The organism is Streptomyces fumanus (genome assembly GCF_014655295.1).
Taxonomy (GTDB): domain Bacteria; phylum Actinomycetota; class Actinomycetes; order Streptomycetales; family Streptomycetaceae; genus Streptomyces; species Streptomyces fumanus.
On record NZ_BNBI01000003.1, the window covers coordinates 1 to 57,671 of the forward strand.

Genomic DNA, 57,671 nt, shown 5'->3' on the forward strand with positions numbered 1-57,671 from the left:
CACCGGCCAGGGCGTCCCGGTCGGCCGCGTCGCAGGCTTCGACCACCACCGACACGTCCAGCGCGGCCAGCTCCTCCACCAGCTCGCCCACACCCGGCGCGTCCATCCCCCGACGCCCGACCAGCACCAGCTCACGCACCCCGTGGCGCATGGCCAGATGCCGGGCCACCAGACCGCCCAACAACCCCGTACCACCGGTGATCAGAACAGCGCCCTCACCCCACGACACTTCTCCTTCCACCACCACGTGCCGCACCAGACGCGGCACACTCAACACACCGTCCCGCACCGCCACCTCACGCTCGCCGACCACCAACGCGGCCCGCACATCAGCCAGCCACTCGTCGCCGTCCGTCTCGACCAGCACGAACCGGCCCGGATTCTCCGTCTCCGCCGACCGCACCAGACCCGACACCACACCGCCAGGACCCCGCGTCACCACCACCAACCGCGAGGATTCGAACCGCGCATCGGCCAACCAGGCCCGCACCACTCCCAACACCCCAGCAGCCGTCCCGTGGACGTCCGACCCGTCGAAGCAGGGCAGGACCACCACCTCGGGCGCGCCCTCCACCGCGCCCAGCTCCGGGTCGTCACCATCAAGCACCACCACCTGCCCCGTGAACTCCCCCTCCACCGCCCCCGCCGGAACCCAGTCCAGGCGGAACAGGTCGTCGGCGGCGGTCGGACGGGCGGAAGTGACGGTGTCAGCGGCGATCGGGCGCAGGGTGAGCGTCTCGATCGAGGCGACGGGGCTCCCCGTCGCGTCGGCCAGTGTCACGCGGCTCATGTCAGAACCGGTGGGCGAGAGACGTACCCGCACGTGGGAGGCGCCACTCGCGTGCAGGGTCACCCCCTTGAAGACGAACGGCAGCCGTACCTGGTCGTCCGCCGCGTCGGTGCGGGGCAGCAGGGCGTGCAGCGTGGCGTCCAGCAGAGCGGGGTGGAGACCGAAGCCGCCCGCGCTCTGCGCCGCGTCCTCCGGCAGCGTCACTTCCGCGTAGAGGTCGTCGCCCAGGCGCCAAGCCGCGCGCAACCCCTGGAACACCGGCCCGTACATGTACCCGCTGGGGACCAGGTCGCCGTAGAAGCCGTCGAGGTCCATCGGTTCGGCACCGGGTGGCGGCCAGGCTTCCGCGGCGAGGGGTGCTTCGGACCCGCGCTCGGTCAGGACGCCGGCGGCGTGCCGGGTCCAGCCGTGGGCCGCGTCCTCGTCGGCGTCCTGCGCGAACACCGTCACCGTGCGGGTCCCGTCGGACTCCGTGGAACCGACGACGACCTGAATCCGTACGGAACCCCGCTCGGGGATGGCCAGCGGTGCTTCCAGGGCGAGTTCGTCGATATGCCCGTAACCCACCTCGTCCCCGGCCCGGATCGCCAGTTCCACGATGGCCGTGCCCGGCAGGAGGACGGTCCCGGCGACGGTGTGGTCACGCAGCCAGGGGTGCGAGGAGAGAGACAGCCGGCCGGTCAGGACGACGCCGTTCCCGTCGCCGAGCGCCATGGCCGCGCCCAGCAGGGGGTGGCCGGCCTCGGCCAACCCCAGACCGCGCGCGTCTCCGGTGGGAGCGGGACGGTCCAGCCAGTAGCGGCGGCGTTGGAAGGGGTAGGTGGGGAGGTCGGGTCCGGTGGTACGTGCGGTGCCGACGAGAGGGGTCCAGTCGACCGGCAGACCGTGGACGTACGCTTCGCCCAGGGCGGTGGTGAAGCGGCGCAGGTCGCCCTCGTCACGGCGCAGGGTGCCCAGGACGACCGCGGCATCCTCGACCGTGCCCTCGACCGGTGTCGTCAGGACCGGGTGGGCACTGGCCTCGATGAACGCGTCGAAGCCGTCCGCCAGCAGCAGACGCACCGTCTCCTCGAAACGGACCGTCTGACGCAGGTTCGTGTACCAGTACTCCGCATCCAGCGCAGCCGTCGTCAGACGCTCCGCCGTGACCGCCGAGTAGAACGGAATCCTGGGCGTCATCGGCTCAAGGTCAGCCAAGTCGGTCAGAATGCGGTCGCGGATGGATTCCACCTGCGCGGAGTGGGAGGCGTAGTCCACCGGGACCCGACGCGCCCAGACACCGGCGGCGTCGCAGTCGGCCAGCAGCGCGTCAAGAGCATCCGGCTCACCCGCGACCGTCACCGAACCCGGACCGTTCACCGCTGCCACCGACACCCGGCCCTCATACGAGGCGATCAGCTCAGCAGCGCGCTCGGCCGGGACACCAAGAGACGCCATGCCGCCCGTACCCGCCAGCTCCACGATCGCCAGGCTGCGCAGCGCCACAACCCTCGCCGCATCGCCCAGCGAGAGCGCACCCGCCACGCACGCGGCGGCGATCTCGCCCTGCGAATGCCCCACCACAGCAGCCGGCCGCACGCCGAACGACTCCCACAGCCCAGCCAACGACACCATCACCGCCCACAAGACCGGTTGCACCACATCCACCCGGCCCATCCAGTCCTCCTCCGAGGACCGCAGGACCTCCCCCAACTCCCAGTCCACGTACGGCGCTAGCGCCGCCTCACACGCCGCGATCCGCTCCGCGAACACCGGCGACTCGTCCAGCAGACCGGCCGCCATCCCCACCCACTGCGACCCCTGCCCCGGAAACACGAACACCGGACGCGACGCGGACCCCGCACCACCCACCACCGACTCACCGGCAGCCAGCTCCTCCAGCCCCGCCACCAGCTCACCGCGATCACCAGCCACCACGACACCCCGGAACTCCAACGCCGACCGAGCCGCCACCAGCGCCGAAGCCACACCCCCCAGCTCAGCCCCGCCCCGCACATACTCAGCGAGCCGCTCAGCCTGAGCCTTCAGCCCTTCCACCGACCGCCCCGACACCACGAACGGCAACACACCACCAACCACAGGCACCTCAGCAGCCTCAGCCGCCTCCGGAGCCTCCTCCACAATCACATGCGCGTTCGTCCCACTGATCCCGAACGACGACACCCCCGCACGCCGAGGACGCCCACTGTCCGGCCACTCCCGCGCCTCGGTGAGCAACTCCACCCCACCCGCGGACCAGTCCACATGCGAGGACGGCGCATCGACATGCAGCGTGCGCGGCAGCACACCGGCCCGCATCGCCATCACCATCTTGATCACACCCGCCACCCCGGCGGCGGCCTGCGCATGACCGATGTTCGACTTCAACGACCCGAGCCACAGCGGCCGTTCGGCGGGCCGCCCCTGCCCATAGGCATCGATCAGCGCCTGCGCCTCGATGGGATCCCCGAGCGTCGTACCCGTACCGTGCGCCTCGACGGCGTCGACATCGGCGGCCGACAGCCCCGCCCCCACCAACGCCTGCCGGATCACCCGCTGCTGGGAGGGCCCGTTCGGGGCGGTGAGCCCATTGCTGGCGCCGTCCTGGTTGACCGCGGAGCCGCGGACGACGGCCAGTACCCGATGTCCCTCGCGCACCGCGTCCGACAGCCGCTCCACCACCAGCACACCGACGCCCTCGGCCCAGCCCGTGCCGTCCGCCGTGTCCGAGAACGCCTTGCAGCGCCCGTCGGCCGACAAGCCGCGCTGGCGGCTGAACTCGATGAACATCCCGGGCGTGGACATCACGGTCACGCCGCCGGCGAGGGCGAGCGAGCACTCGCCGTTGCGCAGGGCCTGGACGGCGAGGTGGAGGGCGACCAGGGAGGAGGAGCAGGCGGTGTCGACGGTGACGGCGGGCCCTTCGAAGCCGAAGGTGTAGGCGAGGCGGCCGGAGACGACGCTGCCGGTGGTCCCGGTGAGGAGGTACCCCTCGGACCCGCTGGCGGCTTCGTCGAGCCGTGCGCCGTAATCCATGTTCATCGCGCCGACGAACACACCGGTGCGGCTGCCGCGCAGCCCGGCCGGGTCGATCCCGGCCCGTTCGAGCACCTCCCACGAGGTCTCCAGGAGCAGGCGCTGCTGGGGGTCCATGGCGAGGGCCTCGCGCGGGGAGATCCCGAAGAAGCCCGCGTCGAAGTCGGCGACGCCGTGCAGGAAGCCGCCGTGCCGGGTGTGGCTGGTGCCGGGTTCGGTGGAGTCGGGGGCGTAGAGGGCGTCGAGGTCCCAGCCCCGGTCGTCGGGGAAGGGGGAGATCGCGTCGCCGCCGGAGGCGACGAGGTGCCACAGGTCCTCGGGCGAGCCGACGCCGCCGGGCAGCCGGCAGGCCATGCCGACGATCGCGATGGGATCGTCGTCGGTGGCGGCCGGGGCCGGGGACGGTTCGGCGGGAGCGGGAGCGGGGGCGCCGTCGGGGTCCGCGAGCAGTTCGGTGAGGTGGCGGACCACGGCGAGGGGGGTGGGGTGGTCGTAGGCGAGGGAGGTGGGCAGTCGCAGCCCGGTGTCGGTGTTGACCCGGTTGCGGAATTCGACGGCGTTCGTGGAGTCGAGGCCGAGGTCCTTGAAGGTGCGCTGGGTGTCGGCGGGGGTGAGGGCGGTGCGGCCGAGGACCGTGGCGGCGTGCGCGAAGGTGAGGTCGCGCAGGAGTTCTTCGCGTTCTTCCAGGGGCGCCGCGGCGAGGCGTGAGACGGCTTCGGGGCGCTGGGTGCCCGGGGTGTCGGCGAGGTCGCCGAGCCAGTGGCGGGTGCGCTGGAAGGCGTAGGGGGGCAGGTCGACGCGGCGGGCGTCGGCGGGCAGGACGGGCTGCCAGTCGACGGGGGCGCCGTGGACGTGGGCCTGGGCGAGTGCGGTGCGGAAGCATTCGGGGCCGCTCTGGTTGCGGCGCAGGGTGCCGAGGGCGGCGGCCTCGGCGTCGGTGTCCTCGATGGTCTCCAGGACGGCGGTGGTCAGCACGGGGTGCGGGCTGGCCTCGACGAAGACGTCGTGTCCCTGGTCGAGGAGGGTGCGGACGGCGTCCTCGAACCGGACGGTGCGGCGGAGGTTGGTGTACCAGTACTCGGCGTCGAGGCCGGTGGTGTCCGTCAGTTCGCCGGTCACCGACGAGCAGAAGGGGATGGTCGCGGCGCGTGGCTGGATCCCGGCGAGGGCGCGCAGGAGGGAGCGGCGGGTGCGGGTGACGTGGGTGGAGTGGGAGGCGTAGTCGACGGGGATGCGTCGTGCCCACACTCCCTGTGCCTCGCAGGTGGCGAGGAGTTCGTCGAGGGCTCCGGGTTCGCCGGCGAGGACGACGGAGGCGGGGCTGTTGACGGCGGCGACGGACAGGCGTTTGCCGAAGGGGGCGATGAGGTCGCCGACGCGTTCGGCGGAGACGCCGACCGAGGCCATGCCGCCGCGTCCGGAGAGGCCGAGGACGGCGCGGCTGCGCAGGGCGACGACTTTCGCGCCGTCCTCCAGGGAGAGCGCTCCGGCGACGCATGCGGCGGCGATCTCGCCCTGGGAGTGGCCGACCACGGCGGCCGGGGTCACGCCGTGGGACTCCCACAGCGCCGCCAGCGACACCATCACGGCCCACAGGACCGGCTGGACGACGTCCACGCGCTCCAGCCAGTCCTCCTGCGGGGAGCGCAGGACGTCCCTCAACCGCCAGTCCACGTGGGGCGCGAGTGCCGTCTCGCACTCGGCGATCCGGTCGGCGAACACGGGTGACTCGTCCAGCAGGTCGGCGGTCATGCCGAGCCATTGGGAGCCTTGGCCGGGGAAGACGAGGACGGGCCGGCCGTGGGGGCGGGCCGTGCCGGTCACGAGGCCGGGGGCGGGTTCGGCCGCGGCGAGTGCGCCGAGGCTCTCGACGAGGTCGGTGCGGTCGGCGGTGAGCAGGACCGCGCGGTGGCTGTGGAGGGAGCGGGTGGAGAGCAGCGAGTGGGCGAGGTCGGGCAGGCGGAGGTCGGGGCGTTCGGTGAGGAACCGGGCGAGCCGTGCGGCCTGGGCGTGCAGGGCCTGGCCGGTGTGTCCGGAGAGGAGGACGGGCAGGGGGCGGGTGCCGGTGTCGTCCTCGTCGGTCGTGCCGGGTCGGGCACTTGCGGTCCCGGTCCCGGTTCCGGTTCCGGCCCCGATTCCAGTTCCGGCCCCGCCTCCGGCTCCGGCTTCTGTTTCTGCTTCTGCTTCTGCTTCTGCTTCTGCGACGACGACGTGGCAGTTGGTGCCGCCCATGCCGAAGGAGCTGACTCCGGCGACCCGGGGGCCCGCGGTGTCGTCGGGTGCCTGGGGCCAGGGGGTGAGGTCGGTGGGGACGCTCAGGCGCAGGGTGGTGAGGGGGATGTCGGGGTGGGGCGTGGTGAAGTTGAGTGCGGCGGGGATCTGCCGGTGGGTGAGGACGAGGGCGGTCTTGACCAGGCCGATGATTCCGGCCGCCGCTTCCAGGTGGCCGACGTTGGTCTTGGCCGAGCCCACGGGCAGGGGGTGGCCGGCGTCCCGGGCGGCGCCGAGGACCGCGCCGAGGGCGGTCGCCTCGACGGGGTCGCCGACGGGGGTGCCGGTGCCGTGGAGTTCGACGTAGCCGACGTGGGCGGGGTCGGTGCCGGCGCGTTCGTAGGCGCGGCGCAGGACGTCCTGCTGGGCGGTGACGCTGGGGGCGGTGAGCGTGTCGCCGCCGCCGTCGTTGTTGACGGCGCTGCCGCGCAGGACGCAGTGGACGCGGTCGCCGTCGGCGAGGGCGCGCGCGAGGGGCTTGAGGACGACGACGGCGCCGCCCTCGCCCCGTACGTAGCCGTTGGCGCGGGCGTCGAAGGTGTGGCAGCGGGCGTCGGGCGACAGGGCGCCGAAACGCTCCATGCGGGCGGTGGACTGCGGGGTGAGGACGAGGTTGACGCCGCCGACGAGGGCGGTGTCGGACTCGCCGGAGCGCAGGCTCTCGCAGGCCATGTGGACGGCGACGAGGGAGGAGGACTGGCCGGTGTCGACGGTCAGGCTGGGTCCCTGGGCGCCGAGGAAGTACGAGACGCGGTTGGCGATGATGCTGCGGTGGACGCCGGTGGTGCTGTGGGCGGTGAGGGCGTCGGGGCCGTCGGCGTGCAGGAGCAGCGAGTAGTCGTCGGCGAAGGCGCCCACGAAGACGCCGGTACGGGTCCCGGTGAGGCTGGCGGGGACGGTGCCGGCGTCTTCGAGGGCTTCCCAGCTCAGTTCCAGCATGAGGCGCTGGTGGGGGTCCATGGCGGCGGCTTCGCGGGCGGAGATGCCGAAGAAGGCGGGGTCGAAGCCGTCGACGGAGGGCAGGAAGGAGCCCTCCCCCGCGGTGCCGCCGATGCCCGAGCGGTCGGCGGGGGGCGGGGCGACGGTGTGGCGGCCCTCTCGCAGCAGTCGCCAGAAGTCCGCCGGTGTGTCGATGCCGGGGAGCCGGCACGACATGCCGACGACGGCGATCGGTTCGCTGCGGTCGGGGCGGGGTGCCCGGTGCGCGGACGGGTCGATGCCGGAGCGGTCCACACCTGCCATGTCTGGCCCTTCGGTTCTCAGCCGTACGCGGTTTCAGCCGCGAGGGAGCCTCGGGTAGTGGCCCGAGGCGGTTGCCGATCGCTGTCGCGGCGCGCCCGGGCGCCGGGAGGTCATTCGCGGAGTCTGACCGCTCCGGAGGGGCACTGTTCGGCCGCGGAGCGGACGACGTCGTCCAAGGTGTCCGGGGGTTCGGTGAGGAGGACGACGACGAGGCCGTCGGTCTCGTCCTGGTCGAACACCTCGGGGGCTTCCAGGGCGCACATGCCGGCGCCGCAGCAGCGGTCGCGGTCCACGTCGACGCGCATCGGGCGGCCTACCAGGCGACCGGCATGGAGGCGACGCCGTAGATCAGCATGCTGTCCCGCATGCTGACGTCTTCCTGCGGTACGGCCAGGTGCAGGTTGGGGAAGCGGTCGAGGAGGGCCTGGAAGCCGATCCGCATCTCGATGCGGGCCAGTTGCTGGCCGATGCACTGGTGGATGCCGTGTCCGAAGGAGAGCTGGCCCCGGCCGCCGCGGACGAAGTCCAGGCGGTCGGGGTCGGCGAAGTGCTTGGGGTCGCGGTTGGCGGCGAACGCCGAGAGGGTGACGGTCTCGCCGGCCTTCATGGGGCAGCCCTCGAACTCGAAGTCGTCGACGACGGCGCGGATGGGACCGTAGTGGTTGACCGTCAGGTAGCGCATGAGCTCTTCGACGGCGGCCTCGATGGTGGTTCCGCCGGAGCGCAGCAGCGCGAGCTGGTCGGGGTTGGTGAGGAGGGCGTAGGTGCCCAGGGAGAGCATGTTGGCGGTGGTCTCGTGGCCCGCGGCGAGGAGCAGGAAGCAGACGTTGGTGACCTCTTCGACGGTGAGTTCCTCGTGGGCGGCGAGGCCGCCGAGCATGTCGTCGGAGGGCTCGGCACGGCGCCGTTCGACGAGGCCCGCGAGGAAGTTCTGCATCTCCTCCAGCGCGGCGTACGCCTGCTCGATGGGGGTGTTGATGTCCTGGATGACCGTGGAATTGTGCTGGAAGACCTCGCGGTCCTCGTAGGGGACGCCGAGGAGTTCGCAGATCACCAGGGAGGGCAGGGGCAGCGCGTAGGCGGGGACGAGGTCGACGGGCGGGCCGGTGCGCTCCATGGCGTCCAGGGCGTCGTCGGCGATCTCCTTGACGCGTTCGGCGAGCTGGTTCATCCGGCGCAGGGTGAACAGGCCGGTGAGCAGGCGGCGGTACTTGGTGTGCTCCGGCGGGTCGGTGTAGACGAAGAAGCCGGGTTTGGCGGCGCTGGGTTCCTGCGGCTGGACGGGCGAGCGCAGGAGCTCCTTGCGGGAGCTGAAGCGGAGGTCGGCGAGGGCGGCGCGGACCTGGTCGTATCCGGTGATGAGCCAGCCTTCGCTGCCGTCGGGGTAGCGGAGCCGGTCGACGGGGCACTCCCGCTGGCGTTCCAGCAGTTCCGGCGGCGGATCCAGGGGGGTGGTGCGGGTGGTGGGCAGCGGGCGGGCCCCGGGCGGAACCTCGGTCATGGCGTGTGCCTTCCTGTCGCGGGTTTTCGGGGTCAGCCGAGCACTGTCACGTCGGAGTCGCCCCACAGCGCGCGCAGGTCGTGGACCAGACCGTCCGGCCCGATGCGGACCACGCCGATGATCGAGATCTGGACCCGTTTGGGATAGCTGCGGGGGCGCAGCTCGATGACGGCGGGCATGACGACGGTCTCGTCGTCGTGGGCGGCGACCGGGGTGCCGGGGCGTTCCGTGGCCCGGTCGTCGACGAGCGCGCGGGTGATGTGGGCGCGCAGGGCGTCGAGACCGGTCTGTTCGCCGGATCCGACCGGGTCTTCGAACACCACGTCGGGGGCGAACAGTTCGAGAACGTGGTCGATGTCGCCGGCGTTCATCCGGCGGCAGTACTCGAGTGCCAGCGCCTTGCGGGTCGACTCGTCGGGCACGCGGTCTCCTTCCCGGGCGGGGCGGCGGCAGAGGCGGGGCGGCGTCGGCACGCTCTGCCGCCCGCCCCAGTCTTCGAACAGGCAGGGGGCGGCACCACCCCTGATCGCACCCCTGCGCACCCCTGCGCACCCCGGGCGCCCGCCCGGGTCCGGATCGTCGCGGCCGGATGGCCGGTTCCCGTTCTTGAAGGTCATCGCGGCGTATGTAGTCACTCGGGGCCGTTCGAACGCCCTGTTACTCTGGCCAAGTTCGGACTTCAAGCACCCAGGCGCACTCTTGACGCACATGGCACGTTTCGAACAACCTCACAGCCTTGACCGAGCGTGCCGACAATGTCGTTCTGGCACCCCGTCACCGCGTGAAGGAAGGTACGGACGCATATGTTCGCCACACCCCCCACCCTGTTGTCCGCCATTTCTTGCACAGGCCCTTTTCCGCCCTTGTACAAACGCCCGGGACCGCGCCGCACGGGGGCCGTCGTCATACTCGTTGAGACCGGAACGTGAGCGCGCGGGAACGTGCGCGAGCCGCTGGACTGCTGTCGGGGATGCTGGACGGCGCCCTGGCCGGTGAAGGCGCCATCGCCACCGTCTGTGGAGCCGTGGCCATGGGTAGGACGACACTCCTGGCCGATTTCACCCGCCGGGTACGAGCCGCCGGCGGACTGGCCCTGCCGGCGGTCGCGTCGGAGTCCGAGGAGAACATCCCGCTGGGAGTGATCGCCCAACTCCTGGCGGAGGCACCGCTGTCGGAGTCGGCCCGTGAGCAGGCCGACCAGTTGCTCGCCCACGGCCGGGCCCATATGACGGGCATGCCGGACGGTCCGGTGACGAGGCTGTCCGCGGTGGACGCCCAGATCGTGCACCACCTGTCCCTGCTCCTGCTCGGTCTGGCCCCGGCCCGGCCGGTGGCGATCGTGGTGGACGACATCCATCACGCGGACGTCGCGTCCCTGACCTGTCTCGCGTATCTGGGGCGCCGGATCCGCAACACCGCGGTGGTCGCGGTGTTCAGTCACAGCGACGGCCCGGGAGACCGGTGCGCGGGGTTCGTCGAGCAGTCGCTGCGGCTGCCGCACGCGCGGGGGATCCGGCTGACGCCGCTGGACGCCGAGCAGGTGCGGGAGGTGGTGACGGACCGCCTCGGCGAGGACTGCGCGCAGTGGGCCGCGGGCTGGGCGCTGCGGGTCAGCGGCGGCAACCCCCTGCTGCTGGACGGGGCGCTGAGCGACGTCCAGGGTGCCGGGCAGTCGTCCACGGGCTACCAGCGGGCGTTCCTGTCCTGTCTGCGCCGCACTCCCGCGCCCGCCACCCAGGTGGTGCGGGCGCTGGCCGTCCTCGGCGCGCCCGAGCGGATCTCGCGGCTGCTGGGCCTGGAGGCCGGGGAGGTCGCGCACTGTCTGGCGACGCTGGAGGCGGCGGGTCTGCTGAATCAGGGGGCGTTCCGGCATCCGGACGCCGCGGCGGCGGTGCTGGCCGACCTCGGCCCCGAGGCGACGGCCGCGCTGCAGCGCGAGGCCGCGGAACTGACGTACGCGGAGGGCTGTCCGGCGTCCGTGGTGGCCGCGCATCTGCTGGCCGGGGAAGGGGTGCGGGCGCCGTGGGCGATGTCCGTGCTGGACTCGGCGGCCGCCACGGTGCTGGCCGAGGGCCGGCCGGCGACGGCGGCCGAGTATCTGCGGCTGGCCTGCCGGCTGAGCGAGGACAAGGGGGAGCTGGCGCGGATCAGGGCCGCGCTGCTCCTGGCGGAACGCCGGCTGGGCACCACCGTCCCGGAGCAGCGGGTCACCGACCTGGTGCAGGCGGTCCGCACCGGCCGTCTCAGCGGCGGGGAGACCCTCGGGGTGGTGCGGGCGCTGCTGTGGAGCGGCCGGGTGCGGGCCGCCGAGGACGTGCTGCGGCACCTGGCCGCGTCGGACCGGGCCGCCACCGCCGATGCGCCGCTGGAGCTGGATGCCGCGCGCCTGTGGCTGCGCTGCTCGTACGCGCCGCTGCTGGAGCTGCTGCCGGACGGCACGGACGACACGGACGACGGCCAGGAGCCGTCCGGCGTGCCGTCCACCACCGAGAGCCGGCGCCGCTACAACGCGGTGTCCGCGCTGGAATCGGTGCTGACCCCGGGTCCGTCGGGCCGTGCGGTGCCCAAGGCGGAGCAGGTCCTGCACGGGAGCCGGCTGCACGGCACCGACCTGGACACGATCGAGTGCGCGCTGCTGACGCTGACGTACGCGGACCGGCCCGCGCTGGCGTCGCCGCACTGCGACGAGCTGATCAGCTCGGCGGAGTCGCGCGGTGAGCGGGGCAGCGCGGCCCGGCTGCACGCGGTGCGCGCGGAGATCTGTGTGCGCCTCGGTGACCTCGCGGGGGCCGTGCGGCACTCGAGTGCCTGGTTCGACCTGGTGCCGCCCGACGAGTGGGGCATGGCGGTCGGCGCGCCGCTCGCCAGCAAGCTCATCGCGCTGACCGCGATGGGACGCGAGGACGAGGCGACGGAGCTGCTGTACGTGCCGACGCAGGAGGCCATGCTCCAGAGCCGGCCCGGGCTGCACTATCTGCACGCGCGGGGCCGGTACAGCCTGGCGATGCGGGACTGGCACAGCGCGCTGTCGGACTTCCAGCACTGCGGGGAGCTGATGGCCCGCTGGGGCGTGGACGTACCGGGGCTGATCGCGTGGCGCAACGATGTCGGGGAGACGCTGCTGGGCATGGGCGAACGCGACCGGGCGCGGGCGGTTTTGGAGGAGCAGGCGCGGTGCACCGAGCGCGGCGGCTCGCCGCGCACCCGTGGGGCGACGCTCAGGCTGCTGGCCGCGACGTACGAGCCGCGCAAGCGTCTGGTGCTGCTGCGGCAGGCCGTCGACGCGTTGCAGGAGAGCGGCGACCGCTACGAGCTGGCGCGGACGCTGGCCGATCTGACGGACACCTATCACGCGGTGGGTGAGACGCGGCGGGCCCGGGTGATCGGGTCCCAGGCGCGGATCGTCGCGGACGCGTGCGAGGCGGAGCCGCTCAGCAGGCTGCTCCCCTCGGACGGGGACCGGCCGGACAGCGAGAGCCCCGCGCCCGGGGTGGTGCTCACGGACGCGGAGCAGCGGGTGGCGGACCTCGTGGCGCTCGGGCACACGAACAGCGAGATAGCGAAGATGCTCTACATCACGGTCAGCACGGTGGAGCAGCATCTGACGCGCATGTACCGCCGGATGGGGGTCAACGACCGCACCCAGTTGGCGACTTCGCTGTTCACCGGGGCGCACCGGGAGACGGTCAAGGCGTAGCGCACGGAGCGGGCAGGGGCTGTGCGTGCCCCTGCCCGCTCTCTTGTGCTCGTTCTCTTGTGTCTCTTGTGTGCGTTCTCTTGTGTGCGCTCTTCGCGGTGCGGTCAGCCGAACAGGTCGCGGCGGCGGAACGCCACCAGCGTGGCGGCCAGGCCCGCCAGGGCGAGGGCGCCCATCACGACCAGCGGGGTCGCGACGACCTCGTTGCCGGGGAGCTTCGGCACGTGGGTGAACGGCGAGATGTCCAGGACGTACTGGCTGACCTTGAGCTGCGGTCCGACCAGGCTGATGAAGCCGGACAGCCCGAGCACACCCCAGCCCGCCGCCGTCCAGCGCGGCATCACGGCGAACAGCAGCGCGGCGAGGGCGGTGATCAGCAGGACGGCCGGGAGCTGCGCGGCCACGGCACCGAAGACGTCGGCCAGGGCGCCCCCGACGTCGTGCGCGCCCAGGCCCTGGGAGAGGCCCATGCCGAAGGCCGCGACGGCGAGGAGGACGACCGCGCCGCCCATGGCGAACGTCAGGTGGCTGAGGATCCAGGCGGCCCGGCTCGGTGTGCCGCTGAAGATCAGCTCGATGCGTCCCCCGGCCTCCTCGGCCCGGGCCCGCACGATCACCGTCAGCGCGAACACCGTCGCCAGGATGCCGAAGACGCCCACGATGGACGCCACGTACGAGTCGGCCATGTCCTGCGAGCCGCCGAGGCTCTCCATGATCTCCTGCACCCGGTCGCTGTCCAGGAGGCTGCCGACGTCGCGGACGAAGGAGCCGAACACCAGCGCCGACGCCAGGATGCCGATCGACCAGCCGAGCAGGCTGCCCCGGTGCATCCGCCAGGCCAGGCCCAAGGTGCCGAGGGTGTCGCGGCCCGCGTAAACGGGTCCGGGCCGGCTCGGCAGCACGCCCGAGCCGAAGTCCCGCCGGTCCAGGAGCCGCAGGGACAGCGCGATCAGCAGGACCGAGGCGACCACCGGCACCGCCAGGGCCCACCAGCGGTCACCGTCGTAGGGGCGTACCTGCTCGGCCCAGCCGATCGGGGAGGCCCACAGCAGCCAGGTGGAGCCCTCGCTCATGTCGGCCACCGCGCGCAGCAGGTAGAAGCCGCCGAGCAGGGACAGCGCGGCCGCGTTGGCGCTGCGCGACGCCTCGAAGAGCTGGGCGCAGACCGCCGCGATACCGGCGAAGACGATGCCGCAGCCCGCCATCGACAGACCCAGGGCGAACGCACCGCCCGCGCCGAGCCCGGTGAGGGGCAGGACGGCACCGATGATGATGCCGACCGCGATGTTGACGCCGATGACCAGTTGCAGCGCGGCGACCAGCGGCGCCCTGCGGTCGACGGCGCCCGCGGCGACCAGTTCCTGACGTCCCGTCTGCTCCTCGGCCCGGGTGTGGCGGACGATGAGGAGCACGGACATCACCGAGGCCAGGACGGCGCCGAGCACCAGCGTCCGCCAGGTGGTGATGGACCCGAGCGAGGTGCCTTGGACCTTGCCGTAGAGGGCGATCGCGCCGGACGCGGCCTGGATGCCCTCCACGAACTCCACGCGCGACGCCTCGTCGCTGAACAGGCCCTTGATGCTGGAGGCGGTGGAGACGGCGCTGCCGATCAGGGCGTAGCACCACAGCGGCAGGATGAGCCGGTCGCGGCGGGTGGCGAGTTTGGACAGTTCGGGCAGTCCCGCGAGCCCGCCGCCCTTCACTGCTGCTCCCCTGAGTAGTAGCGCATGAAGAGCTCTTCGAGGGTCGGCGGCCGGCTGGTCAGCGACTCCAGGCCGGCGTCGGTGAGCAGGCGCATCACCTTCTCCAGCGCGTCGGGGTCGACCTGGCAGTGCACCGAGCGCCCCTCCGTCCGCAGGTCGTACACGCCCGCCACGGAGTCGAGCCCGGTTAACGGACGGGCCACCGTGGCGGTGACGGTGGTGCGGGAGAGGTGGCGGAGTTCGGCGAGGCTGCCGGAGTCGACCCGGCGGCCGGCCCGGATGATCGAGACCCGGTCGCAGAGGTCCTCGACCTCGCTGAGGATGTGGCTGGACAGCAGGACGGTGGCGCCGCGTTCCTTGGCCTCGGCGATGCAGGAGCTGAAGACCGCTTCCATCAGCGGGTCGAGCCCGGAGGTCGGCTCGTCGAGGATCAGCAGTTCGGCGTCGGAGGCGAGCGCCGCGACCAGCGCCACCTTCTGCCGGTTTCCCTTGGAGTAGGCGCGGCCCTTCTTCTTGGGGTCGAGCTCGAAGCGTTCCACGAGTTCGTCACGGCGTTTCTTGTCCATGCCGCCGCGCATCGAGCCGAGCAGGTCGATCGTCTCCCCACCGCTCAGGTTGGGCCAGAGACTGACGTCGCCGGGTACGTAGGCGAGCCGCTTGTGCAGGGTGGTGGCGTCCCGCCAGGGGTCGCCGCCGAACAGCGTGACCGACCCGCCGTCCGAGCGCAGCATGCCCAGCAGGACGCGGATGGTGGTGGACTTGCCCGCCCCGTTGGGCCCGAGCAGCCCGTGCACCTCCCCTTGCGCCACCTGAAGATCCAGATTGTCGAGCGCCACGGCCCGGCCGAACTGCTTGCGCAGTCCTTGAGCGTTGATCACGTCGGTTGCGTTCACGATCGGGATGCTACAGATCCTTCACTTGTTTGTGAAGCGACTGAATGTCATGATCCTGGGAGATGATGGAGACGTGCGTGAGCTGCGCACCACGGTCGAAGGGGCTGGTGAGTTTGGCTGAAGGCAGGAACGAGGAAGCCACTCGGCACTTCGTCGAGCAGATGGCGATGCTGTTCGCCGAGTGGGGCTTCCCGAGGATGAGCGCGCGCGTACTGATGACCCTGATGACGACGGAGGAGAAGGGTCTGACGGCCGGTGACCTGTCCCAGCGGCTCGGTGCGAGCCCCGCCGCCGTGTCGGGCGCCGTGCGCCACCTCCAGCAGGCCGGTCTCATCGCCCGTGAGCCGGTGCCGGGTTCGCGCAGCGACCTCTATCTGCTGCCCGACGACGCGTGGTATCTGGGGACCGCGACCAAGCAGAGCCTGTTCACCCAGCTCATCGCCACGACCGAGAAGGGCATCGAGCCCCTCGGCGGCCCGGGCACCAAGGCGGGCGCGCGCATGACGGAGATGCGGGACTTCTTCACCTTCGCGCACCAGGAGATGGAGGGCGCCCTGGAGAGATGGCGCACCATGCGGGCCCAGCGCACCGCGTAGCGGACGGGCACCGGCGAGCACGGACTCCGGGCCCGCTCGCCGGTCTCGTCCTCCCCGGGGAACGGGGTGGTGCGGCCGGCCGGTCGCTGACCGGCGTACGAGGGGTGTCAGGCGGTGGTGCGGTTGCCTCGGCGGGCGGCGAGCGCGGCCTCGGCGCTGGGGTGGTCGGGCAGGAAGGTGTCCATCCCGGTGACGCTGAGCAGGCGGCCCAGCCGGTCGGGGATGGCCGCCAGGGTCAGGGAGCCGTCGGCGTCCTTGGCGCAGCGCCAGATGCCGATGAGGGCGCCCAGTCCCGAGGAGTCGCAGAAGGTGACGCCGGACAGGTCGGCGATCAGGTCGGGATGGCCGTCGGCGATGAGTTCCAGGGCGCGGGCCCGTACGGCGGGTGCGGCGGCGATGTCGAACTCGCCGGACAGGGCGATCACGGCCAGGGTGCCGTCGGTGAGCGGGACATCGATGTGGAATGCGTCGGTCATGGGCGTGGGTTCTCCTGCCCGACGGAGACGTCGGCGGTCGGGGCGGCGGCGCTGTGGGCGGTGGTGGTGATGCCCGCGGGAACGGCATCGGGGGCGGGGACGGACAGGGCCAGCAGGGCCACGTCGTCGCGTTCGGTGTCGGGGAGGGTGTCCAGGAGCGCGACGGTGTCGTCGATCAGGGCACCGGCGCTGACCGGCGCCGACCGCTGGGCCAGGAAATCGGTCAGGCCCGTGTCGGCGAGCATCCGGCCATCGGCGGTGCGGGCCTCGGTCAGCCCGTCGGTGTACAGCAGCAGTGCCTCGCCGGGTGCCAGCCGCAGGGTGCGTGAGGCGAAGGCGGCTTCGGCGAACGCGCCGACCAGCATGCCGCCCTGCGCGCGGGCCGCCTCGACCCGCACGCCGCCGCCCTCGACGGGGCTGAGGTGGTAGGCGGGCGGGTGACCGCCGGTGGCCAGCGTGACCGTGAACCCGCCGTCCCGGGCCGGATCGAGCAGGCCGAAGACGGCGGTGCAGAAGCGGGTACCGACCGCCGCGTCCAGCAGCAGCGCGGTGTTCAGGGCCTTGAGCGCGGCCGTGGGATCCGCGTCGACCAAGGCCGCGGCCCGCAGCGTGTAGCGGGTCAGTGAGGTGATCGAGGCGGCTTCGGCGCCCTTGCCGCACACATCGCCCAGGAAGAACGCCCACCGGCCCCCGCCCACCGGGAACACGTCGTAGAAGTCACCGCCCACTTCCTGCGGGGAGGCGGTCTTGTAGTGGCAGGCCAGCTCCAGGCCCGGTACCGCGGGCAGTGCCGGGGGCACCAGGGTGCGCTGCAGGGTGGAGGCGAACGCGGCGATGGCCGCCTTGTCCCGCTCCGCGCGCTGCCGGGCCTCTTCCTCCGCCTGGCGCTTCTCCTCCTCGACCTTGCGGCGCTCCTGCTCGGCGCGGACCGCGTTCAACGCCGACAGCCGCAGCTCGAGCTGGTCACGCACGACCGCGGCCAGGTCCCCGAGGGTGGAGGCATCGGCTTCGCTGATCTCGCGGGGACGGGTGTCGAGGATGTTGACCGTGCCCAGCCGGTACCCGTCGGCGGTGATGATCGGGGCGGCGGCGTAGAACCGTACCCCCATCGGGCCGGCGACCAGCGGGTTGGAGCAGGCGACCGGGTCCAGCAGGGTGTCGGGTATGACGGTGGGGTCATCGGTGAGCACCGCCGAGGCGCACAGCCCCGGATCGCGGCCGATCTCGCTGACGCCTTCGAGACCGTGCGTGGCCTTGAACCAGATCCGGTCCTCGTCCACGATCGTCACCGTCGCCACCGGCACCTCGAACAGCCGTGCCGCCAGCGCCGCGACTCTGTCGTAGGCGCCGTCCGGCGGGGTGTCGAGGATGTCGTAGCGGCGCACCGCCGCCATCCGCGCCGCCTCGACCGCCGCGGCCAGGGGCCGGTTCGGCGTTGTCACAGGCGGGCTCGCTTGCTCCGGCATGTTCCTCGTCTCGTCGTCCCCCCGGGAAGGCACCGACCGGACAGCCAGCCCCCCGGAACCCTACCGAACGCCCCCGGCACACCGTTCAGGAGGCGTCGGCAGCGAGGTCGAGGCCGTGGCGCGAGGGCGCGCGTACGTGCGGCTCAGGACGATGTCTCCTGGGTGACAGCCTCGTTGGAGGCATCGCCCTGAGCCGGCAGCGGGATCCGGCCCGCACCGCCCGTGGGGGCGGGTGCCGCGGCGCCGGTCAGTCCGAGACGCAGCAGCAGGAGGTCGGTGAGGTCGTGGACGGTGGCACCGCCGCGCAGCAGTTCCATGGGCGGGACGTCGATGTCGAACTGCTGGCGCAGTGAGACCAGGAGTTCGGCGGCCATCAGGGAGTCGATGCCGAGTTCGGTGAGCCGCCGGTGGGGGTCGAGTTCCTCGGGTCCCGTCTGCATGGCCTTGGCGAGGATGTGCGTGACGGCCTTCCGCAGGGCGGTGCGGGCCTCGTCGGCGGGAAGGGTGGCCAGCATGGCCAGGAAGGCTTCCTGCGACTGGCCGTCGATCTCCTCGTTCGGCGGTACGAGCAGACGGTACCGGGGCTCGTTCAGCGCGTGCGCGAAGCTGCGGGCGCGGGTCCAGTTGTAGGACGCGACGGTGGCCACGGTGGTGTTCCGGGTGAGGAGGTCGTCCGCGGCGGCGAACGCCTCGTCGAGGCCGAGCAGTTCCATGCCGACGGCGGTGACGTGGGCGGTGATGTTCTGCCGGACGACGTATCCGGTCTCGCCCAGCGCGCCCCAGGCGATGGCCTGGCCGGGCAGCCCGGCCTGGCGCCGTTGCCGGACCAGCGCTTCGAGGTAGAGGTTGCCGGCGGCGTACGGGGCCTGGTGGACGTTGCCGATCTCGGCGGCGATGGAGGACACCATCAGGAAGAGGTCGAGATCGCGACCGCGGGTGAGACGGTCCAGTACCGCGGCCCCTCGCGCCTTGGGGACAAGCACGGCGGTGAAGCGCTCGGGGGTCAGTTCGGCCAGGGGCGCGTCGTCGAGCTGCATGGCGCAGTGCACCACCCCGCGCAACCGGTACCCGCTCGCGTCGATGCCGTCGAGGAGGGCCCGCATGGCGACCTCGTCCGCCGCGTCGACGGCGTGGGCGTGCGCCTGTACGCCGCGCTGGGCCAGCTCCTCCAGCAGCGCGGAGGCTTCGGGGGCGTGCGGGCCGCGACGGCTGACCAGGGCCAGGTGGCGGGCGCCGCGGTCGGCCAGCCAGCGGGCGGTGGCCGCGCCGAAGCCGCTGAGTCCGCCGGTGATCAGATACGTGCCCTCCGGGTCCACGGCCGGATCGCGGGGGGTCGTCACCACGGCGGGGGGCTCGTCCAGGGGGTCGAAGGCGACGACGACCTTCCCGACGTGGCGGGAGTGCTGCATCAGCTCGAACGCCTCCCTGACCCGGGTGGCCGGGTAGACGCAGTGCAGGAGCGGCCGGTAGTCGCCGTTCTCCAGGTGCCGGCTCACCTCCCGGCCGAGCGCGAGCGCGGTCTCGGGCTGCTGGACGAGGGCGGTGAGGTCGACGCTGAAGAAGGCGAGGTTGTTGTCGAAGGGCCCCAGTGACAGCGGGTTGTTCTCGAGGATGTCGCGTTTGCCGAGTTCGATGAACCGGCCGCCGGGCCGCAGCAGTTCCATGCTGCGGCCCACGGCCTCACCGGCGAGGGAGTTGACGACCACGTCGACGCCCCGGCCCTGGGTGAGACGCATGATCTGAGGGGCGAAGTCCAGGCTGCGGGAGTCCAGCACGTGCCGGGTCCCGAGCCGGCGCAGCAGGTCGCGTTTGGCCTCGCTGCCCGCGGTGGCGATGACATGGGCGCCTCGCAGCGCGGCGAACTGGAGCACGGCCAGGCCGACGCCGCCCGCGCCGCCGTGCACCAGTACGGTCTCGCCCGCGCGCAGACGGGCCAGGGTCTCCAGGCCGTAGTGGACGGTGGAGAAGGCCACCGGCATCGTGGCCGCGGCCTCGAAGGTCATGCCCTGCGGGATGCGGTGGAACATCAGCGCCGGGCCGGTGACGTGCGAGGCGAGCGCCCCGACGGCCATGCCGCAGACGCGATCGCCCGCTTCCAGGCCGCTCACCCGGTCGCCCACCGCGGTGACCACGCCGGCGCACTCCAGGCCGGGCACGCGGGAGGCGGTGTGCCGCTGGGCCTCGGGGGGCAGCAGCCCGGTCGCCGTCATGATGTCGCGGTAGTTCAGCGCGGCGGCCCGCACGGCCACGGTGATCTCGTCCGGGCCCGGCGCGGCGGGCTCGTACTCCTCCCACCGCAGGGTGTAGGAAAGCCCGGGACTGTGGACCCCCAGGGCATAGGCGGGTGTCCGGCCGGTGGCGGCCGGCAGGGGCAGCACGCGGGGCACGAAGCGGCCGCCCGCGGTCAGGACGACCTCCGTCTCCTCGGTACGGGCCCGCAGTTCGTCGGCGAGCCGCCGGGCGTCGGCGCCGGGCTCGCGGGACCGCTCCAGACTGACGCGACGCACGCGGACGGCGGGAAACTCGGTGGCCACGGTGCGTGCGACGCCCCATGCGGCGGCGTCGGCCGGCGCCGTGGGTCGTTCGGGGGCGGGCAGCGCGCCGCTGGGCCGGGTGATCAGCCACAGGTGGGCGGGGTCCGCCGGCACCTGCCCGGCTGCCTGGGCCATGGCGCGCAGCAGCGCGGCCCGGTGGGCGGCGCGGCAGGTCAGTTCCCGCGGCCCGTCCGTCCCGGTGTCCGCCAGCAGGAGAACCAGGTGCACCTCGCCCCGCGCGGTGTCCAGCTCACGGGTCCAGCCCGCGGCATCCTCACCGGCCGGGATGCGCCGGACCGTGTACGGCCCGCTGCCGGTCAGGTCCGCCGCCACCGCCGCGGCCAGCGGGTCCTCGTCCGGCGCCTCGGTGCCGAGCACGACGGTGCACGGCGCCGCCTGCCCGTCCTCAGGGGCGGGCCCGGCGGCGGCGGGGCGGGGTGTGCCGGGGGCGGTGGCCAGCAGGACGGACAGGACACCCTCGACGGGACCGTTCTCTTGCACCACATCGACGAATCCGCACTGGGTCAGCAGCTCCGGCCACGCCGTGCTGGGCAGCAACGCGGAGTCCGGGCGCAGCCGGTGATCGGTGCGGTGGTGCCAGAAGCTGTCCAGGGTCCCGAAGAAGGGGGCCAGGGTTTCGGTGCGGTGGGCTTCGTACGCCAGCAGGTGACCGCCGGGTGCCAGCAGTGTGGCGATGCGCCGCACCGCGGCGGCCAGGTCGGTGCTGGTGTGCAGGGCATTGGCGGCCACGACCAGGTCGAAGCCGCCCTCGGCCAGGCCCTGCCCGGCCGGCTCGGCATCGAGGTCGTAGACGCCGTACCGCACGAAGTCGTAGGGCGCGAAGCGCTGTTGGGCGCGCGGCAGGAAGGCCGCGGACAGGTCCGTGAACAGGTAGGTGGTGCGGTCGGCCGGCAGCAGCGGCAGCAGCGCGCTGGTCATGCCGCCGGTCCCCGCGCCCACTTCCAGCACCCGCAGCGGGCGGTCGGCCGGCCAGTGCCGCACCAGCTCCCGCACCAGCTCCCGCGCGATGTGGTTGTAGGTGCGGCCGGTCGGCGCGATGTCGTAGAACTGCTCCAGGGCGTGCACCGCGCCCTCCCCGGTCAGCAGTTCCAGTCCGTCGGTCTCACCGCGGTGCACGGCGGCTCCGTGTTCGCAGTTCCGCGCGGCCATCACCAGCTCACTGCTGGAACGTGGGAAGTGGCGGGCGGTTTCCTGGTACAGGGCGCGCGCCCGTGGTGCGGTGGTCAGCCGCCATGCCCCGGGGCCGGCCGGTTCGGCGAGGTCGCGCCACTCCTTCATGGACAGTGCGTGCGCGAACCTGGCGGCGAACTGCGGTCGCAGCCCGCCCCGCACCAGGTCCTCGACGGTGAAGGGCGCCGTCGGTTCCGTCAGGTAGGTGACGGCCTCCTCGGCGAGGTAGTGCACGTACGCCTTGTCGAGCTGTTCGAGCGCGGCCCCGATCCGCAGCGGTGCGGCGGCGCGGCACAGCTCGGCGATCGGCCCGGCACAGGCCGCGGCGAGCCGGGTGGCCGTCGGCAGTCCACCGGCGGCCGGCGGCGGGGAGCCGGGCAGGGGGGCGGCCCGCAGTTCGGTGTGCTGACGCAGTACGGGCGTCTGCTCGATGTGGGACAGCCGGCGCATCCGGCAGCCGCGCAGCTCGACGCTGACGGTGCCGTCCTCGTCGGCGACGGTGATGTCCCAGCACGCCTCGGCGGCCGTGAAGGAGCGTTCACGGACATGGACGATTCCGCGCCGGGACGGGGTACGCCAGACCTGTACCAGGTCGATGGCCGCCGGCAGGTAACCGGTCCTGCCGTCCGACAGGGCGTGCGTCAGCAGCGGTACACCGGCCTGCAAGGCGCCGTCCAGCAGCGCCGGGTGCACGGTGAACCGGGACGCCTCTCCCCCGTGGTCGTAGTGGGCGAGGACCTCCCGCTCCCCGGCGTTCAGCCCGGTCAGCACGCGGAAGGCGGGTCCGTAGCCCAGGCCCACCCGGTCCAGTGCGGTGTAGTGGTCGGCGGCCGCGAGGCGTCCGGGGCAGCGCGCCCGGAGCCGGGGGACGTCCAGGTGGTCCGGGGCGGTGCCCGGGCGGGACCGTACCCGGGCCCGTAGGTGCGGACGCGGTTCGCGGCTGTGCTGGTCGGTGCTGGTGACGGTGACCGTCCCGTCGTCGGGGTTGATCGCGGTCTGCGTGTGGATGCCGGTGGCGTCCGCCCAGGGGACCACCAGGGGTGCGCTGATCCGCAGGTGGTCCACCTCGACCGGTGTCTTCAGGGCGAGTTGGCCGGCCGCCAGGATCATCTCGACGTATCCGGTGGCCGGCATGACGACCGATCCGCCGATCTTGTGGTCGACCAGCCAGGGCACCAGCGCCGGTTCGATCGCCCCGTGCCACACCGGATGCGGGCCCGGCATCCGCTCCCCCAGGAGGGGATGGTCCAGCAGGCCGCTGCCGCTGGTGCGCACCCAGTCCTGTGCGGCGCCCTGCCAGTGGCGCTTGCGCTGCCATGGGTACGCCGGCAGGTCCATCACCCGGCCGGGCACGGGGAAGTACCGGTTCGGGTCGAGGTCGGCGCCGGCGGCCAGCACCGCTTCCACCGTCTGCCGCAGTGCCGTGGTGCCGTGGGCCTCGCGGCGCAGCGTGGGCACCACCGCCACCGCCGTCCGCTGCCGCGCGGCGGCCCGCCGCAGGTAGGAGCGGAGCACCGGGTGCGGGCCGATCTCGACCAGCACGTCCGCGCCGTACTCGATCGCCGCTTCCAGGGCGGGCGCGAACTGGACGGGTGCCCGTACGTTGTTCCACCAGTGGTCGGCGCCCAGTTCCGGTCCCCGGGCCCGCTCGCCGCTCACCGTGGAGAACAGCGCGATGCGTGTCCGTGCGGGGGTCAGTCCCCGCAGGGCGTGGCACAGCGGCCGGCGCAGTGGGTCCATGGCGGCGCTGTGGAAGGCGTAGTCCAGGTCGAGGACGGTGCAGGCGGTGTTCCTGGCGGTCATGTCGGCCGCCAGGCGCAGGATGCGGTCCGCGGGGCCGGCCACCGTGACGTCGCGTTCCGAGTTGACGGCGGCCAGGGTCACCTCGGGGTGGTCGGCGAGCAGTGCGGCGGCCCGGTCCGGTGGTAGGGCCAGGGCGGCCATCCGGCCGCTGCCGGCGGTCGGTGCCTGGGCGCGGCTGCGTTCGGCGATCACCCGGGCCGCCTGCCGCAGGGTCAGGGCGCCCGCGACGTGGGCGGCGGCCACCTCGCCCACGCTGTGTCCGAGCACCGCCGCCGGTGTGACGCCCTGCCGGCGCAGCACGGTGCTCAGGGCCACCTGGAGGGCGAACAGCAGGGGCTGGGCCACCTCGGTGGCCGCCATCCGCTCGGGTGTGACGTCGCTGAGCCGCTCCGTCACCGACCAGCCCAGGTGCGGGCGCAGCGCCGCGTCCACTTCCTGTACGGCGTCACGGAAGGCGGGGTCGTCGGCGAGGAGGTCGGCGCCCATGCCCGCCCACTGCGATCCGTTGCCAGAGAAGACGAACGCCACCCGGCCGCGCTCCACCGCCGTGCCGACGCCGACGGCCTCGGCCGGTTCCGCCCCGGGCGGCTGCGAGGCGGCCCGCTCCGCGTCGGTTTTCTCCGGGGTGGACAGCGCCAGCAGCCGCTCCGCCGCCTCTCGCGGGTCGGAGGCGAGCACGACCGCCCGGTGCCGGTGCAGCTCGCGACGCCGGCTCGCCGTGTACGCCAGGTCGTAGAAGTCCGCCGGGTCGGCCGTCCTGAGCCGTTCGCTCATCCGGGCCGCGGCCTCGGTCAGCGCCTGCGGCGACCGGGCCGATACGGTGACGGGGCGCGGGGCCGGCTCATGGCGGCCGGCCGGTCGGCGGGCCGGTGGTGCGGTGGTGAGAATCGCATGGGCGTTGGCGCCGCCGAACCCGAAGGAGTTGACGCCCACCAGTGGCCGGTCCACCGGTTCGAGGGGCGTCGCCCGGGTGACCGGGGCCAGACTGAGCGCGGTGAAGTCGATGTCGGGGTTGGCCGGCTGGGTGTGCAGGGTGGCCGGGGCCAGTCCGTGCCGCAGTACCAGCAGGGCCTTGAGCAGCCCGGCCATCCCGGAGGCCGGCTCCAGGTGTCCCAGGTTGGACTTCACCGTGCCGATCGGTAACGGCGTGCTGCGGGCCGCTCCCAGGGCCTGTCCGATCGCGCGGCACTCGGCGGGATCCCCTACGAGGGTGCCCGTGCCGTGCGCCTCGAAGTACACCAGGTCCTCGGGGTCCGCCCCGGCCCGCGCGTAGACCGAGCGCAGCAGGTCCTCCTGGGCCTGGGGGTTGGGCAGGGAGACTCCCGGGGTGCGGCCGTCGCTGTTGGAGCCGGTGCCCACGATCACGCCGTGCACGCGGTCGCCGTCGGCGAGCGCGTCCTCCAGCCGTTTGAGCACCACCAGGCCGCCGCCCTCGGACCTGACGAACCCGTCGGCGTTCGCGGAGAACGCCGCGCACCTGCCGCGCCGGGACAGCATGCCGGCCTGGCAGAAGCCGACGTAGTGGTAGGGGCTGAGCAGGATGTTGGCGCCGGCGGCGAGGACGGTCCGGCTGGTGCCCTCCTGCAGGGTGCGGCAGGCCCGGTCCAGGGCGACCAGTGAGGAGGAGCAGGCCGTGTCGATCGCCATGCTGGGCCCGCGCAGGTCCAGGAAGTGCGAGAGGCGGTTGGCCGCGAGGCTGGAGGCGCCGCCGGCCATGGTGTAGGCGTTGACCGACCGGTGCCGCATCATCTGCAGCGCGGCGTAGGAGGCGTCCGAGATGCCGACGTAGACCGCGGTGTCCGAACCGGCCAGCGCCCGGGCCGGGAGCGCGGCGTCGTCCAGGGCCTCCACCGCCAGCTCCAGCAGTATCCGGTGCTGGGGGTCCATCCGGGAGGCTTCCTTCGGTGTGATGCCGAAGTACTCCGCGTCGAACGAGGCCACGTCGTCCAGGAACCCGCCGGCCGCCGTGTAGCTCTTTCCCGGGCGCGTGACGGCGGTGTCGACGAAGCGGTCACGGTCGAACCGGTCCGCGGGTGCCTGACCGATCACGTCCATGCCCTGTACCAGGACGCGCCACAGTCCGTCGAGATCGAGGACGCCCCCGGGCAGTCGGCAGGCGGCACCGACGATGGCGATCTGCGCGGCCCGTACCGGGCGGGTGCTGGCGTTCACTGGAGCGGATCCCCAACTCTTCGGCTGCCCAGGGGGGGGCAGGCGGTCAACGGCAGCCCGGATGCTGCCACGGCTGCGTCGCGCAAACGCCCGGCAAATCTGCCCGCCGAGGCTCGGTGCGCGGTCCGCCGGACGGTCCGGCCCGGACGCTGACCAGCGACGTCCGCACCCGGGGCGCCCGCCGCGCCCGGCCGGGAGGTGGGTCGCGGACTTCACCTCTACGAGGCACGCACCGCACAGGACGGTCGCCGTCCCGTGGACGCCTGCGTGACGGAACCGGCCCGCACGGGTTGAACACACACCTCGGCAGCACCCCGTCGCGCCGCCCGGAAGGAACGAGCCGCCCCGCATGGACCCGTTGACGCACGACGCACTGACCGGAATCTGGCAGCTCACCGGCATGGACGCAGGGTGGCGTCACCACCCGATCCGTGTGTCCGCCCGGGGAACCCTCATCTATCTGCCGCACGGGCACGTCTGCGTGGTCCTGCAGATCAGCCCTTCGGCACGTTTCCGCGTCCGCAAGACGATCTCCTACATCGGTCGCTTCCGTGTCGACGGCGACCACGTCGTCCACCACGTCACCAGCGGCACCTGGCCGGTGCGCAACGGCAAGGAACTCCGCCGCCGGGCGGAACTCACCGGAGAGCACCTGCGCCTCACACCGGCCCGGACACCGGGAGGCGTGTCCTGCACTCTGCTCTGGCAGCGCACGACCACCACGACAAATCCGAAGACCGAGTTGCATCTTTGACCGAGTGCGGCATGAGACGGACAGAGGCTCCTCCCGTGCTCGTCACCGGGGCGACGGGCGGGCCGGCCGCCTGGTCATCGACCGACTCGGACCACGCCGGCCCGCTACCGCCCCGGCCGGTGACCCCGTCCTGCGCGGCCTCGGCCGGTGCCGTGGCCGCGCAGGTGCCCGGCGGGGTCACGTCACGGGCACGCACTCGGCGAGCAGGTCGACGACGTCCCGCCACGCCCGTCGCGCGTGCTGGGGGTGATGACCGACCCCGGGAAGCACCCTGTGCGTGACCGGCGGGTGATGGAAGGCGTGCAACGCGCCGCCGTAGACCACGAGGCGCCAGTCGACACCCGCCTCCTGCATCTCGGCGGTGAACGCCTCCCGTTGTGCCGGCGGCATGATCGGGTCCTGTGAGCCGACCCCGGCCCACACCGGGCAGCGAATGCGCGCCGCCTCTCCCGGCCGGCCCGTGGTCAGTCCGTTGACCGTCGCGATGGCGCGCAGGTCGACACCGTCGCGCCCGAGTTCCAGCGCGATCGCGCCGCCGGTGCCGTAGCCGATGGCGGCGATCCGCTCGGGATCGGTCCGCGGCTCGGCACGGAGCACGTCGAGCGCGGCACGGCCGATGTTCCGCATCCGGCCGGGGTCGGCGAGCAGCGGCATGCAACGCGCCAGCATCTCCTGCGGGTCGGGCAGACATCGTCCGCCGTGCAGGTCGAAGGCGAACGCCACGTATCCCAGTTCGGCCAGCGCATCGGCCCGGCGGCGTTCGACATCACTGAGCCCCACCCCTTCGGGCCCGACCAGCACCGCCGGCCGGCGGCCCGCACCGGCCGGGAGCGCGAGGTGCCCGGTCATCGTCAGGCCGTCGGCCGCGTAGTCGATCGTGCGTGTCGTCACCGTCGTCATGAGCGGTGACTGTAGTGATCGCCGGGCCCGGCCCGGCCGGCGTTCTGCCACCGGCAGAAGACGGGTCCCCCTGACGCAGGCGGGCACCCGGCCTTCGAGGTCGGCGCCTCCGCATACCGTCGCGGCGTGACGTGCGAGGAGCGCACCGGCGGGTCCGGGTGTCAGGGTTTCCAGGTGCGCAGCAAGGAGGCGATCCGCTCGGCGGTGCAGCGGGGATTGCCGAGTTCGTGGGCGAGTGCCGTGAGCTGTTCGCGGGTGGGGCTGACCGGAATGCTGTTGGCCTCGAGGTACATGACGGCGACGGCGCAGGCGACGGTGAGGTTGGAGCGTTCCAGCCAGCGGCAGCGGCCCAGGGTGTGCACCAGGGCGGCGGCGCGGGCGAAGACGCCGTCGTAGACGGGGGTGTCCAGGAGCTCACCGCGGTGCCGGGCGACGGCGGCGATGGGGACGCCGTAGTCGTCGGCGGCCGGATCGCGTTGCCCGGCTCGTTCCGCTGCTTCGAGGATCCAGGATTCGTCGATGTGCAGGATCACGCGGCGGCGCCGGGCTGCTGATCGTACGGGGCGTCGAGCTGCCGCTCCAGGTCGTCGAGGAACGCGCCGTGCTCGTCGATGAGCCGCTGCGCGGCCGCCATGCCGGCGGCGCGGGCGCCGGTGGTGTCCTCGATGATCAGCCGCTCCACGTACTTGTTGAAGTCGAGCCGACGGGCACGCGCGGCGGCCTTGCCGGCCTCCAGTACGTCCTGCTCCAGCCTGACCTGCGTCTGCTTCTTCGTGGAAGTCACCCCCCTATGGTAGCAGGGTGGTACCACTCACCCCGCGACCGCGAAGTACGGCGCTTTTCCCGTTTTCCTCCCCCGCGCCCGGCCCCGGCGCGGTTGGATGTCCGTATGACCTCCGCCGAGCACGCGCGGCTGATGCGCGCCAACCAGGCGAACTGGGACGCCCGCACCCCGGTCCACCTCACCAGCCGGTTCTACGGCCTGGACGAGGACCTGGATCCGGAGCGCTGGTTCGCCGCGTTCGAGTGGGCGGACCTCGGCGAGCTGTCCGGCCGGGACGTGCTCCACCTGCAGTGCCACCTCGGCACGGAGACGCTCGCCCTCGCCCGGCGTGGGGCCCGGGCGGTCGGCCTGGACTTCTCGGCGGCGTCCGTCGCGGCCGCGCGGGACCTCGCCGCGAAGTCGGGCCTGGACGTCACCTACGTCCAGGCCAACGTGTACGACGCCCTGGCGGCGCTCGGGGACCGGCGGTTCGACGTCGTCTACACCGGCAAGGGCGCCCTGTGCTACCTGCCCGACCTCGACCGGTGGGCCGAGGTCGTGTCCGGACTTCTGCGGCCGGGCGGGCGGTTGTACGTCGTGGAGTTCCACCCGCTGCTCAACGCGCTCGGCCCGAGCCCGGGCCCGGATGAGGGGCCGGAGCTGCTGCTGCGCCACGACTACCTGGCGGGGTCCGGTCCGGTACACCGGGATGCCACCTACACCTACACCGACGGCCCGGCCGTCGAGGGCGCCACGGACTGTTACGAGTGGGCGCACGGGATCGGCGAGGTCGTCAACGCGCTGACGGACGCGGGAATGAGCGTCCGGCGGCTGCGGGAGAGCGAGGAGCTGCCCTGGCCGCGCTGGCCGCGGATGGTCCGTACGGACTCCGGCTGGTGGAAGCTGCCCGAGCCGCGGATCCCCCTGCTGTACGGCCTGCTGGCCGTGCGTTGAGCTTCCTCCCGCCGGCAGCGGTACGGCGCGAGCAGAAGTGACCCGCCGGCGGCGCCCCGTCGCTAGGCTGATCACTCGTACAGCGGTGTCGGGCACCGGCGGGGAACGGCGGCACACGGGGGGCTTGCGGTGGTGTCTGTTTTTGTCGACCGGGTCGAGCACATCGACGCGCTCGAGGGGTTCCTGCGCGAGGTCGCGCAGGGCAAGGGGGGCGTGTTCGTCGTCCAGGGTGAGCAGGGCATCGGCAAGTCCGCCCTGCTGAAGGAGGTCGCCCGGCGGACCCAGGAGCGCTCGGAGGCGGCCCCTTGCCGGATCGTCCAGGCGAGATGCCTCGGCTCGATCGGCGCGGACAACGCGTACGGACCCGTCGTCGACATCCTGATGATGCTCCAGCGACCGCGCCGGTCGGTCTTCCGTCTCTTCGGGCGTTCCGCGGCGCAAGCCGCCCCGGAACTGGTGTCCTTGGTGCCCGCGCTGGGTCCCCTGCTGAAGGCCGCCGCGCAGATCACGCAGACCGCTCTGGACTCCGGGTCCGCGCAGGGCGACGGCCTGATGCCCTATCGGCAGAGCGTGGCCCGAACCGTGGCGACGGCTCTGGCCGACGCCGCGGCGGACGGCGGACCGACGGCGCTCTTCATCGACGACGCCCAGTGGCTCGACCCCAGCAGTCTGCTGGTGCTGGAGTATCTCGTGGAGCTGCTGGAGCGCGGCGGCCAGGCCATCGGGCTGATCCTCGGGCACCGCAGCGATGCCGAGCCGGAGCCCAGGACCGTCACTGACGCCCTCGCCCGCTGGGAAGGCCAAGGGGTGCTGACCCGGCGCCGGCTCGGTGGCCTGTCCGAGCACGCGGTCACCGACCTGGTCAGAGTGCACCTCGCCGGCCCGGTCACGGCGTCCGTCCCCGCCAAGCTGATCGATCTGACGAAGGGGCACCCCGTCTTCGTCACCCAGTGCCTGGGACTGATCGGCCCGGACGGGGAATTGACGGGCCCGCTGCCCGAGACGGTAGGGCCCCTGGTCCGCGGTCGGCTGGCCGGCCTCGACCCGGCCGCGAGGGAACTGCTGGTGATCGGCGCGACCCAGGGCGAGGTCTTCGAGACCGGCGTGGTGGCACGGGTGGCCGGGAAGCCGACGGACGAGGTCGTACGGCGGTTGCACGAGCTGAGCCGGCAGCACGGGCTGATCGTGCCGGTGCCGTCGCCCGACTGGGCCTTGGACAGCTTCTCCGACCACTACCGCTTCGAGAACGCCCTGCTGCACCTGGTCGTGCAGGCCGAACAGAGCCCCGCCCAGGCCAGGAAGCGGCACCACCTGATCGCCGGCGCCCTGGCGGGGTCGGCGAGCGGCAGCGGAACCGACACCCTTCCGCTGCCGGTACGGCTGGACATCGCACGTCACTACTCCTTGGCCCAGCAGTGGGACGACGCCGAGCGGGAGCAGTTCGCACTCGCGCGGGAACTGGCCGTCGGCGGGCTCTCCTTCTCCGAGGCCGAAGCCCTGTGCCGGCAGGCGGTGGACAGCGCCCGCAAGCTGCCTCCCGCGGCCGAGGACCGCGATGCCCGGTTGGCGCGGGCGATCGAACTCCTGCTCTCCCTGACCGAGGTCACCTGGCAGGGCCGCTCGGGCCCGGCCGACGGCGAGTGCCTGGAGGGCTGGGCGCGCGAGGCCGAGGAGGCCGGCCGGCGCAGCGGCGACCTGCCCTTGCGGGCCCGCACCACCTTGCTGCACGGCAAGTGCCTGCTGCGTACCCAAGGGGTGCGGCCCGCCCTCGACAAGCTGGAGGAGGCCGTGGGGCTGGCCCAGGACTGTCAGGACCCGTCCGCGCTGTTCGTGGCCCTGGCCGAGTACGGGAGCCAGTTGCCCAAGCGCGACCTGGCGGCAGGGCTGGAGGTGCTGCGCCAGGCGGAGGAGCTGTACGAGCGTGCGGGTCTCCACGGCAGCGGTGACCCGGTGGTGGGCCACGTCCGCAACCTGGCCGAGATGCAGTTGAGCGTCAGCCTCTTCGACGCGGGCCACCTGGTGACGGCCAGGGACCGGCTGGCCGGCTGCCTGCGGCGACTGCGGACCGAGCCCGTGCACGCCGAGCTGCCCGTCGGCCTGAACTACCTGGCGCAGGTGCAGCGGGCCCTGGGACGCGAGAGCGAGGCCCGCGAGGCGCTGGAGGAGGCGCTGGCCTTCGAGGAGGCGCGCGGAGGAGCGAGCGGCTGGCACGCCAACAACATGGCCCTGCTCGCCCTGCTGCTCAGCGGCGAGCCGGGCGAGCGTGACCGCTGTATGGCCATGGTGGAGGCGGCCTGGCGGGAAACCCGGCGGACCTGGCTGCTGGATCTGGTGCCCATCGTCAGGAACCTGCGGGCCGAAGTCGTACTGAACCTGGCGGGCGGCGACCCCGCGGAGCTGGCGGCGGCGGACCGGCTGGCCGAGGAAACGGTACGGGAGGCCCCCCGGACGGGAATGGTGCGCAGCGCGGTCGCGGCCCTGATCCTGCGCAGCCGTATCCACCTGGAACTGCCGGACGCCGCCGCGGCGGCCGGGTTCGCGCGCGAGGCGGTGGCGGTCCTCGACCGGGTCGGCGACATGCCGGCGCTGCGGACGGAAGAGGTGCTGCACCACGCGTCGCTCGCCCTCCGGGCCGCCGGCAGCCCTGCCGAGGCGGACGCCCTGGCCCTGCGGGCCCGCACCGAGGTGCTCCGCAAGGCGGACCTGATGACCAACCCGGCGGACCGGGACCACTTCCTGCGCGGGGTCGTACTGAACCAGGCCGTCCTCGGCACACCGGCACCTGTCGACCCGGCCGCCGAAGACCATCGGTAGCTGCCGGCACGAACGGTGCACTGATCGCTCGGGAGGCGCCCGGGCGGTCGGCACAAGGACCTCGGAGTCCGCTCCTGCGAGGACGACGGGAGCGGGCAGCGGTGAGGCGTCCGGCACGCGCGTCCCCCGGCTCAGCTCTCGCGCGGGGCTCCGTGGCGGAGGCCGTCGAGGAGGAGACCGGTGATCTGCCGGGCCTCGTCGAGCCATCCCTCGCTCACGCGCATGGCACAGACGCCGCCCAGGGCCCGCAGCAGGGTGGGCCCGGTGATGTCGCCGCGAAGGGTTCCGGCCGCGCTGCCGGCGTCGAGCAGCCGGGTCAGGGCCTCGCCCATGCGGGTGCGGGCGTCCTCGAAGACCGGTGAGTCCGTCGCCATGATGCTCTCCAGGGCGACCGACATCCCCTTGCCCACGGCGGCATGGTCCACGAGCAGCAGCAGGAACCGCCGCAGGGCCTCCTCCGGGGGGTACTGGTCCATCAGGTCGCCGGGCGCCGCGCACAGGTCGTCGACCTCCTTGCGGTACACCTCCTCGATCAGCGCCTCGCGGGTGGCGAAGTGGCGGTAGAGCGTCCCGACGGCGACACCGGCCCGGCGGGCGATGTCCTCCACGTGCGCGTCGGTGTCGCCGTCGAGGAAGGCTCGGCGGGCCGCGGACAGCAGAGCCTCGCGGTTGCGGCGCGCGTCGGCGCGCAGCGGGCGTGATGACGGCAAGGAACCTCCATAAGGTGAGTCCGACTCCGTTTAGGTGTACCGTTCCGGAGTCAGGTTCATCTTACGGAGGGGATCTCCATGCCGAACACCGACGAGGGCCTGGACGGCCTGCGCGTGCTGGTCACCGGCGGCAGCCGGGGCCTGGGCGCGGCGACCGCGCGCCGCTTCGTCGCCGCGGGCGCGACCGTGCTGACGGCCTCCCGCAGCCGGCCCGCGGAGGACGGCGGCGCCACCTTCGTGCCGGCGGACCTCTCGACGGCGCAGGGCGTGGCCGAACTCGGCCGCCGGGTCGTCGACCAGGTCGGCGGAGTGGACGTGCTCGTGAACAACGCGGGCGCGGCCAGCGCCCCGGCGCCCACCCTGAGCCGGTCCGACGCGTCCTGGCAGGCGGACCTGGAGATGAACCTCCTCAGTGCCGTACGCCTGGACCGGGCCCTGGTGCCGGGCATGGTCGAGCGGGGCTCCGGCGTCGTCGTACACGTCTCCTCGATCGCCAGCCGACTGCCCCAGCGCACCGAGGCGTCCTACGCCGCCGCCAAGGCCGCGCTCAACGCCTACAGCCGCGAACTGGCCACCGAGGTCGGCGCACACGGGGTGCGTGTGGTCTGCGTCCTGCCCGGCTTCGTCGTCACCGAGGGCGCCACCGCGCACCTCCGGCACATGGCCGAGGCGCAGGGCGTGTCCACCGAGGAGGTCACGCAGCGGATCGTGGACCACCTGAACGTCCCCATGGGCCGCCCCGGCGATCCCGAGGACGTCGCCGAGCTGATCGCCTTCCTCGCCTCCGCCCGCGCGAAGTGGCTCACCGGAGCGCAGTTCCGCGTCGACGGCGGCATCGTCCCGACCGTCTGAACACCGGCCCCTACCAGCGCGAGGAACCCCTTCATGTCCATCACCCTGAGTTCCGTGGTCGTCGACGCCGCCGAGATCGAGACGGAGAGCGCCTTCTGGCACCGGCTGCTCGGTGGCTCGATCCACCGCACGCCGGCCCATCACTTCGTCCAGGCCCCCGGCCTCCCGGTCCTCGTCGTCCAGTCCGCCCCCGGGCACACCGCCCCGACCTGGCCGGACGGCGCCTCCCAGCAGATGCACCTCGACTTCCGCGTCACGGACCTCGCCGCCGCCGACCGCAGGGCCGCCGACGCCGGCGCCACCCGGCTGCGGCCCACCGAGGAGGTCACCGCCGAGACCCGTACCGGCGGTCGCGTCTACGCCAGCCCGGCCGGACACCCTTTCTGCCTGCGGGCGGCCTGAGACCGCCCCTCCCCCGCCGCCCGTCGGTGAACGACGGGCGTACGACGGCAGGTCGTCGACGCGTCCGGTGAACCGCGTGATCCGGTGATGCGGGACGGCGCTGATCGTCCACTGACGGAGGTCAATCCCGCGGCACCCGTCACCCGAGGTGACGGTCCTGCGCCGGTTCCGGCCCGCCGGGTGGCGGGCGCGTGCCAGCGTGAGGGGTCGGTGGTCGGCTGACGGGGACGGTGGGGCCGTGGTCAGGGGGAACTCCTTCCGGCGGGCGCGCGCGGTGCGGCGGGCCGGGCTGGCGGTGGCGTGCGGGGCGCTGGTGGTGCTGGCCGTCGTCCTCGTACGCGGCGGCGGTGACGAGGACGCCGTGTCGATGTGGGTGTCGGTGGTCTCTGCCGTCCTCGCGGTGTGCACCTTCGCACTGGACCTGGTGCGCGGCGCGGAACCCGAGGAGGCGGGTGCGGCCGATCCGCCGGCGGCCGGGCGGCGGCGGGCCGCCGACGCGCTCGCCGAGGCGGTGCGCACCCAGTGGACGGCCGAGGCACGCAGGCTCCGGCTGCCCGGCCCGGCGTCCCTGGACGTGCCGTGGTCGCCGGTCGGTCCGCCGCTCGCCGACCCGGAGTCCGCCGGTCCGGTGCCCGCTCCCCGCGGGGGCGACGGACGGCCGGACGGAATCATGGCCGCGTTCCGGGCGACCCCGTCCGGGCGGCTGGTGGTGCTGGGCGAGCCGGGCGCGGGCAAGTCCGTCGTGGCCGTACGGTTCGTGCTCGGGATGCTGGAGGAGCGGCAGGAGGGCGGGCCCGTACCGGTGCTGTTCCCGCTGGCGGGCTGGGACCCGTCCGCGTCCTCGCTGAGCGGCTGGCTGGCGGAGCGGCTGGCCGCCGACTACGGCTCACTGGCCGCCACCACGGGGGACGGCCGCACGCTCGCGCGGGAACTGCTGGACGCCGGTCTGGTCCTGCCCGTGCTCGACGGCTTCGACGAGATCCCGCCGGCCGCGCACCCGGCCGCGCTGCGCTCCCTCGCCGGCGAACTCGACTCCGGCCTCGTCACCTGCCGCACCGCCGCCTGGGCGGACGCGGTACGGCGGGGCGGTGTGCTGCCCGGCGCCCGCGCGGTACGGCTGCGGGCACTGGACCTCGCCGCCGTGAGCGCCTACCTGACCCGCACCACGGGCCGCGCCGACGCGTGGGCAGCGGCCCTGGAAGCGCCTCCGGCCCATCTGGCGCGGGCCCTGCGCTCACCGCTGGCGGTGACCCTGGCGCGCACGGTGTACGAGGACCCCGCCCGCGACCCGGCCGAGCTGGCCGACCCCGACCGCTTCCCCACGGCGGAGCGGATCGAGGAGCACCTGCTGGACGCGTTCGTACCGACGGCGTTCGCGGGGCCGGGCACGGCCTGGCATCCGCGGGCGGCCCACCGCTGGCTCGGCCGTCTCGCCCGCGACGCGACCGACTCCACCGGCGGTCTGGCCTGGTGGGAGCTGGCCACCGTGATGCCCCGGCCGCTGCGCCTCCTCGGCCCCGCCCTGTGCGCGATGCTCGGCACGGCCGCGCTCCTGGTGCCCATCGCCAAGTTCGGCGGCGGGGTCGTCGCCGACTGGGACACCCACGGATCGGCGGTCCTGAACTTCGCGGGCATCCTGACCGGCCTGTGCGCGGGCCTCGCCCTGCTGCTGCCGCCGACGCCGCAGACGCCGCAGGGGTGGCGGTGGCTCGCCCGCACGGCCCTGCGGACGACGGCCGCGGCGGCGGTGGTCGGGGTAGGACTCGGGCTGCTGGTGCCCCCGATCGTCAGTTCCCGGCTCGGCGCCGTCCTCACCCCGCGGCCCGCCTGGTACCTCAACGGCTGCTGCTTCGGCCTGATCCTGGCCATGATGTCCGCCGTCGCGGGCCTGTCCCACCGCCCCGGCCCGCTCGGCCTGCCGTGGACGGGCAGCCCCGGCGGCCCCCGGACGGTCCGCGCGCTGGGCGCGCTGGTCGTCTTCGCCGGCCTGGCGGTCTACGGCTACACCGGCGCGCAGGTGCCGGCGGCGACCTGCGTCGTGGCCGGCCTGGTCCTGCTCCTGGCGGGCCTGGGCCGCACCGACCGCCCGGCGGGGCGGTACGTCGCCCCGGCCACGGCCCTGCGCGGTTTCGCCCGGGGTCTGCTGCGGGGCCTCGCCGCGTGCACGCTCATCGGCGTGTGCGCCGGGGCCGTCGTCGGGGTGATCGGCGGCTCCTTCGCCGCCTCACGGATCCACTCGGTTCCCGACTGGAAGCCCGGCAAGGAGATCGAGGGCTGGCGGCTGCTGCGGACGGCCGACGGCGAGCGCGCCGTCCGCTCGACGGCCGCGCGGGACGTCCTGCTCGTCGAACGGGCGGCACTGGACGCGCCGTTCGCCGTGGCGCGGGGCGCGCGGATCACCCGGGACGCGAAAAAGGGCGCGTTCCTGGGGCCGGTGACGATCCGGCACTCCCCCGACGCAGGCTGGGTGACCGACTGGCCGGGCGGCCCGGCCGCCTGGCGGGGCCGCCCGGTGGACGCCCACAACCTCGTCCTGGCGCTGCCCGAACCGGTCCGGCTGTGGCTGGTACGCCGGGACGTCTCGGCCGTCGTCCTGGACGCCGTCGGCCCGCTGGTGGCGTTCGGGGTGCTGGTCGGCCTGATCGGCGGCTGCGCGTCCGGTGTGTACCGGGCCCTGGACACGCCCTCGGACGTCATCCGCGCCGTCGGCCCGCGCAGCACCCTGCGCACCGACCGCACCGCCACTGTCGTCCGCAGCGCCGTCGCGGCCCTGCTGGCGGGCGCGGTCTGCCTGCTGCTGATCGCCGTGAGCGGCCGGGGCAGCACCCTGGGCACCATGCACACCGAGCTGTGGGTGCCGGTCGGCACGTCCACGCTCGCGCTCAGCGCGTGGGGCCGCACGGCCACCGCCCGGGTCTGGCTGGCGTGGACGGGCCGGGCCCCCTGGCGGCTGATGACGTTCCTCGCCGACGCCCACCGCCGCGGCGTGCTGCGGCAGTCCGGCGCCCGGTACGAGTTCCGCCACCAGCGCCTCCAGCGCCGACTGGCCACGACCGCGCCGGCCGCGGACCGGCACGCGCCCTCCTCCCCTCCCCCGCCCTCCGACGAGGCGTTGGCACCGGCCCGTAGCACCGGGCGGAACAGCGGATGAGGAGGACTACCCGATGGCCCTCACGCACCGGACTTCGGTTCCCCGGACCGACGACTGGTCTCATGAATCATCGGTGAAGGCAGATGTGTCACCGGCCTGGCTCGCGGTGAGAACGAACACCAAGGACTGACAGCCGAGGCGGGCTTGGCAGTTGGGCTGGGTGGGAGGCAGAATCCCGCAAGTATCGAGTCACGGCGCGGTGGCTCTTGACGACGCCCCCACTACGCGAATCGAAGCTGAAGGTCTGTTCAGGGATTCACGGCTTCCGCACAGGGGTAACAGCGACACTGTCTCAGAGACAACGCGAAAGGTGCGCTCATGGCTGACTCCGCGGGACAAACGCACGGTAAGAATGGCGCCCGAGAGGTGGACCTGGAGTCGGGAGTGCCACAGCGCGCACCCTCGACCGGCGGAGAGAGTAAGCTCTGGGACATCGCCAAGAAAGTCACTCTTACGGCCACCATGGGCTCGATTTCCATCGGTTACGGGCTGAGCAACCGAGAGATTCGCGCCCTTGGATTCGGACTCCTCGCTGCCTACAACGGGGAAAAGGCAGCGGAGAGTTGGCCGGACCGTGAGGCAGCCGCACCGAACTTCGCCACTGCCCTCGGTACCATGGTGTGGGCGGCCGGAACGGGAACGGGCAACAAGGTCGCGTCCACCGTGGGGCCCGCTGTCAATGCCGCGGCGAATGCCGTCTCTGCTGCACTGAAATTCAGACGGGGCGACACAGCGGGCGGGGCCAGGGATTTGGTCGATTTCTCCGAGATGGCCGCGTTTGTGGGTGCGGGTATCACGCAGGCCCCGGCAGCGCGCGCCGTCGCCTTCTCAGCCACAGCAGTGGGATTCGCCGCCGATGCGTGGAAGGAAGACGCAGCCTTCTACGGGCATGCAGTTGGCGCAGCCCTATGGGCAGCCGGGGCCGGGATGCGGAACGATTACGTACAGGCTGCCGGAGCAGGGGGTGTGGCTCTCGCAGAACTCGGACGACTCGTCTACCCGTACCTCGCGCCACGCACTCAGGACTCCTCGCCGGAAGCAGCTCCGGAACATCCGCTTGCCGCACTGACGGCCCGGCAGGAGACGACTCCCACCGCGGTGGCCGTACCCGCTCAGGTTCCCGGCACCGCCGTCGCGGAAGTGGCGAACCGACCGCTGCCGTCCGGCCCGACCGCGGAGCCGACGAACGCCCAGTACGCTGCGCCCCACCCGGTCCAGGGAACGGCGTCTCTGTTTCTCCCCAGCCCACCCGCAGCGTCGTACGCCGACGACGCGCCCCCCAGCACCAGGATGAGGTCGCTGTCGGCTCCCGCCGGCTTCCGCTCCGCATCCGAAAGGACGGCTGCCCCGGCCTCGCTGACTCGCTCGCAGTCTGCCCAGGACCTGCGTTCACCTTCTGCTCGTCGTCGCTGACCCGCGAGATCTCGCTCCTGAGGCGGGCAACTGGGTGCTGCTGGGACGAGCAGCACCCAGCAGCCCCGCACGCCGTTCGCACGCGGAACGTACGGTGCATGCACGCGAACCGTACGTTCCGTGGGATAGGGTCCGGGCGGGAGGAGGTGCTCCATGTCCGAGTTGTTCGACGCCGTCGACGCGCTGGTCGCGTCGCGCTCTCCGCTGCCGCCGGTGGAGGAGCGCAAGCGGCTGCGTACCGCGCACGGTCTGACGCTGGACGAAGTCGCCGCCGCGCTGAAGGTGCGGCGGGCCACGGTGTCCGGCTGGGAGTCGGTGAAGAAGCCGACCGAGCCACGCGGGCCCGAACGGGAGGCGTACGCGCGGCTCTTGAACAAGCTCGCGGAGCTCTACCCCGCGCCCGCCGTCAACCCGGATCCGGCGCCCGCCCCGGAGGAGCGCACTGCGCCAGCGGACCGGGCCACGGCCCGGCCCGAGACCACTCAGCCCCACGCCGCTCCCGCCCCCGCAACCGCTCCCGCCGCCGCTGAGCCGGCCGCCGCGCGCCCGGTGCGTACCGCCAGGAGCGCGTCGACGTCGCGCCGCCCCGGTGCGAGCAAGGCGGCCCCGGCGGGCGGCACCGACCCGCGCTTCGCCAACGGTCCGCTCGCGGTCGTCGACGTCGGCGAGGACGGCCAGGTCCTCGCGTACTGCGTCGGCGGCCTGGTCCTGGACGTGCCCGCCAAGAGCCTCCCGGCCCTGGTCGACTGGACGCTGAAGGAGGCGAAGCTGGGGCAGCCGAAGCTGTCCGGTCCCGGCAAGGACGCCGACCCGCTCCTCGTCCTCACCGAAGCCGCCCTCGCGCGCTACGGCCTGCCCGCCGCCCTCACCGACGAGGAGCGGCTCGCCGGACGGCTCCCGCAGAATCACAAGGTCGTCAAGGAGTTGGCGCGGGCGGAGTGGAAGCTGACGAAGCGCGGGTTCGGGCCGTGGGCACGGATCTACCGCCCCGCGACCGGCGCGGAGCGGAGCTGCGTGCAGTTGTGCATCCCCTCCTGGCACGCGCTGGACACCCGGCACTGGGGCGGAGCCGGACAGCTCCCGCCGGCGGAACTCGCCCGTGTGCTGGGCGTGTACGCCTCCCGGGTGATGACGCCACGCGGCTCCACCGCCGTCACCGGCCTGGAGCTGATGACCGCGCTGCACCCGCCGACCCGCGCCTCCGAACCGGACGCCGACGGCACGCGGCACTCCGAACATAACCCCGGCTCGCTGGGCAAGGACCCGGTGGACCCGGCGCCGTGCGAGGCCCCCGACGGCCACCCGCTGCTGGCGGACCTGCCGCGCTTCCACGTCCGTGGCCCGGGCGAGAAGCTGTTCGAGGAGGCGTACGACTGGGCGCGGCCGATGACGGACGCCGAGTGCACCCTGCGGTACCTGGTCGGCATCGACGTGAACATGGCCTTCGCCGCCGGGGCCAACGGCCTGGTGGTCGGCCTCGGCGCCCCCACCCGCGTCAGGAAACCCGCGTTCGACCCGAAGCTGCCCGGCTCATGGCTGGTCGACCTGTCCCACGTCGACCTGTCGCGGGTGAAGGCCGGCAAGGAGTGGGTGGAGCTCGACGGCGACCTGCTGCCCAGCCCCTTCACGCCGGGGGGCGACCGCCCCGAGGGCCCGGCCTGGTACGCGACGCCGACCGTGGCGTACGCGGTGGAACTGGGCTACGAGGTGCGACCGGTCGAGGCGTACGTCCGGTACGAGAACGGGCGCTACCTGGACGGCTGGTACCAGCGGCTGCGCGACGCCTACCTGGCCACGATGGCCGACCTCGGGGTGCACCCGGACATGGCGCCGGCCGACTTCCTCAAGGCCATGGACGGCAGCAAGGAGCGCGATCCGGAGCTGGCGATCGTCGTCTCGGCGATCAAGGCGACCGTCAAGGGCGGCCTGGGCAAGCTCCGCGAACGTCCGCGCGGCGAGGGCTGGCGGCCCGGCGAGCCGTGGCGCGCCCTGTCCCGCCCCACCTGGCGGCCGGACATCCGCGCGGCGGTCATCTCCCGCACACGTGTCAACCTGCACCGCAAGATCGTCAAGCATGCGGCGGTCACCGGGCAGTACCCGGTCGCGATCCTGTCCGACTGCGTCGTCTACGCCTCGCCCGGGCCGAGCCCGCTGGACTTCCTGCCCTACCGGGACGGCAAGCCGCTGCCCGGCGGCTTCAAGCTCGGCATCAACCCGGGCCTGGTCAAGCACGAGGGCACCCAGAGCGTCCTGTGGGGCGAGGAGGTCCGGGAACGGTTCGACGCGCCGGAACTCAACCTCGCCCGGTACATCAAGGACGGCACGGTCACCGACGCCGACAACGGCGAGTAGGGGGGAGCGGCGGTGAGCCTGTTCGGTGAGGGTCTGGAGGCCGCGGTGCAAAAGGCGTTCACCCGCCCGGCACCCAAGACGGCGCCCGCCCGGATGCGGTATCTGGTCAAGCAGTTGAAGACCACCAAAGCGGTCGCGCAGACGCTCGGCGTCTCCCAGCGCACCGTCGAACGTTACGTGAAGAACCAGATCAGGACACCGCGGCCCGAGCTGGCCGCGCGCCTGGAGCGCGAGGTGACCCGGCGGTGGCAGCCGCAGGTGCGGGCCAGGGCCAGGCAGCGGGCGGCGACGACCGACGGCATCGTCATCGACACCCGCGCCCGCATCGGCTACACCGCACCGATCGGCACGACCGACGACGCCCGGCTGCGGCACGTGACCATCGCGCTCCCCCCGCGGTACGCCGCCCGCCTCTTCGACGCCCAGCAGGCCGGCGCGGGCGACCGGCAACTCCAGCAGATCGCCGCCGAGGGCCTCAAGGAGGTGTACTTCCAGGACGGCGGCCGCCGCGCCGGCTCACTGGAGGAGATCCGCTTCACCGACATCGAGCACATCGAGTTCGAGCTGTAGCGGCCACGCGTCGAGTACGGCGTCTTCCGGACCGGTGAGCCGAAGCACGGTAGATGTCGTGTCGCCTAGGCAGTCTTGTTGTCACCTGGGATCTGAGCATGCCGTCGGCCGGGTGTCAGTCGACTGACGGAGGCTGCCGGCACGGCCGCCGAGCCATTCTCGTGGAGACATCGCAACCGCCCGGAACCCGGGCGAGACCACGAGGAACAGACCATGAACACCATCGCGCAGCACTGGATCGACGGACAGTGGACCGGCTCCGGTTCGGTCCTGGAATCGATCAACCCGGCCGACGGCACCGTCGTCGGCTCGTTCTACGACGGTGGCGAGGCGGAGGCCGCGGCCGCCGTGGACGCCGCCGCCGCCGCGTTCACGGCCACCGCATGGGCGCGCACTCCCTCGCTCCGGGCGACCGCACTCGGCCGGCTGGCCGACGCCCTCGAGGCCCGGGTGCCCGAGGTCGCGGCCATGCTGTCCCGGGAGAACGGCAAGCTGCTGGGTGAGACCACGTGGGAGGTCAGCGGCGCGGTCGGGTGGCTGCGGTACGCGGCGGCCTCTGTGCGCACCCAGACCGCCGGGCGCGCCGCCGAGACGGCACCCGGCCAGTACACCCACTCGGTGCCCGAGCCGCTCGGTGTCGCCGGGATCATCTCTCCCTGGAACTCCCCCATCATGCTGACCGTGCGGGCACTGGGCCCGGCGCTGGCCGCCGGGTGCACCGCCGTGGTCAAGCTCCCGGCTCAGACGGCGCTGACCAACGAGCTCTTCGCGCAGGTCCTGGCCTCGGTCCCGGAGATCCCGGCGGGTGTGGTCAGCGTGTTCACCGAGTCCGGCAACACCGGGGCCCCGTTCCTGGTCTCCTCGGACAAGGTCGACGTGATCAACTACACCGGCAGTACGCCGGTCGGGCGCCGTATCGCGGCCGCGGCCTCCACCACGCTCAAGCGGCTCGGTCTGGAACTGGGCGGCAAGGCGCCGATGGTGATCTTTCCCGACGCCGATCTGGACATGGTGATCCCGACTGTCGTGCAGTCGCTGGTGCTGATGAACGGGCAGTTCTGCTGCACCGGCTCCCGTGTACTGGTGCACCGGGACATCGCCGACCAGGTGCGCACCCGGCTCACGAGCGCGCTCGCGCAGGTGCGGCTCGGGTCGGGCGACGACGAGAAGGCCCAGCTCGGCCCGGTGATCGACCGGGCGTCCGCCCAGCGGGTGGACGCGATCGTCGAGGAGGCCGCCTCGTACGGCACGGTGCTGCTGCGCGGCGGTGTGGTCACCGACGGCCCGCTGGCCGCCGGGGCGTTCTACCGGCCGAGCCTGATCGAGGTGGACCGCACCGACGTCCGGATCGTGCAGGAAGAGGTCTTCGGTCCGGTCCAGACGTTCGAGGTCTTCGACGACGAGGACGACGCCGTGACCAAGGCGAACGCCACCATCTACGGCCTGGCCGCCTCGGTGTTCAGCTCGGACTCGATGAAGGCCCGCCGGATCGCCCGGCGCATCCGCACCGGCACGGTATGGATCAACACCTGGGGAGCCATCAGCGAGGACTTCGAGGAGGGCGGCGTCAAGGGCAGCGGTTACGGCTACCTGTGCGGCCCGCGGGCGATCGAGGAGTTCCAGGCTCTCAAGGTGTACGTGGAGCAGGACCACACCCAGTCCGCTCACTGATCCTCCCGTAACTCGTCACCAGGGCACGGGGGTTCCGTCTGCACCGGGCAGCGGGAGGAGGCGGTATGGCACGGCAGGAGCTGGCCCGATACCTGCGCAAGCGCCGGGCGGCCCTGCGGCCGCACGAGATCGGCCTGGCGGAGACGGGCACCGCCCGCCGCACACCGGGTCTGCGCCGCGAAGAGGTGGCGGAGCTCGCCCACATGTCGGTCGACTACTACACGCGGCTGGAGCAGGCCCGGGGACCGCGGCCGTCGGCCCGGATCCTGGACGCGTTGGCCCGCGCGCTGCGGCTCGCGCCGGCCGAGCGCAGCCACCTGTTCCGCCTGGCGGGTTCGAGCGCGCCGCCCGGCACCAGCGCCGTGCGGTGGGTCCGCCCGCACGTGGCCCGGATGCTGGAGCGGCTGCCGGAGACCGGCGCCATCGTCACTGACGCGGCGTACCACGTCGTCGCCTGGAACCCCCTGGCCAGGCACTGTTCGGCGGCGACCTCGGAGACGGGACGGCGAACCTGGCCCGCCGCCGCTTCCTGGGCCGGGGGCGGACGTACGAGAGTTCCAGCGCCGAGGAAGCCGGGCAAGCAACCTGAGATGCCGAGGCATGATCTTCGTCCGGGAGCCGGGGGTGTCGGCGAAGCGGATGGCTTCGGGCTCCGTTTGCCGGTGGGTGCGATGATTGCTGGTCAGTGCGTGGCTGGTGGTTCGACTGCCTCGCGGGGCATAGCGAGGGACACGGCGGATGTGGGCGAAGTCGAGGACAGACATGGGCGTCGGCCCGACCGGACTGATCGGCCGGGAGGGCGAGCTCGCCGAGCTCGCGGCGTTCCTGGGCGTGGCCGGGACGAACGGAGCCGCCCTGCTGCTCGCCGGTGATCCGGGCGTGGGCAAGACGGCACTTCTGGACGCGACCGCCGAGCTGGCAGTGGCGCAGGGAATGCGGGTCGTCCGCGGGAGCGGCGACGAGTACGAGACGGACATCGGCTTCGCGGGACTCCATCAGCTCGTCGACTCGCTGCCGGACGAGCTCGGTCGTCTGCCGCGTTCCCCGCGGGAGGCCCTCGAGGTCGCCCTCGGTCTCGGCACGGGTCCCGCGCCGAGCCGGATCGCCGTCCTCAACGCGGCACTGTCCCTGTTCGACGAGGCCGCGAAGGAGCGGCCGTTGCTCCTCGTGGTCGATGACCTCCATGCCGTCGACCGGGCGAGCCGGGCCGCGTTGGGTTTCGTCGCCAGAAGACTGGGCGGTCGCCGCCTCGGGCTGCTCGGAGCCCAGCGAGAGGAGCCCGACACATCCGCCGGGTCCACCGGTCTGCCGGAGCTCCAGATCGCGCCCCTGGACGACGCGGACGCCCTGCGGCTGCTCTCCCGGCGCTTCGCCCACCTCCCCCGCCGGGTCCTTTCGGCCTTGGCGCACGAGGCACAGGGAAACCCCCTGGCTCTGCTCGAGTTCGCCGGGTCCACCGGGGCATCCGGCGGCCGGCACGGCCAAGGGGCGGGGTGGGCGAGCGGCCAGGGACGGGACGTGCGCGCTCTGTACAGCGCCCGCGTCGGGCGGCTGCCGCACAGAACGCGCGAGGTACTGCTGCTCGCGGCTCTCGAGGGCTCCGGCGACATCGGCGTTCTCGAGGCGGCCGGCGGGCCGGGCGGGCTCGACGCGCTCGCTCCCGCGGAGCGCGACCACCTGGTCATGGTGGCGGAGCACGGCCGTACGGTGCGCTTCAGGCACCCGCTGGTCAGGTCCGCGGTGGTCGACGGTTCCACCGGCGAGCAGCGGCGCACCGCGCACCGCCGGCTGGCCGACGCGCTGGGCGACCAGCCCGAGCGGCGCGGTGACCACCTCGCGAGAGCCACGACGGCGCCCGACGAGGCGGTCGCCGCTGACGTGGAGTCGGCGGCCCGCAGCAGTCTGCGACGCGGTGACGCCGACGGCGCGATCGCGAGGCTGCGGCGCGCGGCCGAGCTGAGCCCCGACCGGGCGGTCCGCAGACGCCGCCTGTCGCAGGCCGCCTACGTCGCCGCCTGGGTCGCGGGTCATCTGGAGGTCAGCCACGAGATCATGCGTGAGGTCGAGGGTGATCCGGCGGCCCGGTCGCTCTCGGCGGCCGCGACGGCCGGCTTCCTCGTGCTCGTCACGGAAGGGGACGCCGACACCGCCCACGCGCGGCTGATGGAGGCGATCGAGCAGGCGCCGATGTCGCCCGGTCCGCCGTCCGGCGAGCTGGAGACCGCGCTGTTCACCCTCACGCTCGCCAGTCAGTACTCGGGCCGGCCCGAGCACTGGCGGCCTCTGTCCGAGGTCCTCGCACAGTTTCCCGCGGCGTCGCCCGTCGCCGCGGCGTCCCTGGGGCGCGTCCACCACGACCTCGGCTCCCTCACCGACGGCATGCTGCGCCGCCTGGACGAGGAGATCGCGCGGCTGAGGGACCAGAGCGACGCCGACGTGGTCATCCGCACCGCCCTGACCGCCTCCTACCTCGACCGGCTTCCGGGCTGCCGCGAGGCCGTGTCCCGGGTCATACGCGACGGCGGCGCGGTGGGGTCGAGCATGCCGGCCCTGATGTTCGTCGCCCTGGACGACCTCTACACCGGCCGGTGGCAGCGGTCGGCCGACGCCGCGGACGAGCTCATCGCACTGTCCGAGGAGACCGGCTACCCCTTGTTCGCCCAGGTGGGGCAGTACATCGCCGCGATGTCCGCGGCCCAGCGCGGCGACCTCGACGCGTGCCGCCGCCACTGCGAGGCCGTCTGGGGGTGGTCGGGGCCGAGGGGACTGCGTCGGCTGGAGAACTGCGCCCACCAAGCGGCGGCCCGGGCGGCCCTGGGCGACGCCGACTTCGAGACGGCGTTCCGGCACGCCACGGCGATCTGCGCCCCGGGTGAGCTGCCGCCGTTCAACCCCGAGGCCGTGTGGTCCGCGCCGGACCTCGTCGAGGCCGCCGTGCGCACCGGGCGGCACGCGGAGGCGCGACGGCACGCGGACGCGCTGCGCGACGCCGGTGTCGGCCGCCTCTCGCCGCGGCTCGCGCTGAGCGCGGCCACGGCCACGGCGATGACATCGGCTGCCGAGGACATGGCCCGGTGCTTCGAGGAGGCACTCGCCCTGCCGGGCGTCGAGCAGTGGCCCTTCGAGGTCGGCCGGGCTCATCTGGCGTACGGCGAGAGGCTGCGCCGCCAGGGACTCAACCGCGAGGCCCGGGTGCGACTGGCCGTCGCCCGCGGCCGCTTCGAGGAGCTCGGGGCCCGTGCGTGGCAGGCCCGGGCCGCTGCGGAGCTGCGGGCCACCGGCATGACGCGGACCGGCCGGGGCAAGGCCGGTGAGGCCCTCACCCCGCAGGAGCTGGAGGTCGCCAGGCTGGCGGCGACGGGGCTGTCGAACCCGCAGATCGCGTCGCGTCTGTTCCTTTCGCCGCGGACCGTGTCGTCGCACCTCTACCACGTGTTCCCGAAGCTGGGGATCACCTCGCGGGCCGAGCTGCGCGACGCTTTGGCGGCGCTGCCTCCCGAGCCTTCGGCCACCCGGCCGTGAGAGCCACCGGGCGGGCCCCAGCACGGCCCCGGTACTGGCCTGAGCATGCCGTCGGCCGGATGTCAGTCGACTGACGGAGGCTGCCGGCACGGCCGCCGAGCCATTCTCGTGGAGACACCGAAACCGCCCGGTACCCGGGCGAGACCACGAGGAGCGGACCATGCCGTACGTCACCGCCAGGGACGGCACCGAGATCTTCTACAAGGACTGGGGTACGGGCCGGCCGGTCATGTTCCACCACGGCTGGCCGCTGAGCTCGGACGACTGGGACGCCCAACTGCTCTTCCTCCTCCACCACGGCTACCGTGTCATCGCCCACGACCGCCGGGGGCACGGGCGCTCCGCCCAGGTCGACCATGGGCACGACATGGACCACTACGCGGCGGACGCCGCCGCCGTGGTGGCGCACCTCGGGCTGCGCGACGTCGTCCACGTCGGCCACTCCACCGGTGGCGGAGAGGTCGTCCGGTACGTCGCCAGGCACGGTGCCGGGCGGGTCGCCAAGGCCGTCCTCATCGGAGCGGTCCCGCCGCTCATGGTCCAGACCGAAGCGAACCCGGGAGGGCTGCCGGTCGAGGTCTTCGACGGCTTCCGCGAGGCCGTGGCCACCAACCGCTCCCAGTTCTACCTCGACCTCGCCTCCGGGCCGTTCTACGGGTTCAACCGCCCGGGCGCGGACATCTCCCAGGGCGTCATCCAGAACTGGTGGCGCCAGGGAATGACCGGCAGTGCCCAGGCGCACTACGAGGGGATCAAGGCGTTCTCGGAGACCGACTTCACCGACGACCTCCGGGCGATCGACGTGCCCACGCTCATCATGCACGGCGACGACGACCAGATCGTCCCGTTCGCCGACTCCGCCGAGATCGCGGTCACGTTGGTCGAGAACGCGCGCCTGAAGGTCTACCCGGGGCTGTCCCACGGCATGTGCACCGTGAACGCCGACGCCGTCAACGCCGACCTCCTCGGCTTCATCGAGAGCTGACACCGGCCCGGTACCGGCACACCGCCCGCCAGCACGGAACAGAACAGGAATCATCATGACCGCAACACCCAACGGATACGTGACCGTCGTATGGGACGCGAAGGCGAAGGCGGGCAGGGAGGCCGACCTCAAGGCGTTCATCACCGCCGCCGTCACCCCCTCGCGCAACGACCCCGGCAACATCGACTACGAGGCCCACGAAGTCGAGGGCCGGCCCGGCGAGTTCGTCATCTACGAACGCTGGGAGACCCGCGCGCACCTCGACGCCCACCTCGCCGCGCCCCGCATGCGGGAACTCGTCCCGCGGATGCTGGAACTGATCGACGGTTCCATCGAGGACGGCATCCGCCTGCTGCGCCCGTTCCGTCCCGCCCACTAGCGCCGAAGGCCCGCCGGCATCGACGCCGGCGGGCCGCACCGCCGCGGACCGCTCCCGCGACAGTCCTGGCAAGCCCCCCCCCGCCCGGCGCACCGGTCAGGGTCGCGGACCCTCGGCGAAGACATCGCGGGGCACCGTCAGCCGTAGCGTGTCCTCGCCGGAACCGGGGACGGGGCGGTGGCCACCGGCCGTCGGCGGTACGCCGAAGCCGCCGTTCCTGTGCGGAGCCCTGGAGCGCCACATGGACGAGCGGGGCAGACGCCAGCGGAAGTGCGTCGCGAGCAGACGCAGCACGCAGGCGGCGGCTGCCGCGGACATCGCCGTCCGCACGTCGAGTGTGCCCGTGCCGTGCAGCAAGGACACACCGCCGGCGCCCGCCATGGCCGGTACGGCGTAGAGATCCGCGTTCCAGCGCATCAGCGTCGGCAGTTCCCTGGACACCACGCTCGCGAGGACCCCGCCGCCGACGGCCGTCGCCACGCCCAGAGCGGCGGCAGGCACCGGCCCCATGCCGTGCTGCAGCGCCTTGATCGTCCCGGTGACACTGAACAGACCCAGCGCCATGGCGTCCAGGAGCCGGACCGCCCAGGACTCCTCGTCCGGGGGCCTGCCGAAGTAGACGGCCAGTGCCGTCACGAGGGCGGCCGTCGGGTATCCGGGGTCGGTGAAGGCGACGGGGGGCACGTCCAGGACGAGATCTCTCAGCAGGCCGCCACCGAGCCCCGCGGCCTCGGCGACCACGACGGCGGCGAAGAGGCCGAAGTCCTTGCGTACGGCGAGGCAGGCTCCGGAGAGCGCGAAGGCGAAGATGCCCAGGAGGTCGAAGCAGTACTGGGCCGAAGGGGCGAACAGGTGCATGGGGGCCGGATTCTTCAGTCGGAGTGCGGTGCTTGCGGGGCCGGGCCGGCCGGGATGTCACCGGTGTCGTACGTGCCCGGGAGGCGTTCCGTGAGGGTCAACGGACCCCGGTCCGCGCCGGTTCAACAGCCGCGGCGACCGAGCGCGCCCCGTCACGGCGGCGGTAGCGGACGGCGAAGACACGGACGGCATAGGCGAGTTCGGGGATGACGGACATGCCCGGGCCCACTCGGGGCAGCCAATCACCCAAGGGACAAGGGAGGTTGGAGAAATGGTTTCGACGCAGAACCATTACGCGGCGAGCGGGACCGGCCCCGGTACGACGGCCGAGCGTCGCAACGGATTCGGGATCGCGGCGCTGGTGCTGGGCCTGTGCGCCGCCGTCCTGTTCTGGACCGTGATCGGCGGCATCGTGCTGGGAGCGCTCGCCGTGGTCTTCGGGATCCTCGGGTACCGCCGCAAGAAGCGTGGCCTGGCCACCAACGGGGCGATGGCCCTGATCGGCGCCGTCGTGGGCGCACTCGCCCTCATCGGCTCGTCGGTCATCCTGGCGGCGGGCGTCGCGGTGTTCAACTCCGACGAGTTCAAGAGCTACTCCGACTGCGTCGACCACGCGAACACCGCTGCCGAGCGCGACCAGTGCGCCAAGGACTTCCAGAAGGACACGAACCGCGACTGAGGTGCCGCGTGGTGCTGCCGGCCGCCCCCGGCGCACCCACTGTGCGACGCCCTGCGCCAACAAGCCCAGCTCCGTCCGGGTGCGGCTGCGTCTCGTGGTGGCACCCGGCCGTCACAGGCGGTGCGCGCGGGCAGGGTCTGCGACCGGCCTGCCGCTTCCCCTCACGCGGGCAGCGGCAGGCCGGCGGCGTGGAAGAGCCGGTCACGGGAGGCGGCGGCTTCCTCGAAGACGGCGTCGCCGGCCTTCAGTACGCCGTTCTCCTTGAGGACGTCACCGGCCACGACCACCAGGTCGACGTTGCCGGCGTGGCCGCCCGCGACGATCGTCGCCGCCACGTCCGTGGCGGGAAGGGTGTTGACGTGGTCCAGCCGGATCATGATCAGGTCGGCTTCCTTGCCCGGCGTCAGGCTGCCGGTGCGGTCGTCGATGCCCGCCGCGCGGGCGCCCTCGATGGTGGCGAAGGACAGCAGGTCCGCGGCGTCGAAGGTGGGCAGACCGGGGGCCCGGTCCATGGGGCCCGCGGCACCGGCGAGGACGAGTTGCTGGTAGGCGAGCGTGGCCCGCATGACGCCGAACATGTCCCCGCTGACGATGGTCTCGGTGTCGACGCTCAGGCTCGGGCGGATGCCGGCGGCCAGCAGCCGGTTGGTGGCCGGCTGGCCGAGGCCCGGCATGAAGACCTCGAGGGCGCCCGCCACGGAGGCGGTGGCGCCGTGCGCGGCCAGCATCCGCAGTTCCTCGTCGGTCGTGGTGCAGCAGTGGATGAACGTCATGTCGGCGGCCAGCAGTCCGGACTCGGCGAGCTGCCGGACGGCCTGCCGCTGGGCACCCCACTCGCCGAGCCCGACGTGCATGCTGATGCGCAGGCCCAGTTCACGGGCGAGCCGGATGTCCCGTTCGGAGACCTCAGGCGTGGACAGCTCGGGGCCGCGGAGCATGGCGTTGAGGGTGACGCGTGCGGTGTCGTCGGGCAGCACCTCATGGCGGATGCGCCGGATGTCGTCGGGGTGTGAACGGTCGCTGCCGAACTGCCACTGCTCGGCCTCGGTGGAGGGCCAGCCGTGGTCGAAGACCGCGCGGATGCCCGACTCCCAGTGCGCCGCGATGGCCGCGTCCGAGTGTTCGGGGCTGTTGCTGATGTGGGACTCGTCGCGCACGGTGGTCACGCCGCTGTCGAGGGAGAGCAGGTCGGCGGCCAGGTTGCCGATGTGGACGTCGCGGGGTTCGAAGTGCTGGCCGAGGCCGATCTGCACATGGCTGCGGTACTGCTGGTAGGTCCAGGCGGGGCCCAGGTTGCGCAGGGCCCCCTGCCAGTTGTGGCGGTGGGTGTCGATGAAGCCGGGCAGGAGGGCGTTGCCCGTGCCGTCGATGACCCGGGCCCGGCCGTCGGACAGGTCCGGTCCGACGTCGATGATCCGGCCGTCGGCGACGAGGACATCACCCACGAGGTTGCCGAGCTTGTCGTCCTGCGTCATCAGGTACGCACCCTTGATCAGGAGGCGTTCCTTGTTCTGTGAGCGCTGGTGGGGCATCGGTGATTCCTTTCGTGCCGTCCGTGGCACTGTCGTGCTCCGCTGCCCGGGCGTGGGAGAACAGCGGTTCGTGTACGGGGGGGGTGGGTGGTCGCGGGCTCACTTGCCGGCGGTGCCGCGCGGGCGCCGGGCGGCGATCCACACGGCGGCGAAGGTGAGCGACGCGCCGAGCAGGGTGAGGACGGAGGGCGAGCGGCCGCCGGAGGGGAACGCGTAGTCCAGGGCGATGGAGCCGGTGAGCTGACCGGCGATCGAGGCCATGCTCAGCAGCAGGACACCGATGCGTCGCACCAGGAAGGCCGAGGCGCCGATGAACACCACGCCGCAGAGCCCGCCGAGACAGGCCCACCAGTCGGTGGGCAGCGGATGCCCGGACGTGCCGCGGACGAGGGTCTTCACCCCCCAGGCAGCGATGAGGAACACCGCTCCGACACAGAAGTTGAGCCAGGTCGCGGCCAGCGGCGAGCCCGAGGCGGTGGCCGAGGCACCGTTGAGGGACTGCTGCACACCGAGCAGGAACCCGGTGGCCACGGCGGCGAGCGCCGGCAGGACGATCGTGGCGGGGGAAGGCGTGCCGGCGAGGCGGGGCAGGGCGGAGACGACGGCCGCCACCAGGATGACGGCCGCGCCGGTGAGACGGGCGGTGCCGGGGCGCTGTTTCAGCCCGCCGCCGATGCCCCGGGCGTCCACGATGAGTCCGCCGAGTGTCTGACCCGCTATGGCCGATACCGTGAACACGGCGATTCCGGTGATCAGGGCGGCGGTGGACTGGGCGAGGGCGAACGTGCCGCCGAGCACACCGGCCAGCAGGTAACGGCGGGGAAGCCGCCCGCCGCGGGCGGCCTCGGCCAGTGCGCGCAGGGCGCCGCGCAGCCCCGGGGAGAAGAGCGCCAGGACGGACAGCAGGACGAGGCCGCCGGAGAAGCTGATCGCCGCGGCGGCGATGCCGTCGTCGAGACGGTGGCTCAGCTCGCCGTTGAGCCGGGCCTGGACGGGAACCACCAGACCGGCGGCGACGGCAGCCCCGACGGCCAGGGGACCACCGTGCGAGGCGGCCCGGCTGGACGGCTTGGCCGAGTGCGGGTCGGGTGCGGTCGGGCGGCGGCCTGCCCCGGCGGAGGTGGCGGGAGTACGCATGTCACTTCCCTTCGGGCGCGGACCCGGCAGCGACCGGCCTGTCGACCGCTCACGGCCGGGTACCGCATGCCGCGCGGGTCGGGGTGCGGGGTTCGCTCAGAAGGCCGTGTGGGCGATGTCGTCGAGGATCGAGGGGCCCTCGGGTGTCCATCCGAGTACCCGCCGGGCAGTGTCGCCCGATGCCTGCTGGTCGAGCAGGAGCGCCTCGCCGAGCAGGCCGAGCCGGTCCAGTGTCTGCACCACGGGCTCGGCCTCGACCCGGCCGGACAGGCCGACGGCACGGCTGACCGCCTCGGTGATCTCGCGGACGGTGGGGTTCACCCCGCTCGCGCCGAGGAAGTACGAGCCGGTGGGAGCCTTCTCCAGGGCGAGCGTGTAGAGGGCGGCCAGGTCGTCCACGTGCACCGTGGCCCAGTGCTGGTCCCCGGGACCGATCATGGTGAGTGCGGGGGCACTGCCCGTGGACCGCGGTCCGGCGGCGACGAGACGCAGCAGCCCTCCGCCGTTGCCGTACACGACCGCGGGAGCGATGACGCTGGTGCGGACGCCCTCGGTCTCGCGCACGAGCGTGGCGAGGGGGACCCGCCAGGCGGTGAGCCGAGGGGCGTTCATGGGGGTCGACTCGCTGATCGCCGACCCGCTGCCGTGCAGCCACACGCCCGTGGTGTGCACGAAGGGCCGGTCCGAGTGCCGCAGGGCGCGCAGGAAGCTGGTCACCGCGATCTCGTCCACGGTCGCACTGGTCTCGTCGCCGGGCGACGCCGTGTGGATCACGCCGTCGCTGTGGGCGGCGAGGTCGTGCAGGGCGTCCCCGTCGGACAGGTCGGCGATCGCCGGGTCGGCACCCCTGGCCCGTACGCGCTCGGCCTTGTCGGCGGAGCGCACCAGTGCGGTGACCTGGTGGCCGGCGGTGAGCAGCCGGTCGAGTACTGCGGATCCGATGTAGCCGGTGGCGCCGGTGAGCAGGACGCGCATGCTGTTCCTTCCTGGAGCGGGTCGGAGAGAAAGGGAGCGGAGGTGGAGCGGGAACGGACGGGTCCGGGTTGCCGGGGCGGTGCCCCGGTGGTGGCCCGCACGACAACCCTCACGCTGACCGGCTATCGTGTCCAACGAATGTTTTCGAACGCTTCATCGTCACATCCGATCAATGGAGCCCGCGTGGATCAGAGGCGCCTGGAGTACTTCATCGCGGTCGCGGAGGAACTGAACTTCACGCGGGCGGCGCAACGGCTTCACATCACGCAGTCGACACTGTCGGCGGGGATCAAGAATCTGGAGGGCGAGCTGAAGGCCGAGCTGCTCACCCGCTCCACGCGGTCGGTCGGGCTGACGGAGGCCGGCTCGGCGTTCCTGCCCGAGGCGCGGGCCGCCATCGAGGCCCTCGACCGGGCCCGGGCCGTGGTCGAACCCCTCTCCGCAGGACTGCGCGGCAGCCTCACCGTCGGGCTGCTCAGCGGACTGACCGTCGTGGACGTTCCCGCCCTGGCCGGTGACTTCCACCGTCGCTATCCCGAGGTGCGGCTGCGCACGGAAACCTCTCAGCGCGGCACCGCCGGCTTGATCGAACGCCTCAAGGAAAGCCATGTCGACGTGGCCTTCGTGGGAGCGGAGATCGAGGACGAGGAGCTGAGGGTCAGGCCCGTCAAGCGGTACGACCTGTCCCTGCTCGTTCCGTCCGGCCACCGGCTGGCCGACCGGCCCGACGTACTCCTGAGCGACCTGGCCGGGGAGCCGTTCGTGGACATGCCCGAGGGATTCGGGCAGCGTCAGATCACCGACGACGCCTTCCGGAAGGCGGAGTTGTCCCGCCGGGTCCTGATCGAGGTGTCCGACCTCACCACCGTCGCGGACTACGTGGCGCACGGCCTGGGGGTGGCGCTGGCACCGCCGGATTTCGCGGCGTCGGCCGCCGGACCGGTCAGCGTGGTACCGGTCGCCGACGCCCGGCTGTCCTGGACCCTCGGCGTGGTGGCCTCGGCCACGAGACCACCCACGCGGGCCCTGCACGCCTTCCTGGACCTCATCCCCCACCACATCCGGCGCGACCGCCTGTTCTGAGCGGAGGGTGCGCCGGCCGGCCCCCGGTCGGCTGCGCGCCGAGGATCCGCTCGGACAGCGGCCGCTGGACGTCGAGATCGCCGCCGAGGTCGAGCGGCGAGTCCCGCCGGAGCTCACGCACGTACTCGCGTTGCGCACGCGTCATGCCGTCACCTGCCTGGTTCCCGTACCGGCGCGACGGGGAAGCCCGGCCCGGACGAGGGCGACGGTGTGCCTGCTCGTCATGGCCTCATGACCGTGCCTCCGCCGACTTGGCGTGCCGCGCCACCAGTGCCGCGAACTCCTCGGGTGCGTCGACCGGAACGATGTGGCCGGCGTCGGGCAGCAGGATCTCCGTCAAATCCCTTGCGTAGGGGGCCACTTGCCGCGCCGTGGCCTCGCCGACGGCGCCTCCGCCGATCGTGAGCACCGGAAGGGTGAACACGTTCCGCGTCACCCAGGAGGAGATCCAGTCCGCGTTCGCGGGCATCGCGCGGTAGTGCTCGAAAGCGGCCCGCAGGGACTCGCGCCCGCGGTACGCCTCGACGATCCGGGCGGTCATCGCCTCCGGCAGCCCGCGGCGGCTCCCGCTGTCGAGGAAGAACCGTATGTAGCGGTCCTCCCGTCCCTCCAGCAGGTCCTCGGCGAACCCGCCGGGCACCGCGTGGAGACCGAACCACCAGGGCGCGCCGTTCGCCGTGAAGGACTCGGCGCCGGGCAGGGTGCCGATCATCGCCTCGCTCAGCGTCAGGCTGGTCACCCGGTCCGGGCGGGTGGCCGCCAGCGCGAACGCCGGTGCGGTGCCGAGGTCGATGCCGACGACGTGCGCCCGGTCGATGCCGAGCGCGTCGAGGACCCCGGCCAGATCACCGGCCAGCTCGGTCGCCCGGTAACCGCCGGCCGCCCGGTCGCTGTCGCCCAGGCCGCGGAGATCCGGGGCGACGACGCGGAGCCCGGCCGCCGTCAGCAGTGGCGCGGCCTCGGACCAGATCGCCCGGGTGTGCGGAAAGCCGTGCAGCAGCAGGACGGCGGGGCCGTCACCTGCCACCTCGACCGCGAGTCGGACGTCGTTCACCGGGACATGGCGGGCTCGGGCGCCCGCCAGGTAGGCAGTCAGCATGGTTCATCCCCTTCATTGGTTACCATCAGATACCAGGCGAAGATAGGAGACCGACCATGGACGGACAAGAAGGCACTTCCCGGACGCCTGGTCACCCCGGGGTGACCCCCCACCGCGGTGACCTCTTCGACGCGGCCTGCCCCACCAGGCATCTGCTCGACCGGGTCGGCACGAAGTGGACGACCATGCTCGTGCTGACCCTCGACCGGACCGGCGGCGAACTCCGGTTCGCGGAACTCAAGCGGGCCATGACCGGGATCTCCCAGAAAATGCTGACGCAGACCCTGAGGGCGCTCGAACGGGACGGCCTCGTGACCCGCCGGGTCGAGCCGTCCGTACCGCCGCGGGTGTTCTACGGGCTCACCGCGCGGGGCGCGTCGCTGGCACGCCCGCTGTCGCAGTTGCGGGAGTGGGCGGAGACGCACATGCCCCAGGTGCTGCTCGATCAGGAGGCGTTCGACCGTTCGCACTGAGCGCGGCCCGTCCAGGGCTGTCCGGGTCCGCGGCAGGTTCTCCGCCCGGCTCCGGGGCCACCGGGCTCCTCCCCCTCGGATTCCGGTTGTTTTATTGGAACGGTCGTGCCAATAATGGGGGCCCAGTCGAGGTGCGCTCACGCGAACGCACCGGACGGAAGGATCAGGTCCCCATGTCACGTGCTGTTGTTTTCGACGAGGTCGGCGGCCCGGATGTCCTGCGCTTGGTCGATGAACCAGCGGGCACCCCGGGTCCCGGTGAGGTCCGCGTCAGGCTGGAGGCGTTCGCCGTCAACCGGCTGGACGAACTGACGCGTTCCGGCGCCTCTCCGATGCCGGTCAAGCTGCCGCACGCCCGGCTCGGATGCGAGGGAACCGGTGTCATCGACGCGCTGGGAGAGGGTGTCGAGGGGTACGAGGTCGGTGACGCGGTGGTGCTGACCGCCGTTCCCGACATGACCGCCAACGGCACGTACGCGGACCACACCGTGCTGCCCGCCACCCGGATCATCGAGCGTCCCGAGAGGCTGAGCCCGGTCGGCGCGGCGGCGCTGTGGGTCGCCTACTCCACCGCCTACGGAGCACTTGTCGAGAAGGCCGGTATGCGGCCGGGCGACCGGGTCCTGATCACCGCGGCGTCCGGCACGGTCGGCCTCGCCGCCCTCCAGATCGCCAACCAGATCGGCGCCACCCCCATCGCGGTGACCCGTCACGCGGCGAAGAGGGACGGCCTGCTGGCCGCCGGAGCCGCGGCAGTCGTCGCCACCGACACCGAGGACATCGTCGAGGCCACCCGTTCGCACACCGGCGGCGCGGGGGCGGACATCATCCTCGACTCCGTCATGGGCCCAGGACTCGCCGAACTCGCCAAGGCGGCCAAGCGCTTCTCCGGCACGCTGGTCACGGTGGGCTGGCTCGACCCGCGCCCGGCCCCCTATCCCTCCGTGCCCATCACCACCCACCGCTACATGAGCTTCGAGCACGCCCTCGACACCGCCGCGGTGCGACGCATCGCCGCCTTCCTCTTCGCCGGCCTGCGCAGCGGCGCGCTCAGCCCCACCGTCGACCGTGTGTTCCCCATGGAAGACATCGTCGACGCGCACCGCTACCTGGAACAGGGACAGCAGGGCCTGGGCAAGATCGTCGTCACCACCGGGCAGGCCGGCTGAACCGGGGCATACGATGACGACGACCACGGGGCCTTCCACCGGACCGCAGCGCCCCTGACATGACGGAGGGTGAGGCATGGCCGGACGCCCCGTGGACCACGCACGGCGCGCCGAACTTCTCGACGCGGTCGTGGACTACACGATCGAGCACGGGTTCAGCGATCTGTCCTGGCGGCCCGTCGCCGCCGCCCTGGGCGTGTCGACGACGTCGTTGGTCCACCGCTTCGGCTCCAAGGAGCAGATGCTGCAGGAGATCCTCGGACGGCTGCGCGAACGCATCGTCGCCGCCGTCGGGCCGAGCCACGGCCTGCGGGCGGATGTGAGAGCCGTCTGGGAAAGAGTGTCCGACCCGCGGCGAGGAGGGGAGTTCCGGCTCTTCTTCGCCGTGTACGGACACGCGTTGCAGGCCCCGGAGCAGTTCGCGGACTTCCTCGACCATGTGGTGACCGACTGGATGAACAGCCTGCGCGAGGCGCAGGGCCCGGACACCGACCCGGTCACGGCCACCCGCACGGCCACCCTCGTCATCGCCACCCTCCGGGGACTGCTGCTCGATCTGCTCGCCACCGGCGACCGCCGAAGGGTCCACGACGCGGCCGAGGCGTTCCTCGCGACGCTTCCGGCGTAGGCCGCACCTGTCGGCCGCGGTGGCGGGCGGCCCGCTTCCGCTGCCAGTGGGACGACGAGGAGCGGTCCGCGCGGTGGGCGCCCGTCGGCGGCGGAGTCCGGTGTCCGTGCTCCGTCCGTGTCAGCCGCGGGGAAAGGCGGCCCATTCGGCGATGGCGAACCCGTCGCCGTCCCGGCGGACTTCGGCGGCTCCGGGTCCGGGCCAGTGGGCAGGGATGACGAGTTCGCGCAGCTCGGCGGCGCGGGAGAGGTAGGACGCGCGGGTCCTGGCCGCGCGCCCGGGGTCGTCGCAGAAGCAACTGTTCCACGCAGGCTCGAGGACCTGCACGGGGCTGTGCAGCATGTCACCGACGAACACGGCGCGGTCGGTGTCGGAGCGCAGGGTGAGGACGGAGGAGCCGGGGGTGTGGCCCGGTGCCGCTTCCAGCAGCAGATTGCCGTCGATGCGGTGGGAGTCCTCCCACAGCACCGCCTGTCCGGCCCGGTGGACGGGGGCG

Annotated in this window: 38 protein-coding genes and 1 pseudogene (1 of these 39 running past the window's edge); 20 read left to right on the forward strand and 19 right to left on the reverse strand. The window is 72.9% G+C overall.

The annotated features are described in order from the left end of the window. The 4 genes from IE316_RS07220 to IE316_RS07235 all read right to left on the reverse strand — a co-directional run. Positions 1–7,318, reverse strand: a 7,318-nt coding sequence (locus tag IE316_RS07220; protein ID WP_190203317.1) for a type I polyketide synthase, incomplete at its 3' end; no start/stop codon positions are given. Between the two features lie 110 nt (positions 7,319–7,428). Next, positions 7,429–7,623 carry a ferredoxin gene (locus tag IE316_RS07225; protein ID WP_190203318.1) on the reverse strand — a complete coding sequence of 65 codons (195 nt, stop codon included), beginning with the start codon at positions 7,621–7,623 and terminating at the stop codon, positions 7,429–7,431. Positions 7,624–7,631: 8 nt separating this feature from the next. Continuing rightward, positions 7,632–8,819, reverse strand: a complete 1,188-nt coding sequence (locus IE316_RS07230; protein ID WP_190203319.1) for a cytochrome P450 — start codon at positions 8,817–8,819, stop codon at positions 7,632–7,634. Positions 8,820–8,851: 32 nt separating this feature from the next. Continuing rightward, on the reverse strand, positions 8,852–9,241 hold the full coding sequence (locus IE316_RS07235; protein WP_190203320.1) for a nuclear transport factor 2 family protein: 390 nt from the start codon (positions 9,239–9,241) through the stop codon (positions 8,852–8,854). Positions 9,242–9,744: 503 nt separating this feature from the next. Here IE316_RS07235 and IE316_RS07240 point away from each other — a divergent pair. After that, on the forward strand, positions 9,745–12,516 hold the full coding sequence (locus tag IE316_RS07240; protein ID WP_373311098.1) for a helix-turn-helix transcriptional regulator: 2,772 nt from the start codon (positions 9,745–9,747) through the stop codon (positions 12,514–12,516). A 104-nt stretch (positions 12,517–12,620) separates the two neighbouring features. Here the strand turns inward: IE316_RS07240 and IE316_RS07245 are convergent, their stop codons facing one another. Further along, positions 12,621–14,219, reverse strand: coding sequence for an ABC transporter permease (locus IE316_RS07245; protein WP_190203322.1), 1,599 nt, complete (start codon positions 14,217–14,219; stop codon positions 12,621–12,623). Beyond that, the gene (locus tag IE316_RS07250) at positions 14,216–15,115 is read right to left on the reverse strand and encodes an ABC transporter ATP-binding protein (RefSeq protein WP_373311122.1); all 900 of its coding nucleotides are present in this window, start codon (positions 15,113–15,115) and stop codon (positions 14,216–14,218) included. Before IE316_RS07250 ends, IE316_RS07245 begins: the two co-directional genes overlap by 4 nt. Positions 15,116–15,225: 110 nt before the next feature. Here IE316_RS07250 and IE316_RS07255 point away from each other — a divergent pair, with 110 nt between their 5' ends. Next, positions 15,226–15,708, forward strand: coding sequence for a GbsR/MarR family transcriptional regulator (locus tag IE316_RS07255; protein ID WP_229910242.1), 483 nt, complete (start codon positions 15,226–15,228; stop codon positions 15,706–15,708). A gap of 107 nt (positions 15,709–15,815) precedes the next feature. Here IE316_RS07255 and IE316_RS07260 read toward each other — a convergent pair whose 3' ends face one another. From IE316_RS07260 to IE316_RS07270, 3 genes are all read right to left on the reverse strand, one after another. After that, complete coding sequence (locus tag IE316_RS07260; RefSeq protein WP_190203323.1) at positions 15,816–16,184, reverse strand: STAS domain-containing protein; 369 nt, start codon at positions 16,182–16,184, stop codon at positions 15,816–15,818. Then, entirely contained in the window at positions 16,181–17,626 is a 1,446-nt protein-coding gene (locus tag IE316_RS07265; RefSeq protein WP_229910243.1) for a PP2C family protein-serine/threonine phosphatase, read from the reverse strand. Before IE316_RS07265 ends, IE316_RS07260 begins: the two co-directional genes overlap by 4 nt. A 167-nt stretch (positions 17,627–17,793) precedes the next feature. Then, complete coding sequence (locus IE316_RS07270) at positions 17,794–25,350, reverse strand: type I polyketide synthase (RefSeq protein WP_229910244.1); 7,557 nt, start codon at positions 25,348–25,350, stop codon at positions 17,794–17,796. 349 nt (positions 25,351–25,699) lie between these two features. On the opposite strand from IE316_RS07270, the gene IE316_RS07275 reads away from it, so the two are divergent. Continuing rightward, entirely contained in the window at positions 25,700–26,104 is a 405-nt protein-coding gene (locus tag IE316_RS07275; protein ID WP_190203325.1) for a lipocalin-like domain-containing protein, read from the forward strand. 177 nt (positions 26,105–26,281) lie between these two features. On the opposite strand, the gene IE316_RS07280 is transcribed toward IE316_RS07275, so the two are convergent. The 3 genes from IE316_RS07280 to IE316_RS07290 all read right to left on the reverse strand — a co-directional run bounded on the left by IE316_RS07280 (position 26,282) and on the right by IE316_RS07290 (position 27,788). Beyond that, the gene (locus IE316_RS07280; protein WP_190203326.1) at positions 26,282–27,004 is read right to left on the reverse strand and encodes a dienelactone hydrolase family protein; all 723 of its coding nucleotides are present in this window, start codon (positions 27,002–27,004) and stop codon (positions 26,282–26,284) included. 161 nt (positions 27,005–27,165) lie between these two features. Further along, positions 27,166–27,537 (reverse strand): fic family toxin-antitoxin system, toxin component, encoded by a 372-nt coding sequence (locus IE316_RS07285; protein WP_190203327.1) that lies wholly within the window; start codon positions 27,535–27,537, stop codon positions 27,166–27,168. Then, on the reverse strand, positions 27,534–27,788 hold the full coding sequence (locus IE316_RS07290; protein ID WP_229910245.1) for a hypothetical protein: 255 nt from the start codon (positions 27,786–27,788) through the stop codon (positions 27,534–27,536). The genes IE316_RS07285 and IE316_RS07290 overlap by 4 nt, the downstream gene beginning before the upstream one ends. A gap of 105 nt (positions 27,789–27,893) precedes the next feature. Here IE316_RS07290 and IE316_RS07295 point away from each other — a divergent pair, with 105 nt between their 5' ends. Continuing rightward, on the forward strand, positions 27,894–28,721 hold the full coding sequence (locus tag IE316_RS07295; protein ID WP_190203329.1) for a class I SAM-dependent methyltransferase: 828 nt from the start codon (positions 27,894–27,896) through the stop codon (positions 28,719–28,721). A gap of 129 nt (positions 28,722–28,850) precedes the next feature. Further along, a complete protein-coding gene (locus IE316_RS07300) occupies positions 28,851–31,535 on the forward strand; it encodes an AAA family ATPase (RefSeq protein ID WP_190203330.1) in 2,685 nt (894 codons plus the stop codon). Between the two features lie 131 nt (positions 31,536–31,666). On the opposite strand, the gene IE316_RS07305 is transcribed toward IE316_RS07300, so the two are convergent. Beyond that, positions 31,667–32,245 (reverse strand): TetR/AcrR family transcriptional regulator, encoded by a 579-nt coding sequence (locus IE316_RS07305; RefSeq protein WP_190203331.1) that lies wholly within the window; start codon positions 32,243–32,245, stop codon positions 31,667–31,669. 78 nt (positions 32,246–32,323) lie between these two features. On the opposite strand from IE316_RS07305, the gene IE316_RS07310 reads away from it, so the two are divergent. From IE316_RS07310 to IE316_RS07355, 10 genes and pseudogenes are all read left to right on the forward strand, one after another. After that, entirely contained in the window at positions 32,324–33,097 is a 774-nt protein-coding gene (locus tag IE316_RS07310; RefSeq protein ID WP_190203332.1) for an oxidoreductase, read from the forward strand. Positions 33,098–33,130: 33 nt separating this feature from the next. Further along, the gene (locus IE316_RS07315) at positions 33,131–33,499 is read left to right on the forward strand and encodes a VOC family protein (protein WP_190203333.1); all 369 of its coding nucleotides are present in this window, start codon (positions 33,131–33,133) and stop codon (positions 33,497–33,499) included. A gap of 238 nt (positions 33,500–33,737) precedes the next feature. Further along, the gene (locus tag IE316_RS07320; protein WP_190203760.1) at positions 33,738–36,650 is read left to right on the forward strand and encodes an NACHT domain-containing protein; all 2,913 of its coding nucleotides are present in this window, start codon (positions 33,738–33,740) and stop codon (positions 36,648–36,650) included. Positions 36,651–38,216: 1,566 nt separating this feature from the next. Next, a complete protein-coding gene (gene tap, locus IE316_RS07325; RefSeq protein ID WP_190203334.1) occupies positions 38,217–40,415 on the forward strand; it encodes a telomere-associated protein Tap in 2,199 nt (732 codons plus the stop codon). A 12-nt stretch (positions 40,416–40,427) separates the two neighbouring features. Next, on the forward strand, positions 40,428–40,985 hold the full coding sequence (gene tpg, locus IE316_RS07330) for a telomere-protecting terminal protein Tpg (protein WP_190203335.1): 558 nt from the start codon (positions 40,428–40,430) through the stop codon (positions 40,983–40,985). Between the two features lie 213 nt (positions 40,986–41,198). Then, positions 41,199–42,656 (forward strand): aldehyde dehydrogenase family protein, encoded by a 1,458-nt coding sequence (locus IE316_RS07335; RefSeq protein ID WP_190203336.1) that lies wholly within the window; start codon positions 41,199–41,201, stop codon positions 42,654–42,656. A gap of 65 nt (positions 42,657–42,721) precedes the next feature. Beyond that, positions 42,722–43,233, forward strand: a pseudogene (locus IE316_RS07340) (helix-turn-helix domain-containing protein); the annotation flags it as partial. A gap of 185 nt (positions 43,234–43,418) precedes the next feature. Next, on the forward strand, positions 43,419–46,178 hold the full coding sequence (locus IE316_RS07345; RefSeq protein ID WP_229910246.1) for an ATP-binding protein: 2,760 nt from the start codon (positions 43,419–43,421) through the stop codon (positions 46,176–46,178). Positions 46,179–46,338: 160 nt separating this feature from the next. Then, positions 46,339–47,163, forward strand: coding sequence for an alpha/beta fold hydrolase (locus IE316_RS07350; RefSeq protein WP_190203338.1), 825 nt, complete (start codon positions 46,339–46,341; stop codon positions 47,161–47,163). Between the two features lie 55 nt (positions 47,164–47,218). Next, positions 47,219–47,542, forward strand: coding sequence for a putative quinol monooxygenase (locus IE316_RS07355; protein ID WP_190203339.1), 324 nt, complete (start codon positions 47,219–47,221; stop codon positions 47,540–47,542). A 96-nt stretch (positions 47,543–47,638) separates the two neighbouring features. Here the strand turns inward: IE316_RS07355 and IE316_RS07360 are convergent, their stop codons facing one another. After that, the gene (locus IE316_RS07360; protein WP_190203340.1) at positions 47,639–48,400 is read right to left on the reverse strand and encodes a trimeric intracellular cation channel family protein; all 762 of its coding nucleotides are present in this window, start codon (positions 48,398–48,400) and stop codon (positions 47,639–47,641) included. Between the two features lie 271 nt (positions 48,401–48,671). Here IE316_RS07360 and IE316_RS07365 point away from each other — a divergent pair, with 271 nt between their 5' ends. Then, positions 48,672–49,079, forward strand: coding sequence for a DUF4190 domain-containing protein (locus IE316_RS07365; protein WP_190203341.1), 408 nt, complete (start codon positions 48,672–48,674; stop codon positions 49,077–49,079). Positions 49,080–49,240: 161 nt separating this feature from the next. On the opposite strand, the gene IE316_RS07370 is transcribed toward IE316_RS07365, so the two are convergent. The 3 genes from IE316_RS07370 to IE316_RS07380 all read right to left on the reverse strand — a co-directional run bounded on the left by IE316_RS07370 (position 49,241) and on the right by IE316_RS07380 (position 52,723). After that, entirely contained in the window at positions 49,241–50,611 is a 1,371-nt protein-coding gene (locus tag IE316_RS07370) for an amidohydrolase family protein (protein WP_190203342.1), read from the reverse strand. A gap of 99 nt (positions 50,612–50,710) precedes the next feature. Then, complete coding sequence (locus IE316_RS07375; protein WP_190203343.1) at positions 50,711–51,748, reverse strand: DMT family transporter; 1,038 nt, start codon at positions 51,746–51,748, stop codon at positions 50,711–50,713. Positions 51,749–51,844: 96 nt separating this feature from the next. Then, complete coding sequence (locus tag IE316_RS07380) at positions 51,845–52,723, reverse strand: NAD-dependent epimerase/dehydratase family protein (protein WP_190203344.1); 879 nt, start codon at positions 52,721–52,723, stop codon at positions 51,845–51,847. Between the two features lie 183 nt (positions 52,724–52,906). On the opposite strand from IE316_RS07380, the gene IE316_RS07385 reads away from it, so the two are divergent. Next, positions 52,907–53,806, forward strand: coding sequence for a LysR family transcriptional regulator (locus IE316_RS07385; RefSeq protein WP_190203345.1), 900 nt, complete (start codon positions 52,907–52,909; stop codon positions 53,804–53,806). Between the two features lie 229 nt (positions 53,807–54,035). On the opposite strand, the gene IE316_RS07390 is transcribed toward IE316_RS07385, so the two are convergent. Then, entirely contained in the window at positions 54,036–54,905 is an 870-nt protein-coding gene (locus tag IE316_RS07390; protein WP_190203346.1) for an alpha/beta fold hydrolase, read from the reverse strand. Between the two features lie 56 nt (positions 54,906–54,961). Here IE316_RS07390 and IE316_RS07395 point away from each other — a divergent pair, with 56 nt between their 5' ends. The 3 genes from IE316_RS07395 to IE316_RS07405 all read left to right on the forward strand — a co-directional run bounded on the left by IE316_RS07395 (position 54,962) and on the right by IE316_RS07405 (position 57,175). Next, entirely contained in the window at positions 54,962–55,378 is a 417-nt protein-coding gene (locus IE316_RS07395; protein ID WP_190203347.1) for a winged helix-turn-helix transcriptional regulator, read from the forward strand. Between the two features lie 173 nt (positions 55,379–55,551). Beyond that, the gene (locus IE316_RS07400; RefSeq protein WP_190203348.1) at positions 55,552–56,547 is read left to right on the forward strand and encodes a zinc-dependent alcohol dehydrogenase family protein; all 996 of its coding nucleotides are present in this window, start codon (positions 55,552–55,554) and stop codon (positions 56,545–56,547) included. A 76-nt stretch (positions 56,548–56,623) separates the two neighbouring features. Then, positions 56,624–57,175: a TetR/AcrR family transcriptional regulator gene (locus IE316_RS07405; RefSeq protein ID WP_190203349.1), complete on the forward strand. Its 552-nt coding sequence runs from the start codon at positions 56,624–56,626 to the stop codon at positions 57,173–57,175. 120 nt (positions 57,176–57,295) lie between these two features. Here the strand turns inward: IE316_RS07405 and IE316_RS07410 are convergent, their stop codons facing one another. After that, on the reverse strand, positions 57,296–57,671 hold the 3' portion of the coding sequence (locus IE316_RS07410) for an MBL fold metallo-hydrolase (protein WP_190203350.1). Its footprint extends 563 nt past the window's final position; 376 of the gene's 939 nt are visible here — the last part of the coding sequence; its start codon lies beyond the right edge, outside the window — the gene reads right to left on this strand; its stop codon occupies positions 57,296–57,298.

Excerpts from the sequence above, each read along its gene's own strand:
- IE316_RS07335 (WP_190203336.1), top strand. The coding sequence starts at position 41,199 with ATGAACACCATCGCGCAGCACTGGATCGACGGACAGTGGACCGGCTCC.
- IE316_RS07365 (WP_190203341.1), top strand. The coding sequence starts at position 48,672 with ATGGTTTCGACGCAGAACCATTACGCGGCGAGCGGGACCGGCCCCGGT.
- IE316_RS07315 (WP_190203333.1), top strand. The coding sequence starts at position 33,131 with ATGTCCATCACCCTGAGTTCCGTGGTCGTCGACGCCGCCGAGATCGAG.
- IE316_RS07375 (WP_190203343.1), bottom strand. The coding sequence starts at position 51,748 with ATGCGTACTCCCGCCACCTCCGCCGGGGCAGGCCGCCGCCCGACCGCA.
- IE316_RS07275 (WP_190203325.1), top strand. The coding sequence starts at position 25,700 with ATGGACCCGTTGACGCACGACGCACTGACCGGAATCTGGCAGCTCACC.
- IE316_RS07310 (WP_190203332.1), top strand. The coding sequence starts at position 32,324 with ATGCCGAACACCGACGAGGGCCTGGACGGCCTGCGCGTGCTGGTCACC.
- IE316_RS07370 (WP_190203342.1), bottom strand. The coding sequence starts at position 50,611 with ATGCCCCACCAGCGCTCACAGAACAAGGAACGCCTCCTGATCAAGGGT.
- IE316_RS07350 (WP_190203338.1), top strand. The coding sequence starts at position 46,339 with ATGCCGTACGTCACCGCCAGGGACGGCACCGAGATCTTCTACAAGGAC.
- IE316_RS07295 (WP_190203329.1), top strand. The coding sequence starts at position 27,894 with ATGACCTCCGCCGAGCACGCGCGGCTGATGCGCGCCAACCAGGCGAAC.
- IE316_RS07390 (WP_190203346.1), bottom strand. The coding sequence starts at position 54,905 with ATGCTGACTGCCTACCTGGCGGGCGCCCGAGCCCGCCATGTCCCGGTG.
- IE316_RS07355 (WP_190203339.1), top strand. The coding sequence starts at position 47,219 with ATGACCGCAACACCCAACGGATACGTGACCGTCGTATGGGACGCGAAG.
- IE316_RS07395 (WP_190203347.1), top strand. The coding sequence starts at position 54,962 with ATGGACGGACAAGAAGGCACTTCCCGGACGCCTGGTCACCCCGGGGTG.
- IE316_RS07400 (WP_190203348.1), top strand. The coding sequence starts at position 55,552 with ATGTCACGTGCTGTTGTTTTCGACGAGGTCGGCGGCCCGGATGTCCTG.
- IE316_RS07230 (WP_190203319.1), bottom strand. The coding sequence starts at position 8,819 with ATGACCGAGGTTCCGCCCGGGGCCCGCCCGCTGCCCACCACCCGCACC.
- IE316_RS07280 (WP_190203326.1), bottom strand. The coding sequence starts at position 27,004 with ATGACGACGGTGACGACACGCACGATCGACTACGCGGCCGACGGCCTG.
- IE316_RS07380 (WP_190203344.1), bottom strand. The coding sequence starts at position 52,723 with ATGCGCGTCCTGCTCACCGGCGCCACCGGCTACATCGGATCCGCAGTA.
- IE316_RS07260 (WP_190203323.1), bottom strand. The coding sequence starts at position 16,184 with ATGACCGACGCATTCCACATCGATGTCCCGCTCACCGACGGCACCCTG.
- IE316_RS07225 (WP_190203318.1), bottom strand. The coding sequence starts at position 7,623 with ATGCGCGTCGACGTGGACCGCGACCGCTGCTGCGGCGCCGGCATGTGC.
- IE316_RS07405 (WP_190203349.1), top strand. The coding sequence starts at position 56,624 with ATGGCCGGACGCCCCGTGGACCACGCACGGCGCGCCGAACTTCTCGAC.
- IE316_RS07345 (WP_229910246.1), top strand. The coding sequence starts at position 43,419 with ATGGGCGTCGGCCCGACCGGACTGATCGGCCGGGAGGGCGAGCTCGCC.
- IE316_RS07360 (WP_190203340.1), bottom strand. The coding sequence starts at position 48,400 with ATGCACCTGTTCGCCCCTTCGGCCCAGTACTGCTTCGACCTCCTGGGC.
- tap (WP_190203334.1), top strand. The coding sequence starts at position 38,217 with ATGTCCGAGTTGTTCGACGCCGTCGACGCGCTGGTCGCGTCGCGCTCT.